This is a genomic window from Actinomyces timonensis DSM 23838 (genome assembly GCF_000295095.1).
GTDB classification, from domain to species: domain Bacteria; phylum Actinomycetota; class Actinomycetes; order Actinomycetales; family Actinomycetaceae; genus Actinomyces; species Actinomyces timonensis.
On sequence record NZ_JH806632.1, the window covers coordinates 322,450 to 377,359 of the forward strand.

The following is a 54,910-nucleotide window of genomic DNA, read 5'->3' on the forward strand; positions in this document are numbered from 1 at the left end:
CGCCGGTGGCGCCGAGACGGCCGTCGACGGCGGCGCGGGCGGCGTCCAGCAGGGCGGCCGCGGCGGGCTCGGCGCGCAGGAGGACGGCGGGGGCGGAGGCCGCCAGGGGCACGCCGCGCCTCCCGAGCTCACGGGCGACGGCCTGGGCCCGCCCGGCGGAGCGCACGATGACGGCCATCTCACCCCAGGGGGTGGCGTGGTGGATGTGCTCGGCGCGCAGGACGCGGGCCACATGCGCGGCCTCCTGGCTGGCGGAGGACGCGATGAGCGGCTCGATCCCGCTTGGCCCCCCGCCCGGCGTTTGCGTCCCCTGGGCAGCGTCCTGGGGCGCGCCCGCGCCGCGTGGCTCCTGGGAAAGCCTCGGACGGCGGTGGGCGGCCGATCCCGTGACGGGCAGGCGCCCGGCCTGGTCGGCCCACAGGGCCGCGAGCGCGGGGGTGCCGCGGTGCAGGACGCCCAGGCTCATACGGCGGGCGGCCAGCCCGGAGCGGTCCTCGGCGGCGGACAAGAGGCTGGGGGATCCGCCCCGGAAGGTCTCGACAGCGACGTCCGGGTCCCCCAGGACCACGACCTGGGCGCGGTGGCCGCGCTCGTCGGGGCGGGTGAGGGCGGCCAGGAGCCGGGCGGTGGCGGCGGTGCAGTCCTGGTAGTCGTCCACGATGACCAGGCCGGGCACGGGCGAGGGCACGGCGACGCCGTCGGCGTTCCAGGTGGCCAGGGCTTCGGCGGCGCGGTCCTGGAGGCGGGCGGTGTCCATGCGGCGGGTGTCCGCGCGGCGCTCGGCGGTGGGGCGGCCCTGGGCGTCCCAGGTGCGCAGGAGCGCGGAGGCCGGCCCCCACAGGGGGACGTCGAGGGCGCGGCCGAGATCGGCGAGCTCGTCGGCGGTGATGCCGAGCTCCCCGGCGCGGGCGAGGAGGTTGCGCAGCTCGGTGCGGAAGGCGCGCGAGGCGACGGCCTCGGGCGGCAGGCCGGGCCACTGCTCGGGGTGGATGAGGGCGGCCAGCGCGGCATCCTCCTCAGCGCCGGCGAGCAGGACCGGGGCGGGCAGCGGGTCCGGGCGCTGGGTGAGGGAGGCGGTGAGGATGGTCAGGGCGAGGGCGGCGGGTGTGCGGACGCGGACCACTCCCCCGCCCTCAGCGCCAAGCAGCGCGGCGGCGCGCTGGCGCAGGCGGTCCGCGCGGATGCGGGTGGGGGCCAGGAGGACGGCGTCACTCCCCTGCCCGACGGCGCCTGCGAGCATCCGCAGGGCGAGGCTCGTCTTGCCGGTGCCCGGTGCGCCGAGCACAACGATGTTGTCCCCGCTGGCGGCTGCCTCGAGGACGGCGCGGGCGGACTCGTCCGGCTCGGGCAGGGGCTCGGGCGCGGGGGCGGGCAGGAGGCGCAGCGGCGCGGGGCTCACGGCACCGGCAGTGCTGGCCGCGCTCTCAGCGCTGCCAGTACTCGGGGAGGCCTCCTGGATCCGCATGGGCCTATCTCACCACGCCCCACTGACATGAATAGGCACCCGTACGGCTTAAGGGGCGGGGTCGGGATCCCGTCCGCGCGGCGCGAAAAGAGGGCGCCTGGAGCCCCCGCGATCGCCGTCGTGTGGCGCCGGAGCCCTACGATCAGGGGCAGCGCCGCGGGGCCCGCAGGGGCCGCCCGCGCGAGATCCATCCTCACCCCGCTCTCCAAGGAGTCACCATGCAGGTCAGCCTCGGCTTCAAGCACGCCGCCCGTCAGATCGAGATCGAGACCTCCGCCTCCCATGACGAGGTCCTGGGCGCGCTGGCCGACTCGGCCACGAAGGACGTCGTGCTCACGGATGACAAGGGCCGCAAGGTGCTCGTTCCCGCGGGCTCCCTGGCCTACGCCGAGCTCGGGGCCGCCGAGCAGCGCCGCGTCGGCTTCGGCATCTGAGGCCGCTCCCGCGGTCTCGCCGCGTGCCTCACTCCATACTGGACGAGCCCGACGGCCACGCGCCGTCGGGCTCGCCTCATCGGGCCCGCCCCTGGGATCAGACCCTCAGACCCAGGCCCTTCATCCGGCTCGTCGTGCCGGAGGACAGGACGGCGGCCAGGCGGGCGGCGCCCTGCTCGCCGCCGGTGAGCTCGGGGAATCGGGCGAGCATGAGCTGGATCGCGCCGATCTCCTCCCCCGCCACCCGGCGGCCCCACAGTCCCAGCCGGGCGGCGAGCTGGGGGTCGCCGTCGAGATCGGCCATGAGCTCCGCGGCGGCGAAAGCGCCGAAGCGGTCCTCGGACAGGGCCTCCAGGACGGCGCCGCGCACCGTGGGCGGCAGCGAGTCGGTCAGGGCCATCCCGAAGTCGACGAGCAGCCCGAAGGACAGGTAGGTCTTGACCAGCCGCTCGGCCCAGTCGTGGGGCCGGAGGCGATCGTCGACGTCGCCCAGGGAGCCCAGGAAGCGCTCGGCGGCGGCCAGCACGTCGATGCCCTCGTCGGCGCCGATGCGGATGATCGTGTCGAAGGCCCGCACCTTGGCCGCGCTCATGCGCAGCAGCTCGACGCGCGCGGGCATCGCCGGGGCCTTGTCCGCGTCCTTGGCGTAGCGCGTGCAGGCCACGGAGCAGCTGTAGCCGACGACGCCGAGCACGGCGGCGGTGAAGGCGTCGGGTCCGCTGGCGGCAGGGGGCTGGGGCGCCTGGGAGAGGGCTGGGTCAGGAACGGAAGGGCTCATGGGCAAAGCGTAGAGCGAAGGCCCCGCGCCCGTGGCCGGGTTGACGGCGCTGACCGTCGTGACCGGCTTGTCTGGGTCGGCGGGGCGAGCGGCTGTGGCGGCGCCCGCGTGATGTGCCCCACCTACCGGGGGCAATCGAGGCCGGGCAGGCGCTGGGAGGGAGGATGACCGGTAGTCTGCGAGCGTCCACGGTTGCCCGGTCGTCCAGCAGCCTGGTCCCGCCGGCTCGCGAGCCGCGCCCTGAGCGGGACATGATTCACGATCGGCTGCCACATACACGACCGCGCGCGCGGCAGTGGGCCCCTCCGGCCCGGGCCGCGCCGAGCCCGCCTGGCCAGCGCAGGAGCCCCTGCCTCGCCCGCGCGCCCGAGGCCGCGGCACTCATCCATAAGGAACGTCGTGACCGACGAGAACCCCGACATCACCACCCCCGCCTCGGCTGACTCGGCCGCCTCAGCCGCGAGCGCGCCCAGCGCCGGGAGTGCCCCCGAGGCCCCCGCCTCGGGCCTCATCGAGACCGCGGGAGCCCACGCCCCCGTCCTGGACGAGGCCACCCCCGACATCACCGACGAGGGCGCCCAGGTGGACCTCAGCATCAAGTCCTTCGCGGACTTCGGCGTCGAGCCGGAGATCTGCGAGGCCCTGGCCTCCAAGGGCATCATCCACCCCTTCCCCATCCAGGCCCTCACCCTCCCGGTGGCCCTGGAGGGCAACGACATCATCGGCCAGGCCAAGACCGGCACCGGCAAGACCCTGGGCTTCGGCATCCCGCTGCTCATGGACACCCTGGGCCCGGGCGAGGACGGCTGGGACGAGGACCCCGCCTCCGGCAGCCCCCAGGCGCTCATCGTCCTGCCCACCCGCGAGCTGGCCAAGCAGGTCGCCGTCGAGCTGGAGCAGGCCGCCGCCAAGCGCACGGTGCGCATCGTCCAGGTCTACGGCGGTCGCGCCTACGAGCCGCAGATCGAGGCCCTGGAGAAGGGCGCCGAGATCGTCGTGGGCACCCCCGGGCGCCTCATCGACCTCATGGACCGCGCCGTCCTCGACCTCACCCACGTGACCACCGTCGTGCTCGACGAGGCCGACGAGATGCTGGACCTGGGCTTCCTGCCCGACGTGGAGAAGATCCTGGCCCGCACCCGCCCCGACCGCCAGACGATGCTGTTCAGCGCCACGATGCCGGGCGCCGTCGTCGCCCTGGCCCGCCGCTACATGACCCAGCCGACCCACATCCGCGCCCAGGACCCCGGCGACGAGTCGATGACGGTCAAGTCCGTGGCGCAGGTCGTCTACCGCACGCACGCCCTGAACAAGGTGGAGGTCGTCGCCCGGATCCTCCAGGCCGAGGGCCGGGGCCGCACGATCATCTTCGCGCGGACCAAGCGCACGGCGGCCCGGGTGGCCGACGACCTGGCCTCGCGCGGCTTCGCCACCGGCGCGCTGCACGGCGACCTCGGCCAGGGGGCGCGCGAGCAGGCCCTGCGCGCCTTCCGCAACGGCAAGGTGGACGTGCTCGTGGCCACCGATGTGGCCGCGCGCGGCATCGACGTCGACGACGTCACCCACGTCATCAACTACCAGTGCCCCGAGGACGAGAAGATCTACGTCCACCGCATCGGGCGCACGGGCCGCGCCGGGAACGCGGGCACGGCCGTGACCTTCGTGGACTGGGACGACACCCCCCGCTGGCGCCTCATCGCCAAGGGCCTGGGGATGCCGGAGACCGAGCCCATCGAGACCTACCACACGAGCGAGCACCTGTACTCCGACCTGTCGATCCCTGAGGGCACCACGGGCACGCTGCCGCGCTCCAAGCGGACGCTGGCCGGCCTGGACGCCGAGGAGATCGAGGACCTGGGCGAGACCGGCAAGCACGGCGGCCGTGATGGCCGGGGCGCCCGTCGCGACGGCCGTGGCGGCCGAAGTGGTCGCGGCGGCGCCAGGGGCCGTGATGGTCGCGGCTCGCGCTCCCGCGGGGGCCAGGGCGGCGAGCGCCGTCAGTCGTCCCGGCGGGAGGCCGACGGCGAGGCGCCCCGCCGCAAGAGGAACCGCAAGCGCACCCGCGGCGGCAAGCCGACCGGCTCAGGCGACCAGGACTGAGACCCGGACCAGGGCTGATCCCCGGGCCGCGCGCCACTCGGGCTCAGAAGTGCTCGCTGATGTAGGCGGTGACGCCGTCGCCGATCATCTGGACGGCGATCGCGGCGAGAAGGAGCCCCATGACGCGGGTGAGCACGAGGATCATCGCCTCGCCCAGCACCCGGTGAAGGGTGAGCGAGAAGCGCAGGGACAGCCAGGTGATGACGTGGACGGCGATGATCGCCAGAGTGACGGAGACCCAGCCCGCCGTGGGGACGGGCGCGGACTCGACGGCGACCATGGCCGCGACGATCGCACCCGGGCCCGCGAGCAGCGGAGTGCCCAGGGGGACAAGGGCGACGTGGGAATCAGCTGGCTCGGTCTCGGAGGCGCTGTGGGAGTGCTCGGTGAGCAGCTCCAGTGCGACGAGCAGCAGGAGGAGCCCGCCGGAGACCTGGAGCGCGGCCACTGAGATCCCCAGGAGCCCCAGGATGTAGCGCCCGAAGATGGCGAAGGCGAGGATGACGCCGAAGCTGAGCAGCGTTGCCTGGCGGGCGGAGGCGCGCCGCTCGGAGGGGCCCTGGCGGCGGGTGAGCGACAGGAAGATGGGGACGGCGCCGAGCGGGTCCTGGATGACGAGGATCGTCGTGAAAGAGGCGAGGAAGATGGCGGGATTGAAGACGGCGTCCATCACTGGTGGCCCTCCGGGACGATGAGCGGGAGCGCCCCCTCGTCCACGATCCTCTCGAGGAGCTCGGGGGGCATGAGGTTCTCCCCGAGGCGGTTGGGCTTCCCGGCCCCGTGGTAGTCGGAGGATCCTGAGACTCCCAGGCCGAGGCTCTCGGCGAGGCGCTGCGCGGCGAGTCGGTCGGCGGGGCCGTGGTCGCGGTGGTCGACCTCGAGGGCGGCGAGCCCGGCCTCGGCCATGGCGGCGAAAGTCTCGTCGGGAACAAGCCGGCGCTGGCGCTTCGAGGCCCGGGGGTGGGCGGCGACCGGCACGCCCCCGGCGGCGCGCACGAGGGCGCAGGCCTCGACGGGGTCGAGCGCCCAGTAGCGCACGTAGTAGGGGCTGGAGACGGCCAGCGGGCCGGCGAAGGCGGCGTCGCGGTTGGCGAACGAGCCGGCGGCGACGAGCGCGTCGGCGATATGGGGCCGGCCGATCGTGTGCCCGGCGGACTGGGCGAGCACGTCCTCCCAGGTGATGGGGTAGTCGACGGCGATGCGCTCGACCATGCGCTGGGCGCGGGTGGACCGGGAGTCGCGGGCGTGGGCGAAGGCCTCGGCGAGGGCCGCGTTCTCGGGGTCGAAGAGGTAGGCGAGCAGGTGGAGGGTGACGCCGTTCGCGGCGCAGGAGATCTCCGTGCCGCGAAGGAGGGCCACGCCCGTGTCGTCGACGGCGGCCGCGGCCTCGGCCCAGCCGGAGGTGGTGTCGTGGTCGGTCAGGCCGACGACGTCGAGGCCCGCCGCTGCGGCTGCCTGCATGAGCTCCGCCGGGGTGTCCGTGCCGTCGGAGCAGGCGGAGTGGGTATGGGGGTCGATGCGCACCGGCCAAGTCTAGGCGGGCGGCGCGGGAGCGGAGCGCGCCTGCCGCTCAGACGGCCTCGTACTGGGTGATTGACGGCTCGGCGTCGCACAGCTCGACGAGCGCGGGGACGAGGGTGGTGAAGTGGGGCGAGGCGTTGTGGGCCTCGATGGCGGCGTCGTCGGCCCAGCCCTCGAGGAAGGTGAGGACGGTGGGGTCCTGGCGGGACTGGAGGAGCTCGTAGGAGACGTTGCCCTCCTCGGCGAGGGAGGAGGCGACGAGCTCGCCGGCCCTGGCGATGAACTGGTCCACGGCGTCGGCCCGGACGGAGAAGGTGGCGATGATGCTGATCATGAGGAACTCCTGCCTGACATGCGATGGAGCCTCGACGCTGGCACGGCCGCCTCGCTCGGCCGCGCCAGCGGTGACAGGGGCCCGGCTGAGTGGAACAGTTGGGGGCATGAGCCCAGCGAGCACCAGCCGCACCTCCCCCGACGTCGTCGCCCCCGGCACATCCCGCCTCAACGCCCCCACTGGCGCGCACAGGAGCCCCACCCCTGAGCGCCCGGTGCGCTTCGGCGTCGTCGGCGCGGGGTTCATCGCCACCTGGTTCGCGCAGGCCGTGGCCGCCGAGCCCGCGGCCGAGATCGTCGCCGTCACCTCGGCCCGTCCCGAGCGCGCCGCCGCCTACGCCGCCAAGCACGGCGTCCCCCGCACCCACGCCACGCTGGAGGAGATGCTCGCCGCCCACACACCGGGCTCCGCCGACCCGGTCGACGTCATCTACATCGGCTCGCCCAACTCCCTGCACGCCTCCCAGACGATCGCGGCCCTGGAGGCCGGGTACGGCGTGCTCGTGGAGAAGCCCTTCGCGCTCACCCCCGCGCAGGCCCGTGCCATGGCGGCCACCGCCGAGCGCACGGGCGGCTTCCTCATGGAGGCCTGGCAGACCGCCTTCGAGCCGGGCACCGCCGCCATCCGTGCCGCCCTCCCCCGGCTCGGGGCGCTGCGCCGCGCCACGCTGGTGCGCGAGCAGTTCTCCTCCCGGATGACCGCCTACCGCGCCGGTGAGCTGCCCCCGGCCTTCGACCCGGCGCGCGGCGGCGGCTCGCTCATGGACCTCGGCATCTACCCGGTGAGCCTGGCCATTCACTTCCTGGGCCGCCCGGACCGCGTCACCGCCACAGCCCAGCTGCTGGACTCCGGCGTCGACTCCCACGGCACCGTCGTCCTCTCCTACGACTCCGGCGAGCACGCGGGCCTGGAGGTCGCCTGCCTGCACTCCAAGACCTCGGCGAACGCCCTGGGCAGCCAGATCGCCGGGGAGTCCAGCGCGCTGCTCCTCGACCACTGCCAGTGGCCCGAGCGCATCAGCCTCGTCACCGCCCCGGGCTCGGACACGGAGGCGCGCGAGGATCTGTCCGTCACCCGCTCGGGCGAGGTCATGGGCCCGCTCCTGGCAGAGGTCTGCCGGCTCGTCCGCGCAGGCGCGCGCGGCTCGGACCTCCACCCCGTGGCCTCCTCGGTGACGGCGATCGAGGTCCTGGCCGAGGCCCGCGCGCAGATCGGTGTGCGTTTCCCCGACGACGACACCGAGGCCTGAGCCGGGAGGCCTGGGCCCATGCTCCGCTCACCGGCCGGGAGGGCCCTTCCTCCCGGGGCTGGGCGAGCGCCGGGCCGCGGTGGGAGGATGCCCCCATGAGCCAGTCCCCCGCCGAAGCCAGCCCCCAGCAGCCCGCGACCCCCGCCACCTCCAAGGCCTCCGCGAGCGCTCCCGCCGCGAGCGCCGCCGCCCCGCAGTCCCTCGCCCAGCGCGGCAACAACCGCTCCCGCCAGCCCACCAACCAGGCCTTCCGCGACTTCATCGGCTCGGGCTGGGGGCCGCGCCCCGCCGAGCTCCCGCCCCGGAGCGAGGCGGCCGACTGGGCCGCCGCCCGCCGCGCGGCCCTGGGCGCTCAGTTCCCCGGCGAGCGCCTCGTCATCCCCGCCGGCCCCCTCAAGGTCCGCAACAACGACTGCGACTACCGCTTCCGCCCACACTCGGCCTTCTCGCACCTGGCGGGCACCGGCACCGACTTCGAGCCCGACGCCGTGCTCGTCCTGGAGCCCCTCACCCCCGCTGGCGCCCCCGCCCCTGAGGGAGCGCCCACGCATGAGGGCGTCCTGTACTTCCGGCCCCGCGCCTCGCGGACCTCCCAGGAGTTCTACGCCAACCCCCGCTACGGGGAGCTGTGGGTGGGCGCGCGCCCCTCCATCGAGGAGGTCGAGGCCGTCACCGGCATCCGCTGCGCCCATATCGATTCCCTCGGCGATGCCCTGGCCAAGGACGCTGGTGCCGACGGCGTCCAGCTGCGCGTCATCGCCCAGGCGGACGAGGCCATCACCGCCCTGGTGGACTCCACCCGCCAGGCCGCGGGGCTCGCCAGTGGGCAGGCGGCGAGCGAGGTGGACGACCGCCTTCTGGAGGCCGCGAGCGAGCTGCGCCTGCGCAAGGACGAGTGGGAGATCGCCCAGATGCAGGCCGCCGTCGACGCCACGAAGGCCGGCTTCGACGATCTCATCCGCTCCATCCCGCGCGCGGTGGGCCATTGGCGCGGCGAGCGGGTGCTCGAGGGCGCCTTCGCCGCGATCGCCCGCGAGGAGGGCAACGGCCTGGGCTACGACACGATCGCCGCGGCCGGCGACCACGCCAACACCCTGCACTGGATCAACAACGACGGCGCCGTGCGCCCCGGCGAGCTCGTGCTCGTGGACGCCGGCGTGGAGATCGACTCGCTCTACACCGCGGATGTCACCCGCACGATCCCCGTCGACGGCGTGTTCACCGAGCCGCAGCGCCGCGTCTACCAGGCGGTTCTCGACGCCGCCGACGCCGCCTTCGCCCGTGCGAACGAGCCGGGCTGCCGCTTCAAGGACGTCCACAGCGCCGCGATGGAGGTCATCGCCGCCCGCCTGGAGGAGTGGGGCCTGCTGCCCGAGGGCGTGACCGCGGCCGACTCCCTGGGGCCGGATGGCCAGTACCACCGCCGCTGGATGGTGCACGGCACGAGCCACCACCTGGGCCTCGACGTCCACGACTGCGCGCAGGCCCGCCGCGAGATGAGCATGGACGCCGTCCTGGAGCCGGGCATGGTCTTCACCATCGAGCCGGGCCTGTACTTCCGCGCCGACGACCTGCTGGCCCCCGCCGAGCTGCGCGGCATCGGGATCCGTATCGAGGACGACGTCGTCGTGCGCCCCGATGGGAGCGTCGAGCGGCTGACGGCGGGGATCCCGCGCACGGTCGAGGAGGTCGAGGCCTGGGTGAGCGGTCTCATCGCCTAACGCGCTCCGCTGGCCCCGCCCCGCGCCCCACTCGGCACGATGGGCGGGGCCGGGCGCGAATCGGCCAGGCCAGCGCGGCTTCAGTCGGGCAGGGTCCGCTCCAGCCGGTCCCCGCTGAACTCGCTGCCATTGTCGAAGATGACCCGTATGTCCCCGGGCGCTCGCACGACGGCGAGGACGCCGTCGTCGCAGAGGCCGGCGATGCGCACCCGGGCGCCGTCCTCCAGGGGGAGCTCGACGCGGGCGATGGCGCGGATGCCGTTGGGGTGGGTGAAGTCCCGTGGGCGCGGGTCCTCGGAGAAATGGGTCATGAAGAAGGGGAGCCCGAGGTCCTCGGGGAAGAAGGCGCGGTAGTGGAGGTGGCGGCCGTGGGTGTCGACCCGTGTGGGCGCCACTCGCATCCCGCGGGCGCCGAGGAGTTCGACGACCTCGTCGAACTCCTCATCCTCGCCCTCCAAGCAGACGGCGCACAGCCCCTGAGGCCCGTCCTCCCAAGCGACGAAGCGCCTGATCGCCCGGCCGCTGGCCGTGGGGACCGCCGATATGAGGCGCAGGAGCGGCCTCGGGAGCGTGCGCACGAGGAGTTCCAAGTAGGGGCCCTCGGAGAAGTAGACGAGTGCGTTCCTCGGTTTTCTCGCGCTCCCGTACTCGACGGCGAAGCCCCGCTGGCGGAACTCCCGGACCGCGGCGTCGAGATCCTGTACCCAGTAGATGACGTGCCCCGTGCGCATACGCCCACGATACCGCCCACCTCCTTAGGTTCCCCTAAGCCCTTGATTCATAAAACACTTTTGATAATATCGGGTTGTGACCTCCTCGCAGCACCCCGGCGCCCGCGCCGTCCCAGACCCCCACGGACGCGGCCACTCCCACGGGCACGCGCACACGCATGACCACACGGCGGGCTCCTCGCGGCGGCGCCTGGCCATCGCGCTGGCCCTGACCTCGCTCGTCCTCGTCGCCGAGGCGATCATCTCCGTGTTCACCGGATCGCTCGCCCTCCTTGCCGACGCGGGCCACATGCTCACTGATTCCGCGGGGCTCGTCATGGCGCTGACGGCGGCGCACCTGTCCACCCGCCCGGCCACGGACCGCAGCACGTGGGGGCTCCGCCGCGCGGAGGTCCTCGGGGCCGCGCTCCAGGCGGGGATGCTGGGCGTCGTCGGTGTGGTCGTGGCCGTCCAGGCGGTGCGCCACCTCATCACAGCTCCCCCGGTGGAGGCCCATGGGATGGCGGCGATGGGCGTCATCGGCCTGGTCGCGAACATCGTCGCCCTGCTGGTGCTGGCGGGCGGGCGCGGGCAGAGCCTCAATATGCGGGCCGCGTTCCTGGAAGTCCTGGGGGACGCGCTTGGGTCCGTCGGGGTGATCGTCGCGGCCGTCGTCGTGGCGCTCACGGGCTGGAACCGGGCCGACGCCGTGGCCTCCCTCGTCATCGTGGCGCTCATCGTGCCCAGGGCGGCGGTGCTCCTGCGCCAGGCGATGCGCCATCTCATGGACTTCACTCCCGAGGACCTCGATCTCGCGCAGGTGCGGGCGCATATGTCCTCCGTCGAGCACGTCGAGGCGGTCCACGACCTGCACGCCTGGACGGTGGCCTCGGGGCTGCCCGTGCTCACCGCGCATGTGGTGGTGCGCGACGAGTGCCTGCGCGACGGGCACGCCGCGATGATCCTCGACCGCCTCCAGGAGTGCGCGGCCGAGCACTTCCCGGTGCGGATCCAGCACTCGACCTTCCAGATCGAGCCCGTCTCCCACCTCGAGCACGAGCCCGCCTACTGCTGAGGCAGGCGGGTCGGGCCGGGCGCGACGGCGGTTGGCGACGGCGCTGATGTCGGCACAGGCGGGCCGGGCCGCCCGCGGCTTGGGCCGGCGCGGTCGCTCAGCGGCGCAGGTAGGGGTCGTAGTCCTCGGGCACCGGGGGCTCGTCCTGGCCGGACTTCTCAGAGCCCTCGGCGGTACCAGGGGTTCCGGGCGCGCCGGTGGTGGCTGGAGCGCCGAAAGCCCCAGGAGCGCCAGCGGCTCCGGAGACTCCGGGAGTCCCGAGGGCACTGCCGTAACCCGGGACAGCGGCAGAGGCGTCCATTCCTGTACCGACTGCGCCACCCGTGCCACCCGCGCCGGCTGCACCACCCGCGGCAGAGGCATCAGTGCCCGGCTGGACACGCACGCCGAAACGCGGCTGCTCGTCCGGGCGCGAGCCGAAGGCCGTGGGGCCATCGCCGGACTCGGCGCGGGCACGGCGTCGCTCCTCGGCACGGCGCGCGGCCTGTCCGCCCCGGCTCAGGTTGCCCGGCGCGTCGGACAGCGCCCGGGCGGCCTCCTGGGCGCGGTCCGAGGCGAGGATCGAGTAGCGCGAGGCCACAACCTGGCTGATGGAGGTGAAGTCCCGCCGCCCGCGCGTGAGCCCGTAGCCGACCACCTGGAAGAGGATCCCCCACACGACGCCCAGCAGCACGGCTCCGATGAGCATCGGCGCCGTCGTCGCGCTGCCGATGAAGCTCATCATGAGGGCGAAGAACACGCCGATCCACAGCCCGGAGCCGGCGCCACTGGCCACGGCCCTCCCCCAGCTCATGCGGCCGGTGATGCGCTCGACCTGCCGCAGATCCGTGCCGACGATCGACAGCAGCTGGACGGGGAATCCCCCATCCGACAGCGAATCGACGGCGTGCTGCGCCTGCGCGTAGGTGGCGAAGGAGGCGATCTCCTCCCCGGTGGGCAGCGCGCCCCCGCGGCCGGCGGTCATGACAGGACCCATCTGCATGCTCATGGCCCCATCGTCCCATGACTGCCGCCGACAGGCCGAGCCCAGGACGGCAGGCGCGCAGGGCGATCCGCTCTCAGCGGCAACGCGGCCCCGCGGGAATACCGGGCCGGTGCCGCGCGCGATGCCGGGCCCGCCGCCGAGTTCGTCGCTTTGATGCCGACTTCGTACCCTTACCCACCTGTGATCTCTCATGACTTCTGGGAGTCCCGGATGTCATGACTTCTGGGACGGTTGGCCGGGACGCTGTGGGGCATGGGTTTTGCGTTGCCGCCATCATCTTCACCGTCGGCTACTAACGCTTCCTGCGGAGCCATCAGTAGAGGCAGGGCAGGCCGGCACAGTTCTCTTCCCGCGCCCCTTCTCCGCCCTTCCAGGGCCGTCCAACCCCGGCACCGCTAGGCTGTGCCTGTGGAGAACTCCAGGACGCGCAGCACAAGCAGGGTCTTCGTGGCCCGACTCGTCGGCACGACCGTCTTCGATCCCCTCGGGGATCCCGTCGGCCGTGTCCACGACGTCGTCGTCCTCATCCAACTGGGCGGCGAGCCCCGCGCGGTGGGCTGCGTCATCGAGGTGCCCGGGCGGCGCCGCGTCTTCCTGCCGCTGTCGCGCATCACGGCGATCGAGCCGGGCGCGGTCATCACCACGGGCGTGGTCAACATGCGCCGGTTCGAGCAGCGCAAGGTGGAGACCCTCGTCGTCGGCGAGCTCCTCGACCGCGTCGTCACCCTCAAGGACGGCACAGGCACCGTCGAGATCCGCGACGTGGCCATCGAGCGCGACGCCGGCATGGACTGGAAGGTCACCCGCCTGTTCGTCCAGCGCGCCTCCTCGGGGCCCCTGGGCCTGCGGCGCGGGGAGACCACCACGGTCCGCCCCGACGAGGTCACGGGCCTGGCCGGCGGCATGGAGCAGCAGGGCGTGACCGCGCTCCTGGCCACCCTGGAGGACCTCAAGCCCGCGGACCTGGCCGAGGCGCTGCGCGACCTCCCCCACGCCCGCCGCGTCGAGGTGGCGCGCGAGCTGCCCGATGACCGCCTCGCCGATGCCGTTGAGGAGCTGGGCGATGACGATGCCGTCGCCCTCCTGTCCGCTCTGGAGTCGGCGCGCGCCGCGGACGTCCTGGAGGCCATGCAGCCCGACGACGCCGCCGACCTCGTCGCCGAGCTCCCCCAACTCAAGGCCGACGAGCTCCTCGAGCTCATGCAGCCCGACGACGCCGCCGACGTGCGCCGCCTCATGCGCTACGACGAGTACACCGCCGGTGGCCTCATGACGACCGAGCCGATCATCCTGCCGCCCGAGGCCTCCGTTGCCACGCTGCTGGCCCAGGCCCGCAAGGCGGAGGTTCCTCCCGCGCTGGCGGCAGTGGCCTTCGTGTGCCGCCCGCCCCTGGAGAGCCCGACGGGCATGTACCTGGGCATGGTCCACCTCCAGCGGGCCCTGCGCGAGCGCCCCCAGCAGATGGTCGGGCGCATCCTGGACAAGGACCTGGGCGCCGTGGGCCCCACCGACTCCATCGGCACGATCACGCGCCTGCTGGCCACGTACAATCTCACGGCCATGCCGGTATGCGATGAGGCCGGGCGCCTCGTGGGCGCGGTGAGCGTCGACGACGTCCTCGACCACCTCATGCCCGATGACTGGCGCGAGGCCGACGACGCCGTCACCGACGAGATCATCGAGAGGAGCGCCAATGCCTGAGCAGCTCGACCAGCCCTTGGACCAGGGGCGCTCCCGCTGGACGCGCCGGCTGCGCCCCCGCCGCTCCTCCCGCTCCGACGCCTTCGGGCGCTTCGCCGAGGCCACCGCCCGCTTCATGGGCTCGCCGAGGTTCGTCCTGTACATGACGGTCTTCGTCGCCACCTGGATCATGGCGAACGTCGCTCTGGCCAGCGTGTCGAATGCCTGGGACCCCTACCCCTTCATCCTGCTCAACCTGGCCTTCTCCACCCAGGCCTCCTACTCGGCCCCCCTCATCATGCTGGCGCAGAACCGCCAGGACGACCGCGACCGCGTCACCGCCGAGCAGGACCGCCAGCGCGCCGAGCGCAACCTGGAGGACACCGAGTACCTCACCCGGGAGATCGCGGCGCTGCGCCTGGCGATGAACGACGTCGCCACCCGTGACTTCGTGCGCGGCGAGCTGCGGGACATGCTCTCCGAGATCCTCGCCGAGGAGCGCGCCATCCGCGAGGAGATCTCCGAGCTCGGCGACGACGAGCACGCCGAGGGCGATGAGCCCGCAGCGCCAGCCGCGCCCGCAGCGCCAGGCGCCGGGGCGAGCACGATCTGACACCGCTGGCCCCGAACTGGCGCCTGGGGTGCGAGCCCGTAGGATGAGGCTATGTCGATGCCCACTGAAGAGGCCGTCCGCGAGGCGCTCGCCCGCGTCAACGACCCGGAGATCCGCCGTCCCATCACCGAACTCGGAATGGTGGACTCCCTCGAGATCTCGCCCGACGGCGTCGTGAGCGTCCACGTGCTCCTCACCGTGGCCGGCTGCCCGCTCAAGGACACGATCACGGCGGACACCACGCGGGAGGTCGGCGCCGTCGAGGGCGTCACCGATGTGCGCGTGAGCCTGGGCGTCATGACCGACGAGCAGCGGGCCGCCCTGCGCTCCCAGCTGCGCGGCGGCGCGGCCGAGCCCGTCATCCCCTTCACCCAGCCCGGCTCGCTCACCCGCGTCTACGCCGTCACCTCCGGCAAGGGCGGCGTCGGCAAGTCCTCGGTGACGGCCAACCTCGCCGCCGCGATGGCCGCGCAGGGCCTGAGCGTCGGGGTCGTCGACGCCGACATCTACGGCTTCTCCATCCCCCGGATGCTCGGCTCGGAGCAGGTGCCCACCCAGCTCGACGGCATGATCGTCCCGCCCATCGCGCATGGCGTGAAGCTCATCTCCATCGGCATGTTCGTCGATGACAAGCAGCCCGTGGTGTGGCGCGGCCCCATGCTGCACCGGGCGGTCCAGCAGTTCCTCTCCGATGTGTTCTGGGGGGACCTCGACGTCCTCCTCCTCGACCTTCCCCCCGGCACCGGGGATGTGACGATCTCCGTGGCGCAGCTGCTGCCGAACGCGGAGATCCTCGTGGTCACCACGCCCCAGCAGGCGGCGGCGGAGGTGGCCGAGCGCACGGGCCTCATCGCCTCCCAGACCAAGCAGCGTGTGGTGGGCGTCATCGAGAACATGTCCTACCTGACGCAGCCCGATGGCTCCCGGCTGGAGATCTTCGGCTCCGGCGGCGGGCAGGCCGTGGCCGGCTCCCTGACCGAGACCCTGGGCTACGACGTGCCGCTGCTCGCCCAGCTGCCGCTGGACATCAAGCTGCGCGAGGGCTCGGACGCCGGCGTGCCCGCGACCATCGGCGACGCCGGTCATGCGCCCGCGGACGCCCCCGCCGCCCAGGAGCTGGCCGCGGTGGCGCAGAAGCTGTCCCATCGCTCCCGAGGCCTGGCCGGCCGCCCCCTCGGCGTCACCCCCGCCTGACCCCGCCGTCCCCTCCCTCTCGCCGAGACCGGGCGAAAACAGGAGCGAAACCGGGCGAACAGCACGGCGAGACCGGTTCGGGAGCGTGGTTCACGACGCTCGCATGGCCGACGGCGTGCCCCAGTCGGGTGCTTCTCGCATCGACGGGTGCGGCCAGCACCGGTGGATGCGCGCAGCACCGAGGGGCGCGTTCTCACCGCACCTCTCGGTGCTCAGCGCACCTGTCGGTGGAGGATGTCGCCGTCGGTGCTCAGCGCACCCGGCGACGCACCGCGAGTGGACAGGATGAGCGGTCAGGCGCCCTCAGTCGACGGCGACGGCGGCCGCATCCTCGCGCGTGCGGGCGGCCTCCTTCGCGGCGCGCACGATGTCGCGTGGGGAGAGCGGACGCGGAGCGCTGGGCGGCACCGCTGACGCCGCTGCGGGTTCCTCCACCAGTGACGTCGGAACGTCCACTGGAGCAGCCGTGGGCTCAGCAACAGGCTCGACGGCGGCGGGCTCAGGAGTCGCGGGCGCGGGAGCCGCAGCCTCGGGCTCGACATCGGACACAGGCTCATCCTCGGCAGCTGGCTCTGTAGTAGCGGGCTTGTCCTCGACAGCAGACTCGGCCTCGGGCACCCCCGGAATCGGCGCCGGCTCAGCACTCGGCCCGTCCTCAGCGCCCTCGGGGTCCGCGGCAACGCCGTCGGCGCTCTCGGAGCCTTCCTCCGCGCTCGCCGCCTCGGAACCCGCCTCGACTCCCGCCTCCGCCTCAGAGGCTTCCCCCGGAGCGGCCGCAGACGCGTCCACCTGCGGGAGCTCGGCGGTGGCGGCCTCGGCCTCCTTCGCGGCCTCGGCGGCGGCGAGGGCCTCGGCCTTCTTCTCCTCGATCTTGTTGGCCAGGGAGTTGGCCCGGTCCTTGTCCCGCGCCTCCTTGACGGAGGCGTCGATGGCGTCGGTGGTCTCCTTGGCGGCATCCTTGACCGCCTTGAAGGGCGACTGGAGGTCCTTCTTGATGGCGTCGATGTCCTCGCCCAGGGCGTCGCGCACGATCTTGCGCGGGTCGTACTGGCGCGGGTCGAGGCTGGACAGGTCGAGGTCGGCGAGCTCGGGGCCGACCTCCTCGGCGATCTGGGTCTTGGTGCTCTCCAGGAAGACGCGCAGCTGGCGGACCATCTGGGTGAGCTTGCGGGTGTACTCGGGCAGCCTCTGGGGGCCGATGACCACGACGGCCACCAGCAGGAAGACCACGAACTCAGATGAGGAGAATCCCAGCACGAGGCGAGTATAGAGAGCGCGGGCCCCGTTCCCCTCATGCGTCCGCTCCCGGCTCACCGCGCCGCGCGCCACACTCGGGGCACGACGGCGGGTCGGGCGGGGATTTCCCCAGGCTCCTGGGACAATGCGGTTGATTGCCGCGCTAAGGGCGCGGCGAGCGCACGCTTCACCGCCATGGAAGGGACTCACTGTGAGCGCGGACAAGACTCTGACCTGGTCCTACACCGAGGAGTTCCCCTATGAGGACGAGATGACGGCCCAGGCGCGCCTGCGCGGTATCGAGCTCGGCACATCCCCGGTCTCCCCCGCCACCGGCGCCGCCCTGCGCACGCTCGCCGCCGCCGCGGGCGCGAAGTCCGTGGCGGAGATCGGCACGGGCACGGGGGTCTCCGGTCTGTGGCTCATGGCCGGCATGGGCGCCGATGGCGTGCTGACGACCATCGACGTCGAGGCCGAGTTCCAGCGGGAGGCGCGCCGCGCTTTCGACGCCGCCGGGTACTCCGGCCACCGCACGCGCATCATCCAGGGGCGCGCCTCCGATGTCATGCCGCGCATGGCGGCGGGCTCCTACGACATGGTCGTGCTCGACGTCGACCCGCAGGACGCCGAGGACCTGCTCCAGGACGCGCTGCGGATGCTGCGCGCCGGGGGCTCTCTCGTCATCACCCACGCCCTGTGGCGCGACCACGTGGCCGACCCCGCGCGCCGCGACGTCGTGACAGTGGCCGCGCGCGAGCTGGGCAAGACCCTCCGCGACGCCGATGGTCTGCTGGCCTCGCTGCTCCCCGTGGGCGACGGGCTGCTCGTGGCCGTGCGCCGGAGCTGAGCGCGTCGACGGCGCGAGCCGCGCTGAGAGAGCCGCGGCCTCGACGCTGGCCGGCGCGAACCGCGACACGCCCCTCGGGGCGAGGCCCGCCGACGAAGAGCTCGGAGAGCCCCGACATAGAGGAAGGACCGCCCCATTGTGGGAACGGTCCTTCTCCGACGCGGTGCGCCGGTCAGATCTTGACGGTGGCCAGCGCCTCGCTGAGGGCCTTGATCTCGTCAGGGGTGATCTCGACGACCAGGCGGCCGCCGCCCTCGAGGGGCATGCGCATGATGATGGCGCGTCCCTCCTTGACGACCTCCAGGGGGCCGTCCCCGGTACGGGGCTTCATGGCAGCCATATGCTTCCCTTCCATCGTGCTCGCGCGGTTCCGCCCGCGGTGCTGCCTCTCATTCTAAGGCATGATTTCGCGCAGCACGATAAGTAGGACGCAGGGCCCAGGGGCGGGTGCGCCCCCTCCTCGAATGGCGCGAGCGCGCGATTCCCCACCACCCGGCCCCAGCCGGACCCGGCCTCACTCGGGCGAGGTGGGCCGGATCCTCTGAGCGCCGGCGACGACGTAGTCGACCGCCTCGGCGGCGGTGTCGACGACGCGCAGCAGATCGAGGTCCTGCGGGGCGATCATCCCCTCGGCCAGGAGCGAGGAGCGGATCCAGTCGATGAGACCTCCCCAGTAGCCGCGCCCGACGAGGACGACGGGGAAGGACTCGACCTTACGGGTCTGGACCAGCGTGATGGACTCGAAGAGCTCGTCGAGGGTGCCGAAGCCGCCGGGCATGACGACGAAGCCGTCGGAGTACTTGACGAACATCGTCTTGCGGGCGAAGAAGTAGCGGAAGTTGATGCCGAGGTCCACGTACTCGTTCATGGCCTGCTCCATGGGCAGCTCGATGCCGAGCCCCACGGACAGGCCGCCGGCCTCGTAGGCGCCCTTGTTGGCGGCCTCCATCATGCCCGGGCCGCCGCCGGTGATGACGCCGTAGCCCGAGCGGACCAGTCCCGCGGCGATCTCCTCGGCCAGGAGGTAGGCGGGATCGTCCCGCCTCGCGCGCGCCGAGCCGAAGACGCTGATCGCAGGCCCGATCTCCGCCAGGGCGCCGAATCCCTCGGTGAACTCGGACTGGATGCGCAGCACCCGCCAGGGGTCGGCGTGGAGCCAGTCGGCGCCCTCGGGCGCGGACAGCAGGCTCGCGTCGGATGTCTGCTGGGGGATCTGCGTGCCCCGCAGGAGGACGGGGCCCTTGCGATAGGTCTGGCGGTCGGTCATGCCCGCATTTTGTCATCACCGTGCCATCGCAGTGCCATCACCGTGTCGTCACCACGTCTTCACGCAGGCGACGAGCCCTATGTCACAGGTGCGCCACAGCCCATGACCAGCAAGATCAGATGTTGTGGGAGGTGCCACGCATGAATGCCATCACCTTGTCCGCTAGAAGGGGAGCCTGCCCTGTACGGTCAAGCCATGTCCCACTCCCCCAAGGTTGCCCCGACCACCGGGGTTGTCCGAACTACCGTCGCGCAGTGGATCTCTGAGGACCCTGATGAGACAACCCGCGAGGAGCTCGCCGAACTGCTCGCCCGCCACGAGGCGGGGGACCCCGGCGCCACGGCGGCCCTCGCCGAGGCCTTCTCCGGTCCGCTCACCTTCGGCAGTGCCGGCCTGCGCGGGAGGCTCGGCCCTGGTCTGGGCCGGATGAACCGGGCCGTCGTCATCCGCGCGACGGCCGGCCTGTGCGCCTATCTGTGTGAGGAGATCGGGGACGGCTTCGTCGTCGTCATCGGCTACGACGCCCGCCGCTGCTCCGATATCTTCGCCCGCGACGCCGCGGCCGTGGTCACGGGCGCGGGGGGCCGGGCCCTCCTCATGGACTCCCACTGCCCCACCCCTTTGCTGGCCTTCGCCCTGCGGGCGCTGGATGCGGACGCGGGCATCATGGTCACCGCCTCGCACAATCCGGCCCAGGACTCCGGTTTCAAGGTCTACCTCGGCGGCCGCATGGCGGGCGACTGGGACCGCGGCGCGCAGATCGCGCCCCCGCAGGACGCGGCCATCAGCGAGGCCATCGCCGCCCTGGGGCCCCTGGACTCGATCCCCCGCGCGGACTCCGGTTGGGAGCCGGTCGGGCCCGGGCTGCGCGAGGAGTACATCGAGCGTGTGGTCACCTCTGCCCGGACGCGCGCGGCCGCGGAGCTGCGCATCGTCCTCAGCGCGATGCACGGCGTGGGCGGGCAGATCTGCCTCGAGGCACTGCGCCGGGCGGGCTTCGACGACGTCATCGTCGTCCCCGAGCAGTTCGATCCCGATCCGGGGTTCCCCACCGTGGACATCCCGAACCCCGAGGAGGCCGGAGCCATGGACCTCCTGCTGAACCTGGCTCGCGAGAAGGGGGCGGATCTGGCCATCGCCCTCGATCCCGACGCGGACCGCTGCTCCGTGGCCGTCCCCGATGAGACGGTGCCCGGCGGATGGCGCCAGCTCACGGGCGACGCCGTCGGCATCCTCCTGGGCGAGCAGGCGGCCGAGCTCGCCGCCTTCACCGGCGCGGGCGTGCTGGCCTCCTCCATCGCCTCGGGCCGGATGCTGCGCAAGATCGCCCAGGACCACGGGCTGGCGCACCGCATCACCCCCACCGGATTCACCTGGATCAGCCGCGTTCCCGGGCTCGTCTTCGGCTACGAGGAGGCCATGGGCTACTGCGTCGACCCCGCCTCCGTGCGGGACAAGGACGGCATCGCCGCGGCGGTGCGCATCGCCCTCCTCTCCTCGGTCCTCAAGGCGCAGGGCCGTTCCCTGCTCTCGCTCCTGGACCAGCTCGCCCAGCGGCACGGCCTGCACCTGACCTGCCAGATGAGCGCGCGCGTGGAGGACCCGGAGATCATCGGCGGCATCATGCGGCGCCTTCGCGAGGGCGGGGCCCCCGCGAAACTCGCGGGCTCCCCCGTGGTGGATGTCTTCGACCTCCTCGATGGGGCGAGCGACGGCAACGGCGCGCAGCTCCCGCCGGCGGACGGGATCATCATCAAGACGGCCGCGGACGACCGCGTCGTCGTGCGTCCCTCGGGCACGGAGCGCAAGCTCAAGTGCTACTGCGAGGTCGTCATGGACGTCCCCGAGACCGAGGAGGTCTCGGCCGTGCGCACCGCCGCCGCGGATCGCCTCGCCCTCATCAAGGACGACCTGCGCGGGGTGCTGGGGATCTGCGCCTGAGCCCCCGCCAGCAGGCCGCCACCAGGTAGACCGCGGCGGCGACGGCGGCGATCATGCCGCCCACGGAGAGCCGCAGGGCCACACCGAGGGCGAGTCCCCCCAGCGCGCAGGCCGCTCCGAGCAGCGGCGCGGTGAGGAGCAGCCCGCGGGCGGAGCGCGCCGAGGGCGCCAGCGCGGCTGCCGGGGCGGCGATAAGCGCGATGGGCAGGATCGTGCCGACGGCGGGCACGAGCACCACGATCGTGGCGGTGATGAGGACGAGCACAGCCCCCTCGGCCCAGAGCGCCCTCAGGCCCGCGGCGCGATGGCCCACCGGGTCGAAGGCGTGGAAGACGAGCGCCCGCCCACTCAGTGCCACCACGGCCACCGCCACCGCCAGCACCGTGGCCACGGCGACGACGTCGACCCTCCCCACGTTGAGCACCGAGCCGGTGAGGAAGGAGTCGATCTTGAGCGGCAGGGGCTTGAACCAACTGGCCAGGAAGTAGCCGAGCGCGAAACCGATGGTGAGCACGATGCCCGCCGCCGACTGCGGCCCCAGCCCCTCGACGCGGGCCAGCACCCGCATGAGGGCGGCCATGGGCAGGCACATGAGGGCCGCGCCGATGAGCAGCATCGTGCTCAGCAGCTCGAATCCTGGGCGCCCGTGCCCCAGGGCCCCCGCGATCCAGGTGGCGGCGACGACGCCGAGGATCGCCCCGGGGAAGGTCGCATGGGTGAGTGACTCGGTGAAGAAGACCCGCCGGGACAGCAGCGCCAGGGCGCCGACGAGGCCCGCGAGGAGCCCCATGAGGAGGGCCTCGAGGGCGGGCAGGGCCAGCAGACCAGCGGAGACAGCGCTCATGCTCCCTCCCGCCCGCGCAGTCGGCGCCGCGCGGAGGCGGCGATGATCGCGCCCAGGAGCAGCGCCGTCGTCGCCAGGCTGACGGCGGCCTGCGGGGAGACCGGCCGGGGGCTGGGCATGACGGCGGCGAGCATGCCGAGGTAGCCGCCGAGCACGCCGGTGGCCACGGCGATGATGACCATGGGGCGCACCCGGTGGGCGAGGACCCGTCCGGTGGCTCCGGGGACAATGAGCGCCCCGATGACGAGCAGCGTGCCCACGGCCGTGGAGGCCGAGACGACGACGGCCGCGATAGCCGCGTTGAGGGCGAGGTCGAGTGCGAGGAGGCGATGGCCGGCGGCGCGCGCGCCCACGGGGTCGAAGGCGTAGGCGACCTGCCCGCGCCAGGTGGCGGCCACGAGGATGACGGCGACGAGGCAGGCCACGAGCGCGCGGGCGAGCCCGGCGTCGGTGATCTCCAGGAGGCGGCCGAACATGAGGGCCTCCAACTGCCCGGACATGTCCCCCGTGGCCAGGGACAGGATGATGCCCACGGAGAAGAAGCCGGTGAGCAGGACAGCGGTCCCGGCCTCGGCGCCCCCTCCCCCGGCCGAGCGGCGGGCCCCGACGGCGCGCCCCGAGTGGTGGGACAGGAGTGTCAGCCCGGCCGCGGCGATCATGGCCACGATCGAGGCCGCCGGGATGATCGCGTCGATCCCCCAGAAGGCGGCGCCGGCAACGATCCCGGGGAAGACGGCGTGGACGAGGGCCTCGGCGCTGAACTCCGCGCCCCGGAGGTTGACGAGGACTCCGACGACGCCCGAGACGATCCCCAGCAGGACCACCATGACCAGGGGTCGGAAGAAGAAGGGGGCGCTGGCCAGGGGGATGAGCCCGGGGACGTCGACGAGGGCGAGTCGCAGCTGCTCGACGGCGCCCGCCACCAGCGCGGTCAGTGGGTCGGCGCCGCTCATCATGCCGCCCCTGCCAGGGGGAGGAGCTCGTCGCTGCCACTCGCCCCGGCACCGTAGGCCTGCTCGATGAGCTCGGGTATGAGGACGTCCTGGCGGGGCCCGAAGGCGATCTGGCGCCCGGCCAGGAGGGCCACCTGCTCGCAGCACTCCCGGGCGATGACGAGGTCGTGGGTGGAGATGACCAGGGCGACGCCGTCGTCCTTGAGAGTGGCGATGATGCGCAGGAGGGCGTCGCGGTTGGGCTGGTCGAGGCCGTTGAAGGGCTCGTCGAGGGCGATGAGGCGGGGGCGGGCGGCGATGCAGCGGGCGACGAGGACGCGCTGCTGCTGGCCACCGGACAGGGTGCCGAAGCGCCGTCCGGCGGCCTCGCCCAGGCCCACGGCTTCCAGGGCGTCCAGGGCGCGCTGGAGGGCCTCGCGGCGGCGCGCTCCGAGCAGCGGGAGCGCGCCGAGGCGGGCCATGGAGGCGGTGATCCCCATGAGGACGACGTCGAGGACGGTGACCGGGAAGGTGGGATCGAGGTCGGCGACCTGGGGGACGTAGCCGATCGAGCCGCGCTGGGCCCTCCCGGGCGCTCGCCCGCAGACCTCGATGCGACCGGCGGCGACGTCGACCATGCCGAGCAGCCCGCGCAGCAGGGTGGTCTTCCCCGAGCCGTTGGGGCCGATGAGGGCGAGCGCGGTGCCCGGCGCCACCTGGCCGGTGACGCCGGTGAGCACGGTGGAGCGCCCGTAGGCGAGGGCGGCGCCGTCGCAGCGGACGACGGCGCCCCCGCCCCCGGGTGGCTCAGCGCTCACCTCAGTGCTCACCGCGCGGCCCATCGTGCTGCCAGCGCTGCTCACTGCGCCGCCGCCTTGGGGGTCCAGGTGGTCAGCGAGGCGGGGATGGGCGCGACGGTGCCGCCCCAGGCGTTGGTGAGCCCGGTGACGTTGTGGAGGATGGAGCCGATGTAGGTCTCGCCGTCGGAGCCGGGCTCGCCCAGGGAGTCGCCGTAGAGCGCCTCATCGCCGATGATCGCCTTGACGCCGGCGGTCTCGGCCACCTTGCGCACGGAGGCGGGGTTGTTGGAGTTCTCGGCGAAGATCGCCACGGCACCGGAGGCTGTGACGGCGTCGGCGGTGGTCTGGATCTGCTGGGCGGTGGCGTCCTGCTGGGCGTTGAAGTCGGACAGGGCCGCGCCCTCGAACTTCAGGCCGTAGGCCTTCGAGAGGTAGCCGAAGGCGTCGTGGCTGGTGAACAGGACGCGCTTGTCCGCCGGGACGGACTCGAGGCTGGTGCGGGCCCAGGTGTCGAGCTCGGAGAGGAGGCCGGCGTAGGCCTCGGTGTGCTCGTTGATGGTGGCGGCGCCGGCCGGCGAGGCCTTCGCCAGGGCCTCGCCGATGTTGCGCACCTGGACCATGGCTCCGGCGGGAGCAGTCCATACGTGGGGGTCGAAGCGGAACTCGGGCTCGGACTCGCCCTCCTCCGGGGCGAAGGGCCAGGGGGCGACGTCGACCTTCTGGCTGCCGCGCTCGACGGTGTAGGGCAGGGCTGCCTCCTTGGCCTTCTGGGCGTCGAGGTCGTCGACGTCGGCGGCGCCGTAGACGCCGGAGGTGACGACCATCGTCCCCTTGAAGCCGGTGGAGGTGACGGCGTCGTCGAGGAAGTGCTCGAGGTCCACTCCGGAGATGAGGAAGAGGTCGGCCTCGGACAGGGCGCGCGCCTGCGCGGCGGTCATGTCGTGCTCGTGGGCGGAGGCATTGGGGGCGAGGAGGCAGGTGAGGTTGATGCTGGCGCTGGCCTTCGCGGCCTCGGGGCCCAGGTGGGTGGTGGAGCCGTCGGCGCCGGTGCGGTCCAGGGCCAGGGTTTCCGAGCCGTCGGGCTTGCCACCGGTGGCGATCTGGGTGACGTAGTCGCAGATCTGGGTGGTCGAGGCGACGACCTTGACGGCGTTGGCCGAGCTTTGGGTGGCGGGAGTGGAGCAGGCGGCGACGGCGGGGACGGCGAGCGCGAGGGAGGCCAGGGCGACGGCGGCCCTGCGCCCCGGAGTGGGGATGGTTCTCATAAGGCGGAGCATAGTTTCGGGCTTCCGAACTTCGCAAACCCGAAACTTCTCACGCTGTGTTTGGCGGTGGCGCTGGGGCGCGATGGCTCGCGCCCATCCGGGCAGCTGCCAGTGACGACGATGCGGAGATCAGCGGGGAAGGATGAGGGCAAGGACTGTGGGCCAGTGGCCGAGGGCCTCCGGGCCGCTCCCCCGGCGCGCGCCCTCGCCGCGTGGGGCGAGGAGGTCGATCTCGTGGACGCGCCCGCCACTGGGCTCGTAGAGGCGCAGCCAGCCGGGGCCAGCAGTGGGGCCAGCACTCGGGCCAGCTGCCGGGTCAGCGGTGGCGGGGGCGGCCCCGCCCCAGGGAAGGGCGAGCACGTAGTGGCGCGGGATCGCTGGCCCGGCAGCAACTACCGCTCTCGCCCGGCCCCGCCATCCAGCGGGTTCGGCCGGGGGCCGCAGGAGCGGCCCGCCTGTGAGCAGGAGGACCGGCAGGCCGTCGGCGAGGTGGGCCCGGGCGTCCTCAAGCGCCTCGGGGAAGGCGCGGCCCGTATCGCGCGTCCAGCGCACCCGGTAGCGGCGTCCGGTGAGGCGGGCCAGCTCGCGGGCGAGGGACCAGGGGGTCGAGCCGAGAGCGCTCGGCCAGGGGGCCAGGCGCGCGATGGCACGGTGGTTGAGGGAGCGCTGGATGCCGCGCTGCGCCTGCGCCAGCTCCTCGGGCGACGGCGCCCCAGCCCCGCTGTCCGTTGCGCCGCCCGCCCCACTGGCGCCGGCCGCCCAGCTGGCGGGCTCGTGCCCCGCGAGGACGCGGGCCGCGAGCAGACAGGTGGCCCCGCAGGTGGTGGGGTCCATCTGGGTCATCGAGGTCACCGAAGCCACCGAGATCGCAGTCTCGAATCGCGCCTCGCGCCCAGCCTCCTCCGCCATTGTTCCCCCTCCAGGGCTACAGCAGATCCGTCCGGCCGCTCTCCTTGAGGCGGTCGACGGCGCCCTTGACGTCCTGGGCCCGCTCCGGCGTCGTCACGAGGAGGGCGTCCGGGGTGTCGACGACGACGAGCCCGGGGACCCCGAGCAGCACGACCCGCCGCCCGGTCGTCGAGGCGACGAGCGCGCCCGGGGAGTCCACCGCCTCGACGTCGGCGGCGGGGCCTCCCTGGCCCGCGTCGTCGAGCACGGCGAGGCCCGCGGCGGGCCCCTCGGCGCGCACGGGGACGAGCGTTGACAGCGCGTCGAAGCCGCCGACGTCGTCCCAGCCCATGGCGGCAGGAACAGTGGTCACTCCCCCGGCCGCGGCCACCGGCTCGGCGATGGCGTGGTCGATGGCGATCCTCTCCAAGCCGGGCCACACGCGCTCCAGGACCTCCGCGCGCCGCGGGGTGTCCCAGGCGGCGGCGATCTCCTTGACCCCGGCGGCGAGGGCGGGGCGCTGGTCGGCGAGGTGGTCGAGGAGCACCCCGGCGCGCACGACGAACATGCCGGCGTTCCAGCGGTACTCGCCGGTGGCGAGGTACTCGGCGGCGGTGGCGGCGTCGGGCTTCTCGGTGAAGCCGAGGACCACCCGGCCGTCGGGGGCGCCGGTCACGGAGGTGGGGCCGCCGGCGTGGATGTAGCCGAAGGCGGTGGAGGGGTGCGTGGCCTCGATGCCGATGGTGACGAGCCACCCCTCCTCGGCCAGGGCGGCGGCCTGGCGGACGGCGCCGGTGAAGGCGGCCTCGTCGGCGATGGTCTGGTCCGCGGCGAAGGAGCCGACGACGGCGCCTGGACCGTGGCGGTGGGCGATAACGGCGGCAGCCAGGCCGATGGCGGCCATGGAGTCGCGGGGGGAGGGCTCGGCGAGGATCGACTCGGCGGGCACCCCCGGCAGTTGGGCGGCGACGGCCTCGACGTGGGCGGTGCCGGTGACGATCGTCGTCGTGGCGGCGACGGGCTCCAGGCGGGCGACGGTGCCCTGCAGAAGGGTGCGCCCGGCGCCGGTGAGGTCGAGGAGGAACTTCGGGCGCTCGCGGCGGCTGAGCGGCCAGAGCCTCGTGCCCGCGCCGCCGGCGGGGATGATCGCGTGGATGGGCTTGCCCTGGGGTGCGCGCGCGGCGGGGATCTGGGCCGCGGGAGTGGCGGGGGAATCGGTCATTGGCCCAGGTTAGCGGGTGCTCAGCCCTTGGGAGGGAGCTCGCGGCCTGGCGGGCGCGCCTCGTCCTTGCCGCCGGCGGGGGCTCGGGCTCCGGCTGGCGCGGCTGGCAGGTAGTCGGGGTGCTCCGTGGGGTCGACCTCGACGGTGCCGGTGAGGGACTGCCGGGGCCAGGAGAGGGTCTCGGGAACGGAGAGGGTGACGTAGTTGGGGCGCCCCTTGCCGTGGACCTCGTCGGGGTGCTCGATGAGGCTGGGGCGGGGAGGGTTGGCGATCCAGGCGGCGACGATGAGCAGGATGCGGCTGGCCAGGTGGAGCCAGAGGATGAGGATGATGATCGCGGTGAAGGAGGCCAGGAGCGGGTTGTGCCAGTTCGACCCGACAGCGCGCGAGCCGATCTCTCGCAGGGCGCCGAAGGCCAGCGCCCCCAGGCACACCCCTTCGAGGAGGTCCTTGCGGGGGACGCGGATGCCGAAGGCGGTCAGGAGCAGTGCCAGCACGGCGGCGTCGACGAGGAAGGACACGGCGATCGCCACCATGTGGGTCCCGGCACCACTGAGCCAGGAGGGCAGTCCGATGTACCGGGCCGTGGAGCCGGTGAGCGCGGCCGTCAGGGCGGAGGCGATGGCGGTGGCCAGGACCCCCGCCATCATGACGAGGAGCGCCACGAGGTTCCACGCCCAGGCCCGCACGGGGTTCTCCGGGAGGCGGGCGATGCCGAACATGGCGCGCAGCGCGGTCTTGAGGACCCCCATGAGGGCGACGGCGGAGTAGAGGAGGAATCCTCCCGCGGCCAGCGAGCCGACGTTGAGGGCCGAGCCGAGGGTGAGCTGGTCGATGGTCACCAGGCCGCCCGAGCCGGTGTCGATGACGCCGGGCAGGGCCTGGCCAATCTGCTCGAGGACGCGGTCGCGCAGGGCGGGGTGGCTGCCGAGCAGGCCCATGAGGATCGTGACGCCGATGGCCAGGGCGGAGAACACGGAGAACAGGCCGGTGTAGGCGATGCCCCCGGCCAGGAGGGCGCCGCGCGCCATGGAGTAGCGGGCGAGCGCCCGCCCGAGCCGGCTGGACTTGAAGCGGTCGAGGAGCGCGGCGGCGTCGGCGCGCAGGGAGGCGAGCGCGGAGACAATGGCGGGGACGATCGAGGGGATGATCGTCCTTCCCTTGCCGCCGCTGCCGCTCCGACGGCTCACGCTGGCGAGGCTCCGCCCAGGGGGATGCGCGCCAGGAGCGCGCAGTCATCGCGGCGCAGGGAGTGCAGGAGCACCTGCCCGGCGGTGAACGCGGCGTCGAGGGCGGCGCCGGCCCGCATGGCGGCGTCGAGCGCGGCCTGGCCGACCTCGTGGGCGAGGGTGACGTGGGGGTGGAAGGGGAAGCGCAGGGGGGCGCTCAGAGGCCCGGAGGCGTCGCGGATGTCCTGCTGGAGGGAGCGCAGCGCGTCGCCGCCGACGATCACCTTGAGGTAGGCGACGGCGCTGATGGGCAGGAAGGTGGAGGCGCCGGACAGGCGCAGGTCGATGGGCGCGTGGGCGCGGGCGACGGCGGCCAGGTGCTCCTTGATGGAGTCAAGCCGGTCGGTGGGCACCGCCGTGGGCGGCAGGAGGGTGATGTGGGGGGCGATCCGGGCGGCGAGCGGGTCTCCGGCGTCGCGTCGGATATCGCGGATGGCGGCGGCGAAGGGCTCGGGAACGGGCACGGTAATACCGACCACGCTCTCACGGTCGGCAGGCTCAGGGACCTCCATGACCCTCCTCTCCGTGCGTTAGGGCGCACTCGGCGGTCTCATCGGGCGTCCGCGGCGGCGGGGTCCACTGCGGGCCGACCAAGCCTAACCCGCATCAGCCCACACGAGACACCACCAGCGTGGCACGATGAGCGGTATGAGCGACCTCACCACCGGCGCTGGAGCGCCCGACCCTGTCCTCCCCCAGCCCCCCGCCTTCTCCCCCGCCCTCAGCGATGCTGAGGGGATCGCCCAGGCCACCGCCCTGTTCCGCGAGGCTTTCGACGCCGAGCCCGACGGCGTCTGGTACGCGCCGGGGCGCGTCAACATCATCGGCGAGCACACCGACTACAACGGCGGCCTCGCCCTGCCCATCGCCCTGCCGCACCGCGCCTTCCTGGCCCTGAGCCGCCGCAACGACCGCACCGTGCGCCTCATCTCCCCGCAGACCCGCGAGGCGGTCGACGTGCTCGACCTCGATGCCATCGGCCCCAAGGGCACGCCCGGGGAGGTCCCCCAGTGGGCCGCCTACATCGCGGGAGTGGCCTGGGCCCTTGAGCGCGATGGCCTCGGGCCCCTGCCGGGCTTCGACGCCGCGCTGGTCTCCTGCGTCCCGCTGGGCGCGGGCCTGTCCTCCTCGGCGGCCCTGGAGTGCGCCACGAGCGTCGCCCTCGACGAGGTCGCCGGGCTGGCGCTGGCCGGGCCCGCCGACGCCCCCGCGGACGCCGGCCGCGCCCGCCTGGTGACCTCCTGCGTTCGCGCGGAGAACGAGATGGCCGGGGCGCCCACGGGCGGCATGGACCAGTCCGCCTCCCTGCGCTGCCACGCCGGTCACGCCCTCGAGCTCGACTGCCGCGACGGCGAGGTCACGCATGTCCCCTTCGACCTTGCCGCCGAGGGCCTGGCGCTGCTCGTCATCGACACCCGTGCCAAGCACTCGCTGGCCGATGGGCAGTACGGCGCGCGCCGCTCCGCCTGCGAGCGCGCCGCCAAGATCCTCGGCGTCGAGCTCCTGGCCGATATCGAGGCCGACGGGCTGGAGGAGGCCCTGGCCGCCCTGCGCGAGCGCGGGGGCGAGGAGGCCGAGGTGCTGGTGGCCCGCACCCGCCACGTCGTCACCGAGATCGCCCGGACCGTCGAGCTCGTCTCCCTCCTGTCCGACGGCGCCCCGCTGGCCGGCCAGAAGCTGGCGAGGGTCGGCGAGCTCATGGACGCCTCGCATGAGTCGCTGCGCGTGGACTACGAGGTGACCTGCCCCGAGCTGGACGTGGCCGTCGAGGCGGCCCGCGCGGCGGGCGCCCACGGGGCGCGCATGACGGGCGGCGGCTTCGGCGGGAGCGCGATCGCCCTCGTGGACGCCGACCGCGTGGACGAGGTGGCGCGCGCCGTCGTCGCCGCCTACGAGCGCGAGGGCTTCACTCCCCCGGCCTTCCTCGACGCCGTCCCCAGCGCCCCCGCGGGCCGCGCGGAGGCCTGAGACGCGGAGTCCTGAGGGCCGAGCGCCGTTTGAACAACGGACGTCAGATCAATCTCATTCCCCAGGGAGGATCTGACGTCCGTCGCTCGTCTAGGCTCCTGCCGGCCCGGGGCCCTCCCCTGCCCCGGGGCGCGCGCTGGCTGCCCCACCGGGCACCCGCGCAAGGATGACCGCCGATGATGGAGCTCCAGTGAAACGCTATGTCCTGCCCTCCCTCAAGATGCTCATCGCGATCGCGCTGACGAGGATCGCCTTCTTCCCCGGCGATGACAAGGGTCCGGCGGCGGATATCCAACCGGGCGTCTCCGCGGCGACGCAGACCTCCACGGCCGTCATCGGGGACATCTCCAACACGGTGAGCGTCAAGGGCCAGGTGGTCGAGGACGCCGCTGTCAACGCGCCGGCGACGCTGGGCGGCGTCGTCGACTCCTTCGCCGTGGAGAAGAACCAGTGGGTGGAGTCCGGGGCGCCCCTGCTCTACATCAAGCGCACTGAGGCCGGCGAACCGGTCACGCGCACCGACGCCGAGGGGAACACCACCCAGGAGCAGGGGTCCCCGAAGGTCACCTGGGCGACGGTCTACGCCCTGGCCAGCGGCGTCGTCTCCTTCAACGTCATCAAGGCGCAGGAGACGACCGTGGGTACGACGGTCGCCACGATCGCCCCGCGCACCTACTCGGCCAAGGGGACGATCACCGCGGCGCAGCAGTACCAGCTGGTGAGCGCCCCGACCTCGGCCTCCCTGTCCATCGAGGGAGGCCCGGCGCCCTTCACCTGCAGCGGCCTGACCATCGGCACGAAGGCGCCGTCGACGACGACGACCTCCGCCGACGGCTCCACCTCTACCACCACCGGCGACGGCACCACGGTGGAGGTCCGGTGCCCGATCGCCTCGGACCAGAAGGTCTTCCCCGGGCTGCCCGTGACGATCGGCATCGACGCCGGCAGCGCCACCGGGGCGCTCCTCGTGCCGGTCACCGCCGTCGAGGGCAGCGTCACCAAGGGAAACGTCTGGGTGGTCACCGACCCGGACAAGCCCGCCGAGGCGGTCAAGAGGGAGGTCGCCCTGGGGATCACCGACGGCGCCACGATCCAGGTCACCGATGGCCTCAAGGAGGGGGACACGGTGCTCACCTTCGTGCCGGGCAAGGACGTGCAGCGCACCGGCACCCCCAACACCTGCGAGCCGGACAACTCCGTGTGCTACGACGAGAACGGCAAGGAGATCCTGTGAGCGGCGCGGACACACCCCGCACGGGCCCCCTGCTGTCCATGCGGGGCATCGCGCGGACCTTCCACGTCCCCGATTCCCCACCCCTGCATATCCTCACCGGCATCGACCTGGACGTGAGCGCCGGGGAGCACCTGGCGATCGTCGGGCGCTCGGGCACCGGCAAGTCCACCCTCCTCAACCTCCTCGGCCTCATCGACGTGCCGACGGCGGGGCACTACGAGGTCGACGGCATCCCGACCGACCGCCTCGGGGAGGCGCGCCGAGCCCTCCTGCGAGGGCGGACCTTCAGCTACGTCTTCCAGTCCTTCAACCTCATCCCAGGCCTGAGGACCACGGAGAACGTGGCCGCCCCCCGCTCCTCTATGACACGGGGAAGGCCTTCTGGACCCGGATGAAGCGCGCCGAGGAGCTCCTGGAGGCCGTCGGGCTGGGCAACCGGATCGGCTCGTCCATCGAGCGGCTCTCCGGCGGCGAGCAGCAGCTCGTCGCCATCGCCCGGGCGCTTGCCAGGCGGCCCCGGGTCATCCTCGCCGACGAGCCCACCGGCGCTCTCGACGTCGACACTGGCGCCCTGGTGATGGACCTTTTGGAGCGCCAGTGCCACGAGAACGGCGCCGCGCTCGTCATCATCACCCATGACCTCGCCGTCGCCTCGCGCGCGCAGAGCGCCTACCGGCTCGGCGACGGCGTGCTCACCCCGATCGAGGTCGAGCGGCGCGAGGCGGGCAGCCTCGAGCAGTTCTCCGAGGCCGCCGCGGCGGGGGCGGGGGCCGTCGGGCCCGGGCTGGGCGCCGTCGAGCCGGGGGGGCAAGCACCACCGGGACCGGACCGGGCGCCGTCGAGCCAGGGGCTGGACCCGCCACGGAGGAGGTCGCATGACCCGCGTTCTCACCGCCTTCCTCGGGGCGATCATCGAGGCCTGGGCGCAGCTGCGCATCGGGAAGGTCCGCGTCATGCTCTCCCTCGTGGGCGTGGGGGCGGCCGTCGCCGCCATGACCTTCGTCATCGCGCTCGGGCAGGTCGCCGCGGGCGCCATCAACAAGCAGATCGAGGCCAGCACCGGCCGTCCCGGCACGGTCGCCATCGAGATCAGCCCCACCGGGCACGGCCCTCGCCGAGGCCCTGGGCACCGACCAGGCGGGCCCCTCGGAGGCATCCGGTTCCACTGGTTCCTCAGGCTCCTCGGCCGACGGCGGCGCGGCGGGCAACGCCCCTGGCGGGGCGGGGGCGCCCTCCGGGCCCGGCGCGCCCGGCGGTGCGGGCGGGACCGGGCCGGGGACCGCCCAGGGCGCGTCGTCCGGCGGCGATTCCTCCGGGGGCTCGGCGCTCGCCAAGCGCCAGCGCGTGACCGCCGCCCAGAGCGCCTTCATCGAGCGCTACGGCGTGACGTCGTGGGCGACGAACTACAGCACGACCACCCGCTTCGGCTTCCCCGAGGGCGGGCTCAATGTCAAGACCACGGTGGTGAGCCGCCAGTACGGGATCATCCACCACACGAAGGTGGCGCAGGGCCGCTGGTTCAGCGCCGACGACGAGGACGACCTCTCGCCGTCGATCATCGTCTCCCAGAGCTTCCTGGACGCCCTCGGCGTCACGAGCCTCGACGCCCCGCTGACGGTTCAGGGCTTCAAGCCCGGGCGCGCCACCTACACGATCGTCGGTGTGCTCAAGGCCGAGGACAACTTCGGCTGCTACGCCACTGACGCCAATGGCAATGAGGTTCCCTGCGCCTCCCCTCCCGAGGCGATGGTGCTGGCCGGTCCCTATGAGCGGGGCCTGAGCCAGGCCGTGCTGGGGCAGCTGCCGATCCCCACCCTGGAGGTGTGGGCGGGCAAGCGCCCGCATCTCCATGGTGACGGTGCGCCAGCGCATCCACGAGATCGGGGTGCGCCGCTCCTTCGGGGCGACGAGCCGCCGCATCTTCTTCTCCATCATGCTGGAATCGGTGGTGGCGACCGTCGTGGCCGGGGTCATCGGAATCGGCCTGGCGATCGTGGCCCTGCGCTACTTCCCACTGGAGTCCTTCCTGCGCCTCCCCGTGGACCCGTCGACGCCCTTCCCGGTGTCCGCGGCCCTGGTCGGCCTGCTCGCCGCGACCGGTGTGGGCGCGCTGTCCGGGATCATCCCAGCGATCGTGGCCGTGCGGATCCGCCCCATCGACGCGATCCGCTACTGACCCCGCCCCCTCGCCGAGACCGGGCGATCAGCACGGCGAAACCGGGCGAACAGCACCGCGAGATTCCGATTGACTGGAGAATTCCAGGTCTCACGGTGATGTTCGCCCGGTCTCGGTTCACTGTTGGGGGCCGCCCGGGCAGCGCGTCGCCCGTCGCCTACAGGCGGTAGTCGATGACGAGCGGGGCGTGGTCGGACCAGCGCCCCTGGTAGTCGTCGGCGCGGTCGACGCGCAGGCTCTCGGCCCGCTCGGCGAACCCGGGCGTGATGACGTGGTAGTCGAGGCGCCAGCCGACGTTGTTGTCGAAGGCCTTGCCGCGCTGGGACCACCACGTGTAGGGCCCCTGCTCGTCGGGGTGGAGGTGGCGGGAGGCGTCGATCCACCCGGCGTCGAACCAGGACTCCAGGTGCGCGATCTCGTCGTCGAGGACGCCGGCCACCTTGTTGTGGTTGGGCTTCCAGTTCTTGATGTCGCGCTCGGAGCGCACCACGTTGAGGTCGCCGGCCATGAGGATCTCGCGGGCGCCGTCGGAGGCCTCCTGCTCGGCGAGGAGGGCGGCCATGCGGGCGTCGACGAGGTCGAGGTGGGCGTACTTCTGATCCATCTTCTCCGTGCCGATCTGCCCGGAGTGCAGGTACGCGGAGATGACGGTGAGGACGCGCGGCGAGCCCGGCGCGGCGCCGGTGAGGTCCAGATCCACTTCCAGCCAGCGCCCGGAGTCGACGTCGGGCTCCTCGGTCCCGGGCGCGGCGACCCCCAGGCGGGTCTCCCCCAGCCCGATCCCGCTGCCCTCGCGCACGGCGACGGCGACACCCGCGCGCCCCTTGACGCGGCAGGGCCAGACGATGGACTCGTAGCCGGGCAGGAGCGGGGCGGCGATCTCGGGGTCGGCGCGCACCTCCTGCAGGAGAAGGACGTCGGGGGCAGCGCTGGTGAGCCACTCCCCCATGCCCTTGCGGGCGGCGGCCCGGATGCCGTTGACGTTGACGGTGGCGATTCGCATGGCGCCCAGGGTAAGGCGAGCGACGGCGCGCTGGCGAGCGGCCTGCGACAATGGGGCTATGAGGTTCATCGGTGGCTTGGGCGGCAAAGCGGCGAGGACGGCGAGGACTGGGGAGCGCCCACCGGCCGGCGCCAAAGCGGGCACGAGGGCTGGCGCCGACGGCGGGGCCCGCGCTCGCACGATCCACGCGCTGGTCTCCGGGCGGGTCCAGGGCGTCGGCTTCCGCTGGTCCTGCATGGAGGAAGGCGAGCGCCTGGGCCTGGTGGGAGAGGTGCGCAACCTGCCCGACGGCGATGTGGAGGTCCTCGCCCAGGGGCAGGCCGACGACGTCGCGCGCCTCATCGCCTGGCTCTACCGCGGCCCGCGCTGGGCCTCGGTGAGCGCCGTCGTCGTCACCGACCTGGAGCCCGGGAGCCTGACGAAGCGGGCCTTCGTCATGGGCAACTGACAACCCTCGCCGAGACCGGGCGAACAGCACCGCGAGATTCCGATCTGTGGAAAACCGCCCGGTTTCGCGGTGCTGTTCGCCCGGTCTCGACGAAGGGAGAGGGCGAGATCGGAGGGTCAGGAGGCGCGCTCGGCGGTCTCCACGACGTTGGCCAGCAGGAGGGCGCGGGTCATCGGGCCCACTCCCCCGGGGTTCGGGGAGAGCCACGAGGCGACCTGGTCGACGCCGTCCGCCACGTCCCCGGCGATCCGGCCCTTGCCGGTGGCGGGGTCCACCACTCGCGAGACGCCCACGTCGAGCACGACGGCGCCCGGCGCCACCATCGCCGGGGTGATGATCCCGGCGGACCCGGCGGCGGAGATGACGACGTCCGCGCGACGCACGTGCGCGGCGAGGTCGGCGGTGCCGGTGTGGCACACGTCCACCGTGGCGTTGACGTCCTTGCGGGCCAGCAGGAGCCCGATCGTGCGCCCCACGGTGACGCCGCGCCCGACGACGCACACGTCCTTGCCCGCCAGGTCGATGCCGTGACGGGTCATGAGCTCGATGCAGCCGCGCGGTGTGCACGGCAGCGGCGAGTCGATGGGCCCGGTGCCGCGCAGGACGAGGCGGCCGAGGTTGGTGGGGTGGAGCCCATCGGCGTCCTTGTCCGGGTCGATGCGTTCCAGGATGGCGTTGGTGTCGACGCCGCGCGGCAGCGGCAGCTGGACGATGTAGCCGGTGCAGGCGGGATCGGCGTTGAGGCGGTCGATCGCCTCCTCGATCTCGCCCTGTGTGGCGGTGGCGGGCAGGTCCACGCGGATGGACTCGATGCCCACCTCGCGGCAGTCCGAGTGCTTGCCGGCCACGTACTTGACGCTGCCGGGGTCCTCTCCGACGAGCACCGTGCCGAGCCCCGGCACGACCCCGCGCCCCCGCATCGCCGCCACGCGCTCGGCCAGCTCGGCCTTGATAGCGGCGGCGGTCGCCTTGCCGTCCAGGACGCGGGCGGCGCCCGCCCAGGGGGCCCTCACTGGGCCAGGCCCGGGTAGAGCGGGAAGGCGTCGGTCAGCGCCGTCACCCGCGAGCGCAGGCCCGCGAGCAGGTCCTCGGTGGCCGTGCCCGCGGCGCCGGCGACGAGCGCCGTGGCGATGATCTCGGCGACCTCGGTGAACTCGGCCTCGCCGAAGCCGCGGGTGGCCAGGGCGGGGGTGCCGATGCGCAGGCCGGAGGTGACGCGCGGGGGGCGGGGGTCGAAGGGGACGGCGTTGCGGTTGACGGTGATGCCGGCGGCGTGGAGGAGGTCCTCGGCCTGCTGGCCGTCGAGGGCGGAGTTCCGCAGGTCGACGAGGACGAGGTGGACGTCGGTTCCACCGGTGACCAGGCTGATGCCGGCGCCGCGCACGTCGTCGGCGAGGAGGCGCTGGGCGAGGATCCGGGCCCCGGCGAGGGTGCGGGCCTGGCGGTCGGCGAACTCGGGGGTGCCGGCGATCTTCATGGCGATGGCCTTCGCGGCGATGACGTGCATAAGGGGGCCGCCCTGCTGGCCGGGGAAGACGGCGGAGTTGAGCTTCTTGCCCCACTGCTCGGCGCGGTTGGACAGGATCATGCCCGAGCGCGGCCCGCCGAGGGTCTTGTGGACGGTGGTGGACACGACGTCGGATGCGGGCAGGGGGCTGGGGTGCAGTCCCGCGGCGACGAGCCCGGCGAAGTGGGCCATGTCGGTCCACAGGGCGGCGCCGACCTCGTCGGCGATGGAGCGGAAGGCGTCGAAGTCGAGGTGGCGGGGGTAGGCGGACCAGCCGGCGATGATGACGCGGGGGCGCTCGCGCAGGGCGGTCTCGCGCACTTGGTCCATCTCGATGCGGTGGGTGGTCTCGTCCACGCCGTAGGCGGTGGCGTGGTAGTTCTTCCCGGAGAAGTTGATCCTCATGCCGTGGGTGAGGTGCCCGCCGTGGGCGAGCGAGAGCCCGAGGATGGTGTCCCCGGAGTCGGCCAGGGCGTGGAGGACGGCGGCGTTGGCCTGCGCGCCGGCGTGGGGCTGGACGTTGGCGTACTCGGCGCCGAAGACGGCCTTGGCGCGGTCGATGGCGAGCTGCTCGGCGACGTCGACGACTTCGCAGCCGCCGTAGTAGCGCTTCCCGGGGTAGCCCTCGGCGTACTTGTTGGTGAGCACGCTCCCCTGGGCCTGGAGGACGGCGCGGGGCACGAAGTTCTCCGAGGCGATCATCTCAAGGGTTCCGCGCTGGCGGTTGAGCTCGCCGTCCAGGACGGCGGCGATCTCGGGGTCGAGCTCGGCCAGGGGCAGGTTGTTGAGGGAGACGTTGGCTGGGGCGGTCATGCTTCTCCTGCGAGTTTCGGGCGCGCGTGCGCGCTGCGGCGGGCGATCCGCGGCCCAGGCGGGCGACCCCGGAGTCTGCTAGTCATGCCGCTCCCCGGTGGTGATCCACCCGGCGCCAGTCGCGACGCCCCTACCCTATCGCGCCCGGCCCCGCCCGACGACGCCGGAAACGCATCCCGCCAGCCGTCAGTACCCGTCGCTGCCCGTCAGTCGACGGCGCCGAACCAGTCCTCCATGGCGTCGCCGTCGGGGCCGCTCCAGGCCAGGGCGCTGACGAACTCCTCGGGGCGCAGGAGGATGCGGGAGAAGGCCTCGCGCACGCGCTCGCAGGCGGCGTCGTCGGCCACGCCGGTGACCACGAGGTGGCAGCGCGGGCCGGCAAGGCCGCCAGCGCCAGGCGCGCCGGCCGCTCCCATCCCCAGCCCCGCGCCCGCGCCCGGAGCCGCCTCCTCGCCCCAAGGGGACGGCGCCTCCTCCCAGGTGCCGGCGTCGCCCACGGTGACGGCCCCGCCGGCGACCTCCCAGGCGCAGACCCGCCCGGGGCGGCTGGGCAGCCAGAAGCAGCCGCGCGCGCACATGCCCGCCCCGGCGAGGTCGGCCACGAGCGCGCGCAGGCGCTCGGGGTGGAAGGGCAGGTCGGAGGCGAGGTCGAGGGTGCGCACGCCGTGCTCGACCGGCCCGCCCCAGGCGCGGGTGGAGGCCGGGTGTACTCGGGCGACGGCGGCGCGGGCGTCGTGCCGCACGGACATGAGGACGTCGAGGACGGGGGCGTCGAGGCCCGGCAGGAGGAGGGCGTCGTCGGCGCGCAGGTGCTCGACGAGGTCGGCGCCGGCGCCCTCCTTTCCCACGGCGATGACGACGTCGGCGTAGCCGAGCCCCAGCATGTGGACCTCGCCGGTGCAGCGGGCGTCCCCCTCGCCCCAGGCCAGGCCCCGGTCGGCCAGCGGGATGTGGGTGAGGATGTCGTCGACGGCGGTGGAGGTGAGCACCGCGTGGGCGACGCCGGCGAGCGTCGCCCCGGGGACGCCCTCTAGCTCGGCGGCCAGGCGGGGCACGAGGTGGACGATCTCGATGGCCGGGGGCAGGAGGATGACGGTGGCGCCGTCGGGCTCGTCGGCGGCGCGGTCCTCGGCGACGGCGAGGAGCACCTCCCGCAGGGAGCAGGTGGGGCAGGGCGTGGGCATGTCGACGTCGAGGACGACGGGCTCGGGGAGCGCCGGGGCGGGCGCGCAGGCGGAGCCGCCCTCGCCGTCGGGGGCCGTGAGCCCGGCAGGCCCGGCTGGCACAGCCGTTTCAGTGGAGGTGAGCCGGATGACGCCGCGGGGCCCCTCGTCGGGGTGGATCGTCACGGCGAGGACGAGGGCGTCCTCGCCGTGAAGGCTGAGGGCAGCGAGCTCCAGCAGCGCCGGGTCGACGGCGCTCACGAGGGCGATGCGGTGGCCGACGCCCGGCTCGGGGTCGCGGGGGTCGCGCGAGAAGGGCAGGTCCGCCCCGGGCAGGGATGAGTCGAGAGTCATGCGGGCTCCAACTTGACGGTAATGAGATTCAATCCCAATACTGCACCCATGACCACCTACTGCCAAGTCACGGGAGCCCGGCCGGTCTTCGGCAAGTCCGTCTCCCACTCGCACCGCCGCACGAACCGGCGCTGGGACCCCAACCTCCAGCGCAAGCGCTACTGGGCACCCTCGCTCGGTCGCACGATCACGCTGACCGTGAGCGCGCGCGGGATCAAGACCATTGACAAGAAGGGCATCGACGCCGTCGTGGCGGACATGCTCGCCCGAGGGGAGAGGCTGCGATGAGCAAGGCCGCCAAGGACCTGCGCCCCATCATCAAGATGGTGTCCACCGCGGGCACGGGCTACACCTACGTCACCCGCAAGAACCGCCGCAACACCCCTGACCGGCTGGTGCTGCGCAAGTTCGACCCCGTGGTGCGGCGCCACGTCGAGTTCAAGGAGTCCCGCTGATGGCCAAGAACTCCAAGATCGCCGCGGACAAGCGCCGCCGCGCCGTCGTCGCCCGGTACGCCGAGCGCCGCGCCGAGCTCAAGAGGGCCTCCGTCAACCCGCATCTGAGCGAGGCCGAGCGCGAGGCCGCCATGGCCGCGCTCCACGCCCTGCCCCGGGACGCCTCCCCCACCCGCCTGCGCAACCGGGACGTCGTCGACGGGCGCCCCCGGGGGTACCTCCGCGTGACCGGCACCTCCCGCGTGCGCTTCCGCGAGATGGCCTCGCGCGGCGAGCTGCCCGGCATCGTCAAGTCGTCCTGGTGACAAGGAGCAGCCCATGAAACCCGGGATCCACCCCGATTACCACCCCATCGTCTTCCGCGACAAGAGCGCGGGCTTCGCCTTCCTCACCCGCTCGACCATGACCTCCACGGAGACCATCGAGTGGGAGGACGGCAATACGTATCCCGTCGTCGACGTCGAGGTCTCCAGCGCCTCCCACCCGTTCTGGACCGGTCAGGGCCGCATCCTCGACACGGCGGGTCGCGTGGAGAAGTTCGAGCGCCGCTACGGCAAGCGCGCCCGCCCCGCCGTGAAGCCCGCCGCCCCCACCGCCACTGCCAAGAAGGGAGCCTGAGCATGAAGGTCCGCGCCTCGATCCGGTCCCTGGCCAAGCAGCCGGGGTCCAAGGTGGTGCGCCGCCGCGGCCACACCTACGTCATCAACAAGAAGAACCCCCGTCTCAAGGCCCGCCAGGGCTGAGCGGCCCGACGGCCCCCGCGGGAAGGACCAGATCCCCGTCTCCCCCGCGCCCCATGCCAGCTTCGACCAGCACGGGCGCCAGGGAGGCGGGGGCTGTCAATTCTGCTGCCGTCGAGCGGCCCGGGAGGAAAGACGCCGACGGCGATCGTTGGAATCGCGCCGATCCTTCCTACGCCGTCGGGAGCCTCTCTCCTCGACGGCAGCAGAATTGACATCTGACGGATCTAGAGCGGGCTGCCGCCCCCGCATGGGGCGCCATGGGGAGCGCTGCCGTGAGACCGGCGTTGGCGGCGCCACCCAGCGCCTCCTAGGCTGGTGCCCGCGCTCATCGGCGCCGGGCGTCCCTGCCCCGGCGCGGCGCGGGAGGGAGAACGATGCACGCCAGGACACGGGGCCAGAGAGTCGTGGTCTCCGCCGTCACCGCCGCAGCGGCGGCGCTGTGGATCGGTGGGATCGCCGGATGCTCCTCCGACGACGGCAACACCGACGCCGACTACGTCAAGATCTGCAAGGACCCCAGCACGGGCGAGCGCGTCGAGGACGAGAAGTGCTCCGATGACACGGGCCCGGCCTCCCACTCCCGCCCCCACTGGGTCTACATGCCGATCTCGCGCGGCTCCTCGGTGAGCGCGCCCGGGGTCGGCAAGAAGGTGCCCTCGGGGTACAGCGACTCCAAGCCATCGTCGAGCAGCAAGGTCACCACCTCGGGCCGCTCGGGGGGCTCCTACTCGCGGGGCTCGGGCACGAGCCACGGGGGCTTCGGCTCGGGCTCCAAGGGCGGATCGGGGTCCTGAGTGCAGCGCGTCCCATCCTCACCGCGCCCCGGGTGGCGCGACACCATCGCCCGCCAGGGCCTCGTCTTCTCGGAGACCACCGACCCCGCCACGGGGATCAACACGAGCTACTGGAACGAGTTCGCCTGCTACGAGCTGACCATGGACGAGGTCGACCTCCTGGAGCGCACCAGCGAGAACCTCCACATGATGGCCAAGGACGCCGCCGGCTTCCTCGCCGAGGAGTCGCTCAAGCCGGGCTCACCCTTCAACCTGGGCATCCCGCGGGAGGCCATCGAGTACGCCACGGTCTCCCTCGACCGCGACGACCCCTCGCTCTACTCGCGCTTCGACCTCATCTACTCGGGCAATGACGGGCGGCCGCCCCGGATGCTGGAGTACAACGCGGATACCCCCACGGGTCTGGTGGAGGCCGCCCTCATCCAGTGGTACTGGCACGAGGACGTCCACCTGAAGGCGGGCGTGACCGGCATCGACCAGTGGAACGGCATCCACGAGGAGCTCATCGCCCAGTGGGGCCGCATCGATGACCACCTCGGGCGCCTCCACGGCCTGCGCCCCCACATGTACCACTTCGCCTACACCGACGCCGATGACTCCGGCGAGGACCTCATGACCACGGGGTATCTCATGGACACCGCCGTCCAGGCGGGACTGACCGGCCTGCTCGTGGAGATGAAGCAGCTCGGGCTGGACAGGGAGACCGCCCGCTTCACCGACGGCGAGAACCGCCACCTCGAGGCGATCTTCAAGCTCTACCCGTGGGAGGAGATGATGTTCGAGGAGTTCGGCCCCGCGATCTGCGCGCTCAAGCCGGACTACTGGTTCCAGCCCGCCTGGACGATGTTCCTGTCCACCAAGGCCCTCAGCGCGGCGCTGTGGCACCTCTACCCGAACCACCCCAACCTCATCCCCACCTACATGTACCCCGACGAGGCCCGCGCCCGCCACGACACGATGGGCATGTCCGAGTACGTCATCAAGCCCCTGCACGCCCGCGAGGGCGCGAATATCGAGCTGCACGGGGAGGGCCAGCACATCGTCCAGCCCGGCGGGTGGGGCGTGGAGGGCTACGTCATCCAGGAGTTCTGCAAGCTCCCCGACTTCACCGGCTCCGACCACCTGCACAACCGCCCTGTCCTGGGCACGTGGATGGTGGGCGACGAGTGCTACGGCCTGGGCATCCGCGAGTCCGACGGCCCCGTCACGGACTACTACTGCCGGTTCGTGCCCAACCGGATCCGCCTCTAGGCGCCGGGAGCAGTGCTGGCACCCGGGTCGACGGCGTCGCCGCGCCCTCCGCGCGAGGGCGGCGGCGCGCGTGGGACCGCAGGTGGCGGTGCGCGCTCAGGCGCGGGTGATCCGGCCGACGGCGCCGCTGGCGGCCCGCGCCTGAGCGTCCTGCAGGGCTCGGCGCTCGCGCTGTCCGCCACGGCGCCGTGGTACTCGATCATGGTGACCGCGCCGCTCATCGCCGCGCTGGTCGGCTCGGGCACCGCCGTCGTCTACCTCCTGGCGGCGATCCCCGCCGCCCTCGTGGCCGCGGGCATGAGCGCCAACGACCGGCGCGACCCTCACAAGGGCAGCGTCTACACATGGGTGCGGCGCGCCTTGCCGCGCACCGGCTGGTTCGCGGGCTTCTGCCTGGCCTCCACCGGCGTCATCGCCACCTCCGGCATGGCCTACGTGGCGGCCGACCTCCTCGCCCCCGCGGCCCCGGCGGCGCTCAAGGCGGCCCTGGCGGCGGTGCTCACCGCGCTCGCCGCCCTCATCGACCTCTACGAGTTGCGGCTCATGGCGGCCCTGCAGTACCTCGCCGTCATCGCGGGGCTCGGGGCGACGATCGTCTGCGCCGGGCTCGTGGCCGGGGGCGGGGTGCGCCTGGCGCCCATGACTGGCTCGCCCCTCGACTGGTTCCACGCGGTGCTGCTGGCGGTCTTCGCCTACTGGGGCTTCGACGCGATCTTCGCGCTCACCGATGTCACGGGCGCAGGCGCGCCGCAGCGGGTCACCGCGCTGACGATGCTGGGGCTCGTGGGGTTCTTCGCCGTGGGCGGGACGGCGTACAGCGCCGTCGACCCCGCTCCCGTGACGGGGCATCTGGTGGTGCGCGTCGCGGTGGTCTCCTCGGCGATCATGAGCCTGGGCTCCACCCTCGTGCCGACGGCGCGCGGGATCGAGGCGATGGCCGACGCCCGCCAGGTCCCCTCCTGGGCGGGCCGCCTGCGCTCCACCTCCTGGACGACGGCGGTGGTCACGGCCGCCTCGGTCGCCTGGACGGGCCTGCTCTTCGTCTCCGAGGGGCTCTTCACGGACACGGTGGAGGCCCTCAGCGTGCTCGTGGGCCTGTACTTCGCGGCGAGCTCGCTCATCGCCGCGATCCACGCCCGCTCCCGGCGCGAGCGCCGGATCCAGTCGGTGGCGGTGGCCCTCATGGTCGTCATCACGGCGGCGGTGGCGATCCAGATGCTCGATCCGGGCTACGGGACGACGGCGGTCTGTGGCGTCGGCGGGGTGGGGCTCATCGTCGTCGGGCTCAGCGCCCTCGGTGCGGCGGGAGCGCTGCGCTATGGGAGGCCCGACGGCGGGGCGGGCGGAGGCCGCCCCGACTCGGAGGGGCGCCGCGCGGCTGGGTAGGCTGCGCGGTATGACTGCACCCGTGACCGCGACGGCTCCCGCCACGCCGTCGGCGCCCTCCCCCGCCGCCCCCGCCCATCTCGTGCTCACCCTGTCCTGCCCGGACCGCCCCGGCATCGTCCACGCGGTCACGGGGGCGCTGGCCCGGCGCGGCGGGAACATCACCGAGTCCTCGCAGTTCGGGGACGAGGAGTCGGGCCTGTTCTTCATGCGCGTCGCGGTGCTCACCCGCGTGCCGCGAAGCGAGATGGAGGCCGACCTGGCCGAGCTCGCCGAGGTCTACTCGATGCAGTGGGAGCTCAACGAGGCCGATCGCCCCCTGCGCACCCTCATCATGGTGAGCAAGGACGCCCACTGCCTCACCGACCTGCTCTTCCGCGCCCGCAGCCAGGGGCTGCCGATCGACGTCGTCGGCGTGGTGGGCAACCATGAGGACCTGCGGCCCGTCGCGGAGTTCTACGGCGTCCCCTTCCACTGCATCCCCGTCACCAAGGACACCAAGGCGGAGGCGGAGGCCGAGCTGCTGGGGCTCGTGGACGAGCTCGGCGTGGAGCTCGTCGTGCTCGCGCGCTACATGCAGATCCTCTCGGAGTCCCTGTGCGAGAAGCTGCGCGGCAACGTCATCAACATCCACCACTCCTTCCTGCCGTCCTTCAAGGGCGCCAAGCCGTACCACCAGGCGCACGCGCGCGGGGTCAAGCTCATCGGCGCCACCGCCCACTACGTGACGGCGGACCTGGACGAGGGGCCGATCATCGAGCAGGACGTCACGCGCGCCTCCCACGCCGACTCCCCCGTGGTGCTCCAGCGCAAGGGTCAGGACGTCGAGCGGAGGGTGCTGGCGCAGGCCGTCAAGTGGCATGCCGAGCACCGCGTGCTCCTCAACGGGAACAGGACCGTCGTCTTCGCCTGAGCCCCGGGGCTCAGGCGCGAGCCGCGGCGGCGCGGAGGAGCACCTGCGCGCGGTCCTGGCCGGGCTCGCGGTGGATCCCTTCATCCCGGACGCGGCGAGCGCGCGAGGGCTCATGTACGACGTCGTCACTAGCGCCCTGACGAGCATCGACGCCGTATCCTGAGCCCGCGCGGCGGCCGAGGGCGCTGCGCGGATCGAGCAACGAGCGAGGAAGCACAGAGCGAGGAGGCTGTCATGACTGCGGCGACTGGGGACCGGGACGCGCAGGCCCTGCGGACGATGCTCGTGGACGCCCTGGGGCGCTCGCGCGAGCGACTGGACCGGGCGCTCGACGGCGTGAGCGCGGAGCAGGCCAATGCCCGGCCGGTCGATGGGCTCGCTCCCCGGATCGATTCACTGACCTGGCTGGCCTGGCACACGGCGCGGGCGATCGACCTGCAGATCGCCCCGCTGGCGGGGCGCGAGCCGGAGTGGACGGCGGGTGGGCACTCGGCGCGCTTCGGCCTGCCGCTGCCCGACGACACCGAGGACTGGCGGCACACCCCCGAGGAGTCGGCGCAGGTGCGGGTGGATGACCTGAACATCCTGAGGGATTACCTCGACGCCGTCTACGCGGTGGCCGGGGATTTCTTGGAGTCTCTCGATCCGGCGCGGCTCGACGAGGTGATCGACGAGGCATGGGAGCCGCCCGTGACGCTGGGCGTCCGCCTCGTGTCGATCATCGACGACGCCTCCCAGCACTCCGGCCAGGCCGTCTACGCCCGCCGCCTCCTCGGCCTCCCCGGATAACTAACCACCCCCTATATCCGAGACCGGGCGAACAGCACGGCGAGATTCCGATCTGTGGAAAACCGCCCGGTTTCGCCGTGCTGTTCGCCCGGTCTCGGTGCGAAGCGGGGGCGGGGTCAGGCGGCGTGGGGGTTGGTGAGGTCGACGTCGGCGCCGCGGCGCAGGACGCGCACGGGGGCGAGCTCGGCGTCGGTGACCAGCACGTCGGCCCACAGGCCCGGCCGCAGCGCGCCGATGCTCGCGTCCCCGAGGATCGTCGCGCCCTGCACGGAGGCCGCGTACACGGCGTCGACGAGGTCCACGCCGCCCTTCCACGTGGTGCGCACGACGTCGATGAGGTGGGCCGTGCCGCCCGCGATCGCGTCCTTGCCGGTCAGGCGCGCGACGCCGTCGGCCACGGTGACGGCCGCGGGGCCGAGCACGTAGTCGCCGTCGGGCATGCCGGCCGCGGCCATCGCGTCGGTGATGAGCACGACGTTGTCGCGCCCGAGCGTCTCGAACATGTCGAGCACGATCGCGGGGTTGAGGTGGACAGCGTCGCCGATCATCTCCAGCACGCACTCGCCGCGCTGGGCGGCCGCCAGGAACTCCGGCACCGGCCCGGGCGTGCGGTGGTGCATGGGGCGCATGCCGTTGAACAGGTGCGTCGCCGTCGAGCGCGGGGAGCGGACGGGATCGCCGGCCTCGAGGCGCGCGGCGATGCGAGCGGCGGCGTCGGCCAGGGCGGCGCGCACGGGCGCGGCCTCGGAGTCGGTGTGCCCGAAGGACGGCAGGGCCCCGCCCTCGATGAGCGCGGCGTTGACGCCGTCGTCGCCCGTGATGCCGGGCCTCTCCGGGGCGATGGTCATCGTGACGACGTGCCCGCGGCCCAGCTCGATGAGCTCGCGGGTGAGCGCGGCGTCGGGGTCGACGATGTAGGTGGGGTCCTGGGCGCCGCAGCGCTCGACGGACACGAACGGCCCCTCGAAGTGGATGCCGGCGAGCTCGCCCGCGTCGCACAGCTCGGCCAGGACCCTCGTGCGCTCCTTGAGGACGTCGGCGGCGGCCGTCACGCAGGAGGCCACGAGGCTCGTGGTGCCGTGGCGGCGGTGCTCCAGGACGGAGACCATCGCCTGCTCGGGGGTCGCGGCGTTCGGGAAGGACTCGCCGCCCCCGCCGTGGCAGTGGACGTCGACGAGGCCGGGCAGGAGGTAGCCGCCCTCGGGGGCCGCCTGGGCGCCCTGGAGCGCCTCGCCGAAGCCCGCGGCGCTCGCCGCCGAGGCCTCGCCGACCCAGGCGATATGGCGGTCGGCGACGACGACGAGGCCGTCCTCGATGATCGTGTCCGGTGTGACGACTCGTCCGCGCAGGGCGGTGGCAGCGCTGCTCATATCCGCAGCATAGACCCAGACATCAGACAACCGCGAGCGCGCTGGTGGCGGCCCCGCGCCCGGCGACATTCAGCGGCGCGCACCCGCGCCCGACGGCGCCCAGTGGCACTTCGCGAGCCGTCAGCGCCCGAGCCGCTCCTCGATGCCGCGCACGGCCCGATCCACGTCCTTGTCCAGGCGCGCCGACCTCCTCGTGCCAGGCGCCCAGATGAGCCCCGCGCCCACCGGACGGACCGCCACCACGCGCCCGCGATCGACGAGGATCGGCCGGAACATACCGTTCATGGAGGGGCAGATGAGGCGCTCGCCGTCGTCGTCGGTCAGGCAGCCACGGTCCTTGTAGCCCACATGGAGCTCATCGAAGGAGGCCAGGAAGAGCGTCCGCTCAGCGTCCTTGCGGTTGCTGGCCAGCAAGTCGGGCAGGTCCGCGCGCAGGTAGAGCACCGGGGTCCCCTTGGGCGCGTCCTCGCCCGGGCCCAGCAGCCGGAGGCTCCCGCGCGCCCCACCGGAGGCGACCGCCCGAGCCAGCGGCACGGCGCCGCCCCGCGGATCGACGGCGTAGTCCTCGGCGTTCGTCAACTCGACGGCGTCCGCGAGCGCCCGCGCGGCCTCTCCCTTGGGCAGGGTGGTCCAGCGCGCCAGGTCCTCGACGCTGACCGGCCCATGGCTCGTGGCGTAGCGCCGGGCGATCTCGGCGAGGGCCGCGCGGTGCCCCTCCTCGCCCTTGGCCGCTCCCCTGCTGCCTCCTGGCCCGGCCTGCGCGCCGGGCAGGGGCCGGGCGTCGATGATGAGGTGCTCACCGCCGTCGCGCGGCCCCTGGACGAGGGCGCCGATGGCGTGAAGCCCGACGACGAGGTGCCGCTTCGCGTATCCCTCCGGGGCGCCGGAGGCGATGAGGTCGGGCAGGACGCCGTCGTCGTCCCAGGCCTCGACGAGCTCGGCGCGGGTGACCCCGGGCCGGCCGGCGGCCCTGGCACGGTCGATCGTCTCCCAGGCGGCCCGCGCGGCGCGCTCCATGCCGGCCGAGCCGTGCCCGAAGCGCTCCTCGTCGATGCGCATCCAGTTGGACATGCGGTGCACGAGCGCGGCCCGCATCCAGTGGTGGTCGTCCGCCGTCGTGATGTGGACGGTGCCGCGCATGGGCCAGGAGCGCACGAGCTCGCCGACGGCGAAGGCCTCCTCGATCCGCAAGCGCCCCACCTCCGGCGCGGTGCGCGAGGCGATGGCGTGCGGGATGGCGGAGACCTGCTGGCCCTGGATCGCGAGCTGGCGGCGCACGGCCTCGGCGGGGTCCGCGGCGGCGGTCGCGGGGACGAGGCCCTGCGCCACGATCCGCAGCAGCGAGGCCTCCCGGGGCAGGGGCGGGCCCGCGGGGGCCTTGCGAAGGGGGCGGGCCGCCATCAGAACAGCCGCGATTCGACGTCGTCCATGCCGCGCATCGCGTCGTAGTCCAGGACGACGCAGCGGATGCCCCGGTCCTCGGCGAGCACGCGCGCCTGGGGCTTGATGGTCTGGGCGGCGAAGACCCCGCGCACGGGGGCCAGGAGGGGGTCGCGCCCGAGGAGGTCGAGGTAGCGGGTGAGCTGCTCGACGCCGTCGATCCCGCCCACGCGCTTGATCTCGACGGCGACGCTCGCCCCCGTGGAGTCCTTCGCCATGATGTCCACGGGGCCGATGGCGGTGGGGTACTCGCGGCGCACGAGGCGGTGGCCGGGGCCGAGCACCTCGATCTGCTCGGCGAGGAGCTCCTGGAGGTGCGCCTCGACGCCGTCCTTGAGCAGGCCCGGCTCGGGGCCGAGGTCCACCGAGTGATCCGAGATGAGCTCGTGGATGCGGATGACGAGGCGGTCGTCGGTCTTGGTGGAGGCCACCTCCCAGCGGGCGACGACGCCGGCCTCGCGGTCCTCCTCATCCGGCTCGAGCTCGGTCAGCCGCGCGGGCGGGCTCATCCAGTTGAGCGGCTTGTAGGAGCCGCCGTCGCAGTGGACGAGCACGGAGCCGTCCGCCTTGACCATGATGAGGCGGTTGGCCTGATCCAGGTGGGCGGACAGACGGCCGGAGTAGTCAACAGAGCATGAAGCGATGACGACGCGCACCGGCCCACCCTAACCGGTAGCCTCGGGCGCGGACGATATCCGGGTAGTCGCATCACGAGAGGAATTCCTCATGAGCCCTTCCGAGGGAGCGCCTGGCCTCCCCGGCGACCTCTACACATCCAACGCCGACATCTACGCGGCGCTGGCCCTGCCCTACGTCGAGACGATGGGCCCCGCGCTCGCCGAGATCCTCGGCGGCGAGGACCGCGCTCCCGCCGGGCTGCCAATCCTCGACCTGGGCTCGGGCACCGGCGCTCTCCTGCCCCGCCTCGCAGCCCTCGGGAGCCACCCGCTGTACGCCGTCGAGCCGCACCCGGCCATGCGAGCGGGGCTCATGGCCACCGTCTGCGCCACTCCCGGCCTGGCCGCGCGCGCCACCGTGCTCCCCGGGACTCTCGACGACGCAGCGCCCCTCCTGCCCCCGCGCCTCGGCGCTATCGTCGCGCTCAACATGCTCGGGCACCTCGACGAGGCCGCCTATGAGCGCTTCTGGGCTTTAGCGGGCGAGTGCCTGGTCCCGGGAGGCGTCGTCGTCATCGCCCTCCAGGGCCCGCTGGAACCGGCGGCGGTTCCGTGGACCGACTTCGGGGAGAGCGCCGTCGGCGGCCTGCGATACAGCACCGCGGGCACAGCCGAGCCCGACGGCGAGTCGATGCGCTGGACCATGCGATGGACGGTCCGCACGGCGTCGGGCGACGTGGTCGAGGAGCGCACGGCCAGCACCGCGTGGACGATCATCACCCCGGAGCGCCTGCGCGACAGCGCCACGCGGGCAGGGCTGGAGCCGGGGCCGGATCGCGATAACCTCCTCCTGTTCTCCTTCACCCGGCCCTGAGCACGGGAGCGGTTCCAGCGACAGCATGCATACTCCCTCTCGATGCTCGGAGTGAGGGATGATCGCCCCGTTGATCAAGGATCGTCACGCCCTGAGGAGTTCCACGAGTGACCAGCATGAGCACCGCGGCATCCCCTGATCCCGCCCCAGCCTCGCGGCCGGACCCCGCGAGCTGGAGGCTTCCCCTGCGCCGGGGCCCCTACCTCACCGGCACCGCCGGGCCGAACCGCCTCATCGGCCTCGACGCCGCACGGGGCCTCGCGCTGTTCGGCATGGCGGCGGCGCATGTGGGCATCACGAGCTGCGGGCTCACCACCCTCCCCGGATGGCTCAACCTGGCCCACGGCCGCTCCGCAGTGCTCTTCGCCGTCATCGCGGGATTCTCCCTCGGGATCATGTCCGGGCGCGAGACGCCCCACACAGGCGACCGCCTTGTGCGCACGCGCCTGCGGATCCTCGTGCGCGCGGTGCTGCTCATGGCCATCGCCGGGTTCCTCATCACCTTCACCACCGGGGTGGCGATCATCCTGGGCTACTACGCGGCCTGGTTCGCGGTGGCGCTGCCGGTCCTCCACTGGCGCGCCCGACGGCTGTTCATCGCCGCGGGGGCGACCGCCGTCGTCGGGCCGCTCGTGCTCAAGGTTCTCCCGCTGGCGATGGCGCGCGTGGACCTGGCCTCCTGGCCCTCGGCCTCCGACGGCTCCGAGGCGCTCCTGGGCCTGTTCGTCACGGGCGCCTACCCGGGCGCGGTGTGGATGTCCTTCATCTTCCTGGGGATGGGGCTCGCGCGGATGGGGATCGGCGGGACCCGGCGCCTGCTCCGCCTCGCGGCGATCGGAGCGCTGTGCACCGTGCTCGGCTACGGCGGCGCCTACGTGCTCACGCGCGTGGCCGGGGCTGAGGAGCCCGATTCCTTCCATCTCAGTGTTCCCGCGGAGCGGGCCGCTCCCAACGTCTTCGCGGATGCCGACGGCATCCTCATCGGAGCCGATGGGCTCGCCGAGGACGGGGCTGGCCAGGACGACGGCGTCGAGCCGCCGACGTGCGGCGACGGCGAGGCGATCAGTGGGACCTCCGAGTGGCCCGTGCTGCTGTCCGCCAAGCCGCACACGAACAGCTTCTTCGAGGTGCTCGGCTCCGGCGGGGTCGCGGTGGCCACCATCGCCCTGCTGCAGCTGCTGGCCTCGGCTGGGAGGTGGGCGAGGTGGGCGCTGGCGCCGTTGGCGGCGATGGGGTCGATGTCCCTGACGATCTACACCGCGCATATCGTCGCGATTTGGGGCTTCGATCTTATGAGAGCCCAGGACAACGGCCCGCTGATGACGATGATGGCCGGGCTGGCCGCCTTCGCGATGGTCTGGCTGGCCGTGTTCGCCCGCGGACCGATGGAGCACGTCGTCCACGTCATCTCCCTGCGAGCCACCCGCGCCCCCGCCGATCCCCCGCACGCCGACGCGAAATAACCTCCCCCTATCAGCGAAACCGGGCGATCAGCACCGCGAGACCGGGCGAACAGCACGGCGAGATTCGCTTACGCGCGCCGCCGTCGCGCTCTCCGCTCCCTCCTACGCGCGCCAAAATCTCACTCCGGTCTCGCTCAGATCACGGACAGGTCGAGCGCGCTGGTCAGCGGGCTCCTACTGTGTGCACGACGGCGCTGGCGCCGTCGCAGGTCCGCCCTGGGGCCTGTGCTCTCCCTGGTCGACATCATCGGTTCTCCCGGAAGGCATGCCCCATGAAGCCCCTCGCATCCGCTCCCCTCACCGCCGCTCGCGCGCTCGCCCGGCCCCGCCGCGCCCCTCGGCGATCGGCGCGCTCCGCGGCCGCCCGTGGCACCGCGACCCTGGGCTGCTCCCTCCTGCCCGCCCTGGGCGCGTGCTCCTCCGGCAACGGCTCGGCCGGAAGCACCACGACGCCGTCGGCAACCGCCGCCTCCTCGGCGGGCGGCGTCGCCGGGACCAGCGGACCGGACTCGACCATCGCCCCTTCCGACAGCGTGCCCTCGGCCGAAGCCCTGTCCACGGTGGAACCCGGCGACGGCTATGACTGCGACGGCGAGGGCGCTGACGGCTCGGACACGAGCGGTGCCTGCCGGCAGCAGAACCTGGGCGACGGCAGCGAGTCCCCTGAGGCCACCGACACTGCTGCGACCGACGAGACCGCTCACGAGTGATCCGGGCGGTCCGCGCATTGCGCCGTGGCAGGACCCGAGCGCCTCGCCACGGCGCCCACAACTGATCTCGCCGTGCTATTCGCCCGGTTTCGCGGTGCTGTTCGCCCGGTCTCGGTTATAGGAGGGGGTTAGAAGAGCGAGGGCTGCGTGGGGGCGGCGGACTCCATCCAGGCGACGAGGGCGGAGTGGGAGGCCTCGTGCATCGCCAGCTTGTAGCGCTGGCCGGCGATCGTGCAGGGCACCTCGAGGACCTTGCCGTCCTCGAAGCGCCTGACGGCCTGGCCGAGCTCGATCGTCTCCCTGGCCCAGTGGGCCGCGGGCCGGGGGGACACGGAGACGAGCCGGTACCAGCGCAGGGAGTTGTCGGTGAACAGCGCGAGGCCCGAGGTCCAGGCCATGCCCCCCGGGCGCTGCAGGGCGCACTCGAAGGAGCCCACGCGCCCGGCGATCGAGCGCAGGCGGGTGAGGAAGACAGCGAGCAGGACGACGGCGAGCAGGGCCACCAGCGCGAGAACCACCAGCACCTGCCCCATCATCGTCACTCCTCGCTCGTCGTCGTGCCGCTCGGCTCGGCAGCGCTGGCGGCCTCGGCGGTGGCGACCTCCGCCCCCGCCAGGTCGGCCGCGACGGTGATCGTGTTGTGGTCGACGGAGCAGAACCCCCTGGACACGGGCACCTCCACGGGAGAGCCCTCCAGCGTGGTCAGGCGGACGGTCCCGGTGCCCAGCAGCGCGAGGACCGGCTGGTGCCCGGGCAGGATGCCCATCTCGCCGTCGTCGAGGGGCACGGAGACCTGGGAGGCCTCCCCCTCCCACGCCGTCCCCCCGTTGCGGGAGACGATCTCGACAGTGAGCACTGCGGGCGCCATCGCGGTCACTTCCCGGCCAGCTCGGCGGCCCGGCGCTCGAGGTCCTCGATGCCGCCGATGTTGTAGAAGGCCTGCTCCGGGTAGGAGTCGTAGTCGCCGGCGCAGATCCGCTTGAAGGCCTCGACGGTCTCGGCCAGCGGCACGGTGGAGCCGGGCACGCCGGTGAACTTCTCCGCCATGTAGGTGTTCTGGCTGAGGAACTGCTCGATGCGGCGGGCGCGGGCCACGGTCACCTTGTCCTGCTCGCTCAGCTCGTCGACGCCGAGGATCGCGATGATGTCCTGCAGTTCCTTGTTCTTCTGCAGGATGGACTTCACGCGGGTGGCGACGTCGTAGTGCTCCTGGCCCACGTACTGCGGGGCGAGCAGGCGCGAGGAGGAGGCCAGCGGGTCCACCGCCGGGTAGATGCCGCGCGAGGCGATCTCGCGGGACAGCTCCGTGGTGGCGTCCAGGTGCGCGAAGGTCGTGGCCGGGGCCGGGTCGGTGTAGTCGTCCGCGGGCACGTAGATGGCCTGCAGGGAGGTGATGGAGTGGCCGCCGGCCGAGGTGATGCGCTCCTGGAGCAGGCCCATCTCGTCGGCGAGGTTCGGCTGGTAGCCCACGGCCGACGGCATGCGGCCCAGCAGCGTGGAGACCTCGGAGCCGGCCTGGGTGAAGCGGAAGATGTTGTCGATGAACAGCAGCACGTCCTGGTTCTGGACGTCGCGGAAGTACTCGGCCATCGTCAGGGCGGACAGCGCCACGCGCAGGCGCGTGCCCGGCGGCTCGTCCATCTGGCCGAAGACGAGGGCGGTCTTGTCGAAGACGCCGGCCTCCTCCATCTCGACGATGAGGTCGTTGCCCTCACGGGTGCGCTCGCCGACGCCGGCGAACACGGAGACGCCGCCGTGGTTCTGGGCCACGCGCTGGATCATCTCCTGGATGAGGACGGTCTTGCCCACGCCGGCGCCGCCGAACAGGCCGATCTTGCCGCCCTGGACGTAGGGGGTGAGCAGGTCGATGACCTTGATGCCGGTCTCGAACATCTGCTCCTTGGACTCGAGCTGCTCGAAGGTGGGGGGCTGGCGGTGGATGGGCCAGCGCTCCTTGACCTCCAGGGTCTCGCCCTCGGCGAGGTTGAGGACCTCACCGGTGACGTTGAAGACGTGGCCCTTGGTGATGTCGCCGACGGGCACGGAGATGGGGGCGCCGGTGTCGCGCACCTCGGTGCCGCGCACGAGCCCGTCGGTGGGCTTGAGCGAGATGGTGCGCACGATGTTGTCCCCCAGGTGCTGGGCGACCTCGAGGGTGATCTCGCGCGCCTCCTCGCCCTCGCTGGTGGCCTGGATGGTCACCTTGAGGGCGTTGTACATGGCGGGGATCGCGTCCGGGGGGAACTCGACGTCGACGACGGCGCCGATGATCCGCGTGACGCGGCCGGTGCCGGGGACCGCCGTGTCCGGGGCGGCCTGGGTGGTGGTGTCATCCATGATGCGCTCTTCCATGTCTGTGCTGTCGATGCTGTCGCTGTTGTGCGGGCGGCGGGGCCGCCGGGGGTCGGTGGGCAAGTCGGTGGGGCCTACTCGGCGGCGAGCGAGTCGGCGCCGGAGACGATCTCGGAGATCTCCTGGGTGATGTCCGCCTGGCGCGCCGCGTTGGCGAGCCGGGTGTACGTGGTGATGAGCTCCTCGGCGTTGTCGGTGGCCGTGTGCATGGCCTGCTGGCGGCTGGCCAGCTCCGAGGCGGCCGACTGCAGGAGGGCGTTGCGGATGCGCGAGCCCACGTAGCGGGTCAGGAGCGCGTCGAGCACCTTGGAGGTGGAGGGCACGAACTCGTAGAGGGGCTGGGTGCCCTTGATCGCGGAGAGCTGGACCGCCTGGGTGGCGGCGATGTCCTCGCGGTTGATCTCGCCCGGGCCATTGAGGTCGACGACCGTCAGCGGCAGCATCCGGCGGACCTCGGGAACCTGGGAGACCATCGAGACGTAGCGGGTGAAGACGATGTGCACCTCGGCCACTCCCCCGGCGTCGGCGGGGGCGAGGAAGTAGTCGAGGAGGACGGAGGCGACCTCCTCGATGTGCTCGCCGCTGGGGCGATCGGAGTCGCCCGTCCAGGAGTACTCCACGGGGCGGCCGCGGAAGGCGAAGTAGCCCTGCGCGCGGCGCCCGTAGGTGAACAGGACCGGCTCCTTGCCCTCGTCGACGAGGTGCTCGATGAGCCGCTCCGACTCGCGCAGGATCGTCGCCGAGTAGGCGCCGGCCA

The 54,910-nt window shown here is 72.9% G+C and carries 56 protein-coding genes, 2 pseudogenes and 1 riboswitch (1 of these 59 cut by a window edge); of the genes and pseudogenes, 29 read left to right on the forward strand and 29 right to left on the reverse strand.

Translation table 11 applies throughout. From position 1 onward, the window contains the following. Positions 1-1,465 (reverse strand): UvrD-helicase domain-containing protein (locus A1QA_RS13000; protein ID WP_154652266.1); only part of this gene is annotated, 1,465 nt, incomplete at its 3' end. A gap of 218 nt (positions 1,466-1,683) precedes the next feature. Between A1QA_RS13000 and A1QA_RS0101375 the strand changes: the two genes are divergently transcribed. After that, positions 1,684-1,899 (forward strand): DUF3107 domain-containing protein, encoded by a 216-nt coding sequence (locus A1QA_RS0101375; protein ID WP_017177145.1) that lies wholly within the window; start codon positions 1,684-1,686, stop codon positions 1,897-1,899. 97 nt (positions 1,900-1,996) lie between these two features. Here A1QA_RS0101375 and A1QA_RS0101380 read toward each other — a convergent pair whose 3' ends face one another. Further along, positions 1,997-2,677: a ferritin-like fold-containing protein gene (locus A1QA_RS0101380; protein ID WP_017177146.1), complete on the reverse strand. Its 681-nt coding sequence runs from the start codon at positions 2,675-2,677 to the stop codon at positions 1,997-1,999. Between the two features lie 399 nt (positions 2,678-3,076). Between A1QA_RS0101380 and A1QA_RS0101385 the strand changes: the two genes are divergently transcribed. After that, complete coding sequence (locus A1QA_RS0101385; protein ID WP_017177147.1) at positions 3,077-4,777, forward strand: DEAD/DEAH box helicase; 1,701 nt, start codon at positions 3,077-3,079, stop codon at positions 4,775-4,777. Between the two features lie 43 nt (positions 4,778-4,820). On the opposite strand, the gene A1QA_RS0101390 is transcribed toward A1QA_RS0101385, so the two are convergent. From A1QA_RS0101390 to A1QA_RS0101400, 3 genes are read right to left on the reverse strand one after another with little or no spacing between them, the layout of a single operon-like run. After that, positions 4,821-5,450 (reverse strand): MarC family protein, encoded by a 630-nt coding sequence (locus A1QA_RS0101390; RefSeq protein ID WP_026048589.1) that lies wholly within the window; start codon positions 5,448-5,450, stop codon positions 4,821-4,823. Beyond that, positions 5,447-6,301, reverse strand: a complete 855-nt coding sequence (locus A1QA_RS0101395; RefSeq protein ID WP_017177149.1) for a PHP domain-containing protein — start codon at positions 6,299-6,301, stop codon at positions 5,447-5,449. Before A1QA_RS0101395 ends, A1QA_RS0101390 begins: the two co-directional genes overlap by 4 nt. A gap of 46 nt (positions 6,302-6,347) precedes the next feature. Then, positions 6,348-6,632: a putative quinol monooxygenase gene (locus A1QA_RS0101400; protein ID WP_017177150.1), complete on the reverse strand. Its 285-nt coding sequence runs from the start codon at positions 6,630-6,632 to the stop codon at positions 6,348-6,350. Positions 6,633-6,738: 106 nt separating this feature from the next. Here A1QA_RS0101400 and A1QA_RS0101405 point away from each other — a divergent pair, with 106 nt between their 5' ends. Further along, entirely contained in the window at positions 6,739-7,881 is a 1,143-nt protein-coding gene (locus A1QA_RS0101405; protein WP_017177151.1) for a Gfo/Idh/MocA family protein, read from the forward strand. A gap of 95 nt (positions 7,882-7,976) precedes the next feature. Beyond that, the gene (locus A1QA_RS0101410; RefSeq protein ID WP_017177152.1) at positions 7,977-9,602 is read left to right on the forward strand and encodes an aminopeptidase P family protein; all 1,626 of its coding nucleotides are present in this window, start codon (positions 7,977-7,979) and stop codon (positions 9,600-9,602) included. A gap of 80 nt (positions 9,603-9,682) precedes the next feature. Here A1QA_RS0101410 and A1QA_RS13005 read toward each other — a convergent pair whose 3' ends face one another. Continuing rightward, positions 9,683-10,333 carry a VOC family protein gene (locus tag A1QA_RS13005; protein ID WP_017177153.1) on the reverse strand — a complete coding sequence of 217 codons (651 nt, stop codon included), beginning with the start codon at positions 10,331-10,333 and terminating at the stop codon, positions 9,683-9,685. Positions 10,334-10,409: 76 nt separating this feature from the next. Between A1QA_RS13005 and A1QA_RS0101420 the strand changes: the two genes are divergently transcribed. After that, positions 10,410-11,387 carry a cation diffusion facilitator family transporter gene (locus A1QA_RS0101420; protein ID WP_017177154.1) on the forward strand — a complete coding sequence of 326 codons (978 nt, stop codon included), beginning with the start codon at positions 10,410-10,412 and terminating at the stop codon, positions 11,385-11,387. Positions 11,388-11,484: 97 nt separating this feature from the next. On the opposite strand, the gene A1QA_RS13010 is transcribed toward A1QA_RS0101420, so the two are convergent. Then, positions 11,485-12,375 (reverse strand): YflT domain-containing protein, encoded by an 891-nt coding sequence (locus A1QA_RS13010; protein WP_017177155.1) that lies wholly within the window; start codon positions 12,373-12,375, stop codon positions 11,485-11,487. Positions 12,376-12,780: 405 nt separating this feature from the next. Between A1QA_RS13010 and A1QA_RS0101430 the strand changes: the two genes are divergently transcribed. Genes A1QA_RS0101430 through A1QA_RS0101440 form a run of 3 tightly spaced genes read left to right on the forward strand, consistent with a single transcriptional unit; the run spans position 12,781 to position 15,859 of the window. After that, positions 12,781-14,073 carry a magnesium transporter MgtE N-terminal domain-containing protein gene (locus A1QA_RS0101430; RefSeq protein WP_017177156.1) on the forward strand — a complete coding sequence of 431 codons (1,293 nt, stop codon included), beginning with the start codon at positions 12,781-12,783 and terminating at the stop codon, positions 14,071-14,073. Further along, on the forward strand, positions 14,066-14,665 hold the full coding sequence (locus tag A1QA_RS0101435) for a DUF1003 domain-containing protein (RefSeq protein WP_017177157.1): 600 nt from the start codon (positions 14,066-14,068) through the stop codon (positions 14,663-14,665). Before A1QA_RS0101430 ends, A1QA_RS0101435 begins: the two co-directional genes overlap by 8 nt. Positions 14,666-14,716: 51 nt before the next feature. After that, a complete protein-coding gene (locus tag A1QA_RS0101440) occupies positions 14,717-15,859 on the forward strand; it encodes an Mrp/NBP35 family ATP-binding protein (RefSeq protein WP_017177158.1) in 1,143 nt (380 codons plus the stop codon). Positions 15,860-16,162: 303 nt separating this feature from the next. On the opposite strand, the gene A1QA_RS0101445 is transcribed toward A1QA_RS0101440, so the two are convergent. Next, a complete protein-coding gene (locus A1QA_RS0101445) occupies positions 16,163-17,116 on the reverse strand; it encodes a twin-arginine translocase TatA/TatE family subunit (protein ID WP_017177159.1) in 954 nt (317 codons plus the stop codon). A gap of 190 nt (positions 17,117-17,306) precedes the next feature. Here A1QA_RS0101445 and A1QA_RS0101450 point away from each other — a divergent pair, with 190 nt between their 5' ends. Continuing rightward, on the forward strand, positions 17,307-17,942 hold the full coding sequence (locus A1QA_RS0101450) for an O-methyltransferase (RefSeq protein ID WP_017177160.1): 636 nt from the start codon (positions 17,307-17,309) through the stop codon (positions 17,940-17,942). Positions 17,943-18,114: 172 nt separating this feature from the next. On the opposite strand, the gene A1QA_RS15205 is transcribed toward A1QA_RS0101450, so the two are convergent. Continuing rightward, positions 18,115-18,282: a DUF3117 domain-containing protein gene (locus A1QA_RS15205; protein ID WP_017177161.1), complete on the reverse strand. Its 168-nt coding sequence runs from the start codon at positions 18,280-18,282 to the stop codon at positions 18,115-18,117. A gap of 174 nt (positions 18,283-18,456) precedes the next feature. Continuing rightward, the gene (locus A1QA_RS0101460; protein ID WP_017177162.1) at positions 18,457-19,209 is read right to left on the reverse strand and encodes an LOG family protein; all 753 of its coding nucleotides are present in this window, start codon (positions 19,207-19,209) and stop codon (positions 18,457-18,459) included. A 195-nt stretch (positions 19,210-19,404) separates the two neighbouring features. Here A1QA_RS0101460 and A1QA_RS0101465 point away from each other — a divergent pair, with 195 nt between their 5' ends. Further along, complete coding sequence (locus tag A1QA_RS0101465) at positions 19,405-21,150, forward strand: phospho-sugar mutase (protein ID WP_017177163.1); 1,746 nt, start codon at positions 19,405-19,407, stop codon at positions 21,148-21,150. Here the strand turns inward: A1QA_RS0101465 and A1QA_RS0101470 are convergent. From A1QA_RS0101470 to A1QA_RS13020, 8 genes are all read right to left on the reverse strand, one after another. Beyond that, complete coding sequence (locus A1QA_RS0101470) at positions 21,110-21,994, reverse strand: metal ABC transporter permease (protein ID WP_017177164.1); 885 nt, start codon at positions 21,992-21,994, stop codon at positions 21,110-21,112. The genes A1QA_RS0101465 and A1QA_RS0101470 overlap by 41 nt on opposite strands. Further along, entirely contained in the window at positions 21,991-22,947 is a 957-nt protein-coding gene (locus tag A1QA_RS0101475; protein ID WP_017177165.1) for a metal ABC transporter permease, read from the reverse strand. The genes A1QA_RS0101470 and A1QA_RS0101475 overlap by 4 nt, the downstream gene beginning before the upstream one ends. Further along, a complete protein-coding gene (locus A1QA_RS0101480) occupies positions 22,947-23,768 on the reverse strand; it encodes a metal ABC transporter ATP-binding protein (protein ID WP_043508109.1) in 822 nt (273 codons plus the stop codon). Before A1QA_RS0101480 ends, A1QA_RS0101475 begins: the two co-directional genes overlap by 1 nt. A 17-nt stretch (positions 23,769-23,785) precedes the next feature. Next, positions 23,786-24,991, reverse strand: a complete 1,206-nt coding sequence (locus A1QA_RS0101485; protein WP_026048591.1) for a metal ABC transporter substrate-binding protein — start codon at positions 24,989-24,991, stop codon at positions 23,786-23,788. 129 nt (positions 24,992-25,120) lie between these two features. Further along, complete coding sequence (locus tag A1QA_RS13015; RefSeq protein ID WP_154652188.1) at positions 25,121-25,834, reverse strand: hypothetical protein; 714 nt, start codon at positions 25,832-25,834, stop codon at positions 25,121-25,123. An 82-nt stretch (positions 25,835-25,916) separates the two neighbouring features. Further along, the gene (locus A1QA_RS0101495) at positions 25,917-27,101 is read right to left on the reverse strand and encodes a mannose-1-phosphate guanylyltransferase (protein ID WP_017177169.1); all 1,185 of its coding nucleotides are present in this window, start codon (positions 27,099-27,101) and stop codon (positions 25,917-25,919) included. Positions 27,102-27,121: 20 nt separating this feature from the next. After that, entirely contained in the window at positions 27,122-28,291 is a 1,170-nt protein-coding gene (locus A1QA_RS0101500) for a YihY/virulence factor BrkB family protein (protein ID WP_017177170.1), read from the reverse strand. Beyond that, the gene (locus A1QA_RS13020) at positions 28,288-28,842 is read right to left on the reverse strand and encodes a 2'-5' RNA ligase family protein (RefSeq protein WP_017177171.1); all 555 of its coding nucleotides are present in this window, start codon (positions 28,840-28,842) and stop codon (positions 28,288-28,290) included. Before A1QA_RS13020 ends, A1QA_RS0101500 begins: the two co-directional genes overlap by 4 nt. 136 nt (positions 28,843-28,978) lie before the next feature. On the opposite strand from A1QA_RS13020, the gene galK reads away from it, so the two are divergent. The 5 genes and pseudogenes from galK (at position 28,979) to A1QA_RS16740 (ending at position 33,708) form a co-directional block, all read left to right on the forward strand. Next, positions 28,979-30,298: a galactokinase gene (gene galK, locus A1QA_RS0101510; protein WP_017177172.1), complete on the forward strand. Its 1,320-nt coding sequence runs from the start codon at positions 28,979-28,981 to the stop codon at positions 30,296-30,298. 190 nt (positions 30,299-30,488) lie between these two features. Next, the gene (locus tag A1QA_RS0101515) at positions 30,489-31,532 is read left to right on the forward strand and encodes a permuted SH3 domain-containing protein (RefSeq protein WP_017177173.1); all 1,044 of its coding nucleotides are present in this window, start codon (positions 30,489-30,491) and stop codon (positions 31,530-31,532) included. A gap of 38 nt (positions 31,533-31,570) precedes the next feature. Next, positions 31,571-32,280, forward strand: a pseudogene (locus A1QA_RS16730) (ABC transporter ATP-binding protein); the annotation flags it as partial. Between the two features lie 635 nt (positions 32,281-32,915). Continuing rightward, positions 32,916-33,155: pseudogene (locus A1QA_RS16735) on the forward strand (ABC transporter permease); the annotation flags it as partial. A 235-nt stretch (positions 33,156-33,390) separates the two neighbouring features. Further along, a complete protein-coding gene (locus A1QA_RS16740; RefSeq protein ID WP_341858203.1) occupies positions 33,391-33,708 on the forward strand; it encodes an ABC transporter permease in 318 nt (105 codons plus the stop codon). A gap of 157 nt (positions 33,709-33,865) precedes the next feature. Here the strand turns inward: A1QA_RS16740 and A1QA_RS0101535 are convergent, their stop codons facing one another. Beyond that, on the reverse strand, positions 33,866-34,711 hold the full coding sequence (locus tag A1QA_RS0101535) for an exodeoxyribonuclease III (RefSeq protein ID WP_026048593.1): 846 nt from the start codon (positions 34,709-34,711) through the stop codon (positions 33,866-33,868). Between the two features lie 58 nt (positions 34,712-34,769). Here A1QA_RS0101535 and A1QA_RS0101540 point away from each other — a divergent pair, with 58 nt between their 5' ends. Next, a complete protein-coding gene (locus A1QA_RS0101540; protein WP_017177177.1) occupies positions 34,770-35,159 on the forward strand; it encodes an acylphosphatase in 390 nt (129 codons plus the stop codon). Between the two features lie 116 nt (positions 35,160-35,275). Here the strand turns inward: A1QA_RS0101540 and A1QA_RS0101545 are convergent, their stop codons facing one another. The 3 genes from A1QA_RS0101545 to A1QA_RS0101555 form a co-directional block, all read right to left on the reverse strand. Beyond that, a complete protein-coding gene (locus A1QA_RS0101545; protein WP_017177178.1) occupies positions 35,276-36,172 on the reverse strand; it encodes a bifunctional methylenetetrahydrofolate dehydrogenase/methenyltetrahydrofolate cyclohydrolase in 897 nt (298 codons plus the stop codon). Continuing rightward, complete coding sequence (gene glyA, locus A1QA_RS0101550; protein ID WP_017177179.1) at positions 36,169-37,479, reverse strand: serine hydroxymethyltransferase; 1,311 nt, start codon at positions 37,477-37,479, stop codon at positions 36,169-36,171. The genes A1QA_RS0101545 and glyA overlap by 4 nt, the downstream gene beginning before the upstream one ends. Before the next feature lie 45 nt (positions 37,480-37,524). Then, a riboswitch (ZMP/ZTP riboswitch) is annotated at positions 37,525-37,612 on the reverse strand. A gap of 73 nt (positions 37,613-37,685) precedes the next feature. After that, positions 37,686-38,996, reverse strand: a complete 1,311-nt coding sequence (locus tag A1QA_RS0101555; RefSeq protein ID WP_017177180.1) for a CobW family GTP-binding protein — start codon at positions 38,994-38,996, stop codon at positions 37,686-37,688. A gap of 48 nt (positions 38,997-39,044) precedes the next feature. Here A1QA_RS0101555 and rpmB point away from each other — a divergent pair, with 48 nt between their 5' ends. The 10 genes from rpmB to A1QA_RS0101610 all read left to right on the forward strand — a co-directional run bounded on the left by rpmB (position 39,045) and on the right by A1QA_RS0101610 (position 45,327). Then, complete coding sequence (rpmB, locus tag A1QA_RS0101560) at positions 39,045-39,284, forward strand: 50S ribosomal protein L28 (RefSeq protein ID WP_017177181.1); 240 nt, start codon at positions 39,045-39,047, stop codon at positions 39,282-39,284. After that, complete coding sequence (gene rpmG, locus A1QA_RS0101565; RefSeq protein WP_017177182.1) at positions 39,281-39,451, forward strand: 50S ribosomal protein L33; 171 nt, start codon at positions 39,281-39,283, stop codon at positions 39,449-39,451. The genes rpmB and rpmG overlap by 4 nt, the downstream gene beginning before the upstream one ends. Beyond that, positions 39,451-39,756: a 30S ribosomal protein S14 gene (rpsN, locus tag A1QA_RS0101570; RefSeq protein WP_017177183.1), complete on the forward strand. Its 306-nt coding sequence runs from the start codon at positions 39,451-39,453 to the stop codon at positions 39,754-39,756. The genes rpmG and rpsN overlap by 1 nt, the downstream gene beginning before the upstream one ends. 13 nt (positions 39,757-39,769) lie before the next feature. Beyond that, positions 39,770-40,069: a type B 50S ribosomal protein L31 gene (locus tag A1QA_RS0101575; protein WP_017177184.1), complete on the forward strand. Its 300-nt coding sequence runs from the start codon at positions 39,770-39,772 to the stop codon at positions 40,067-40,069. A 2-nt stretch (positions 40,070-40,071) separates the two neighbouring features. Beyond that, positions 40,072-40,194, forward strand: a complete 123-nt coding sequence (ykgO, locus tag A1QA_RS0101580) for a type B 50S ribosomal protein L36 (protein ID WP_003782012.1) — start codon at positions 40,072-40,074, stop codon at positions 40,192-40,194. Positions 40,195-40,568: 374 nt separating this feature from the next. After that, the gene (locus tag A1QA_RS0101585) at positions 40,569-40,988 is read left to right on the forward strand and encodes a hypothetical protein (RefSeq protein WP_043507975.1); all 420 of its coding nucleotides are present in this window, start codon (positions 40,569-40,571) and stop codon (positions 40,986-40,988) included. Then, positions 40,989-42,239 (forward strand): glutathionylspermidine synthase family protein, encoded by a 1,251-nt coding sequence (locus A1QA_RS0101590; protein ID WP_017177186.1) that lies wholly within the window; start codon positions 40,989-40,991, stop codon positions 42,237-42,239. Positions 42,240-42,251: 12 nt separating this feature from the next. Beyond that, positions 42,252-43,625 carry an APC family permease gene (locus A1QA_RS0101595; protein WP_017177187.1) on the forward strand — a complete coding sequence of 458 codons (1,374 nt, stop codon included), beginning with the start codon at positions 42,252-42,254 and terminating at the stop codon, positions 43,623-43,625. A 10-nt stretch (positions 43,626-43,635) separates the two neighbouring features. Next, positions 43,636-44,538 carry a formyltetrahydrofolate deformylase gene (purU, locus tag A1QA_RS0101600; RefSeq protein ID WP_026048595.1) on the forward strand — a complete coding sequence of 301 codons (903 nt, stop codon included), beginning with the start codon at positions 43,636-43,638 and terminating at the stop codon, positions 44,536-44,538. A gap of 234 nt (positions 44,539-44,772) precedes the next feature. Beyond that, positions 44,773-45,327, forward strand: a complete 555-nt coding sequence (locus A1QA_RS0101610) for a DinB family protein (RefSeq protein WP_017177190.1) — start codon at positions 44,773-44,775, stop codon at positions 45,325-45,327. A 116-nt stretch (positions 45,328-45,443) separates the two neighbouring features. On the opposite strand, the gene A1QA_RS0101615 is transcribed toward A1QA_RS0101610, so the two are convergent. From A1QA_RS0101615 to nucS, 3 genes are all read right to left on the reverse strand, one after another. After that, the gene (locus A1QA_RS0101615; RefSeq protein ID WP_017177191.1) at positions 45,444-46,697 is read right to left on the reverse strand and encodes an N-acetylglucosamine-6-phosphate deacetylase; all 1,254 of its coding nucleotides are present in this window, start codon (positions 46,695-46,697) and stop codon (positions 45,444-45,446) included. A gap of 120 nt (positions 46,698-46,817) precedes the next feature. Next, a complete protein-coding gene (locus tag A1QA_RS0101620; RefSeq protein ID WP_017177192.1) occupies positions 46,818-48,098 on the reverse strand; it encodes a DNA glycosylase AlkZ-like family protein in 1,281 nt (426 codons plus the stop codon). After that, positions 48,098-48,793: an endonuclease NucS gene (nucS, locus tag A1QA_RS0101625; protein ID WP_017177193.1), complete on the reverse strand. Its 696-nt coding sequence runs from the start codon at positions 48,791-48,793 to the stop codon at positions 48,098-48,100. Before nucS ends, A1QA_RS0101620 begins: the two co-directional genes overlap by 1 nt. A gap of 70 nt (positions 48,794-48,863) precedes the next feature. Between nucS and A1QA_RS13035 the strand changes: the two genes are divergently transcribed. From A1QA_RS13035 to A1QA_RS13045, 3 genes are all read left to right on the forward strand, one after another. After that, complete coding sequence (locus tag A1QA_RS13035) at positions 48,864-49,628, forward strand: class I SAM-dependent methyltransferase (protein WP_017177194.1); 765 nt, start codon at positions 48,864-48,866, stop codon at positions 49,626-49,628. Positions 49,629-49,744: 116 nt separating this feature from the next. Further along, complete coding sequence (locus A1QA_RS13040; protein WP_082181147.1) at positions 49,745-51,091, forward strand: DUF418 domain-containing protein; 1,347 nt, start codon at positions 49,745-49,747, stop codon at positions 51,089-51,091. Positions 51,092-51,363: 272 nt separating this feature from the next. Continuing rightward, a complete protein-coding gene (locus A1QA_RS13045) occupies positions 51,364-51,801 on the forward strand; it encodes a hypothetical protein (protein WP_017177196.1) in 438 nt (145 codons plus the stop codon). A 128-nt stretch (positions 51,802-51,929) separates the two neighbouring features. Here A1QA_RS13045 and A1QA_RS0101645 read toward each other — a convergent pair whose 3' ends face one another. The 4 genes from A1QA_RS0101645 to A1QA_RS0101660 form a co-directional block, all read right to left on the reverse strand. Then, positions 51,930-52,337 carry a DUF2550 family protein gene (locus tag A1QA_RS0101645; protein WP_017177197.1) on the reverse strand — a complete coding sequence of 136 codons (408 nt, stop codon included), beginning with the start codon at positions 52,335-52,337 and terminating at the stop codon, positions 51,930-51,932. Positions 52,338-52,339: 2 nt separating this feature from the next. Continuing rightward, on the reverse strand, positions 52,340-52,657 hold the full coding sequence (locus A1QA_RS0101650; protein WP_244266048.1) for a F0F1 ATP synthase subunit epsilon: 318 nt from the start codon (positions 52,655-52,657) through the stop codon (positions 52,340-52,342). A gap of 17 nt (positions 52,658-52,674) precedes the next feature. Next, complete coding sequence (gene atpD / locus A1QA_RS0101655) at positions 52,675-54,138, reverse strand: F0F1 ATP synthase subunit beta (RefSeq protein ID WP_017177199.1); 1,464 nt, start codon at positions 54,136-54,138, stop codon at positions 52,675-52,677. Positions 54,139-54,227: 89 nt separating this feature from the next. Continuing rightward, on the reverse strand, positions 54,228-54,910 hold the 3' portion of the coding sequence (locus tag A1QA_RS0101660; protein WP_017177200.1) for a F0F1 ATP synthase subunit gamma. Its footprint extends 262 nt past the window's final position; only the last 683 of its 945 coding nucleotides appear in the window; its start codon lies off the right edge, out of view — the gene reads right to left on this strand; it ends in the stop codon at positions 54,228-54,230.

Coding starts and splice junctions, on each gene's coding strand:
- A1QA_RS0101405 (WP_017177151.1), top strand. CDS start 6,739: ATGAGCCCAGCGAGCACCAGCCGCACCTCCCCCGACGTCGTCGCCCCC.
- A1QA_RS13040 (WP_082181147.1), top strand. CDS start 49,745: ATGAGCACCGCGGCATCCCCTGATCCCGCCCCAGCCTCGCGGCCGGAC.
- A1QA_RS0101495 (WP_017177169.1), bottom strand. CDS start 27,101: ATGACCGATTCCCCCGCCACTCCCGCGGCCCAGATCCCCGCCGCGCGC.
- A1QA_RS0101610 (WP_017177190.1), top strand. CDS start 44,773: ATGACTGCGGCGACTGGGGACCGGGACGCGCAGGCCCTGCGGACGATG.
- ykgO (WP_003782012.1), top strand. CDS start 40,072: ATGAAGGTCCGCGCCTCGATCCGGTCCCTGGCCAAGCAGCCGGGGTCC.
- A1QA_RS13020 (WP_017177171.1), bottom strand. CDS start 28,842: ATGGAGGTCCCTGAGCCTGCCGACCGTGAGAGCGTGGTCGGTATTACC.
- A1QA_RS0101575 (WP_017177184.1), top strand. CDS start 39,770: ATGAAACCCGGGATCCACCCCGATTACCACCCCATCGTCTTCCGCGAC.
- A1QA_RS0101465 (WP_017177163.1), top strand. CDS start 19,405: ATGTCCCACTCCCCCAAGGTTGCCCCGACCACCGGGGTTGTCCGAACT.
- A1QA_RS0101470 (WP_017177164.1), bottom strand. CDS start 21,994: ATGAGCGCTGTCTCCGCTGGTCTGCTGGCCCTGCCCGCCCTCGAGGCC.
- A1QA_RS13035 (WP_017177194.1), top strand. CDS start 48,864: ATGAGCCCTTCCGAGGGAGCGCCTGGCCTCCCCGGCGACCTCTACACA.
- A1QA_RS13005 (WP_017177153.1), bottom strand. CDS start 10,333: ATGCGCACGGGGCACGTCATCTACTGGGTACAGGATCTCGACGCCGCG.
- A1QA_RS0101440 (WP_017177158.1), top strand. CDS start 14,717: ATGTCGATGCCCACTGAAGAGGCCGTCCGCGAGGCGCTCGCCCGCGTC.
- A1QA_RS0101535 (WP_026048593.1), bottom strand. CDS start 34,711: ATGCGAATCGCCACCGTCAACGTCAACGGCATCCGGGCCGCCGCCCGC.
- rpmB (WP_017177181.1), top strand. CDS start 39,045: ATGACCACCTACTGCCAAGTCACGGGAGCCCGGCCGGTCTTCGGCAAG.
- A1QA_RS0101555 (WP_017177180.1), bottom strand. CDS start 38,996: ATGACTCTCGACTCATCCCTGCCCGGGGCGGACCTGCCCTTCTCGCGC.
- A1QA_RS0101435 (WP_017177157.1), top strand. CDS start 14,066: ATGCCTGAGCAGCTCGACCAGCCCTTGGACCAGGGGCGCTCCCGCTGG.
- A1QA_RS0101475 (WP_017177165.1), bottom strand. CDS start 22,947: ATGAGCGGCGCCGACCCACTGACCGCGCTGGTGGCGGGCGCCGTCGAG.
- A1QA_RS13015 (WP_154652188.1), bottom strand. CDS start 25,834: ATGACCCAGATGGACCCCACCACCTGCGGGGCCACCTGTCTGCTCGCG.
- A1QA_RS0101485 (WP_026048591.1), bottom strand. CDS start 24,991: ATGAGAACCATCCCCACTCCGGGGCGCAGGGCCGCCGTCGCCCTGGCC.
- A1QA_RS0101540 (WP_017177177.1), top strand. CDS start 34,770: ATGAGGTTCATCGGTGGCTTGGGCGGCAAAGCGGCGAGGACGGCGAGG.
- rpmG (WP_017177182.1), top strand. CDS start 39,281: ATGAGCAAGGCCGCCAAGGACCTGCGCCCCATCATCAAGATGGTGTCC.
- purU (WP_026048595.1), top strand. CDS start 43,636: ATGACTGCACCCGTGACCGCGACGGCTCCCGCCACGCCGTCGGCGCCC.
- A1QA_RS0101380 (WP_017177146.1), bottom strand. CDS start 2,677: ATGAGCCCTTCCGTTCCTGACCCAGCCCTCTCCCAGGCGCCCCAGCCC.
- A1QA_RS0101620 (WP_017177192.1), bottom strand. CDS start 48,098: ATGGCGGCCCGCCCCCTTCGCAAGGCCCCCGCGGGCCCGCCCCTGCCC.
- A1QA_RS0101410 (WP_017177152.1), top strand. CDS start 7,977: ATGAGCCAGTCCCCCGCCGAAGCCAGCCCCCAGCAGCCCGCGACCCCC.
- atpD (WP_017177199.1), bottom strand. CDS start 54,138: ATGGATGACACCACCACCCAGGCCGCCCCGGACACGGCGGTCCCCGGC.
- A1QA_RS0101480 (WP_043508109.1), bottom strand. CDS start 23,768: ATGGGCCGCGCGGTGAGCACTGAGGTGAGCGCTGAGCCACCCGGGGGC.
- A1QA_RS0101645 (WP_017177197.1), bottom strand. CDS start 52,337: ATGATGGGGCAGGTGCTGGTGGTTCTCGCGCTGGTGGCCCTGCTCGCC.
- A1QA_RS0101615 (WP_017177191.1), bottom strand. CDS start 46,697: ATGAGCAGCGCTGCCACCGCCCTGCGCGGACGAGTCGTCACACCGGAC.
- A1QA_RS15205 (WP_017177161.1), bottom strand. CDS start 18,282: ATGGCTGCCATGAAGCCCCGTACCGGGGACGGCCCCCTGGAGGTCGTC.
- galK (WP_017177172.1), top strand. CDS start 28,979: ATGAGCGACCTCACCACCGGCGCTGGAGCGCCCGACCCTGTCCTCCCC.
- A1QA_RS0101375 (WP_017177145.1), top strand. CDS start 1,684: ATGCAGGTCAGCCTCGGCTTCAAGCACGCCGCCCGTCAGATCGAGATC.
- A1QA_RS0101460 (WP_017177162.1), bottom strand. CDS start 19,209: ATGACCGACCGCCAGACCTATCGCAAGGGCCCCGTCCTCCTGCGGGGC.
- A1QA_RS0101585 (WP_043507975.1), top strand. CDS start 40,569: ATGCACGCCAGGACACGGGGCCAGAGAGTCGTGGTCTCCGCCGTCACC.
- rpsN (WP_017177183.1), top strand. CDS start 39,451: ATGGCCAAGAACTCCAAGATCGCCGCGGACAAGCGCCGCCGCGCCGTC.
- glyA (WP_017177179.1), bottom strand. CDS start 37,479: ATGACCGCCCCAGCCAACGTCTCCCTCAACAACCTGCCCCTGGCCGAG.
- A1QA_RS13010 (WP_017177155.1), bottom strand. CDS start 12,375: ATGAGCATGCAGATGGGTCCTGTCATGACCGCCGGCCGCGGGGGCGCG.
- A1QA_RS13045 (WP_017177196.1), top strand. CDS start 51,364: ATGAAGCCCCTCGCATCCGCTCCCCTCACCGCCGCTCGCGCGCTCGCC.
- A1QA_RS0101400 (WP_017177150.1), bottom strand. CDS start 6,632: ATGATCAGCATCATCGCCACCTTCTCCGTCCGGGCCGACGCCGTGGAC.